Raw genomic sequence first — 55,353 nt, 5'->3', positions numbered from 1 at the left:
GGAATACGGCCATCCGGCGTACGGAAAAAGAAAATTGACGTTCCGTCAGGGAAGGGGACGGCTTCGGGCCGAACTCGGCCCGACCGGCAGTTCGGGCGGGCCGCCGCGCACCGGCGGGGAAGGCCGGAGGCGGGCGGGCGGGGCCGACCCGTAGTCGGCCCGCAGGGCGCGGATCTTCTCCGGCACGGGCTCGAACCACGGACAGCCCGCCCGCTGCTCCGCGCCGAGGACAAGGGGCAGCGGACAACAGTGGCCGTCCGCGCCCGGGTGGACCTTGGCGGCGCAGCCGCCGCGCGAGCGGCCCGGCCGCCCGCCGGGCCCCGGTGGCGCTACCCTCACCATGCCGCACCCCACCACCCTGGACGCGCACCCTGCCCGGGCGACAGCGCGGGAGGACCGCCTTGGAACAGCAACCGGTCGAGGTCCGCGCGACCGAGGGCTCCTTCGGAGTCCTCGACGCCGGTGCCGTCCAGGGCGAGCCCGCCGACTACTCCACCGGCCTGGTCATCACCATGCCGACCGGAGCACGCGTCCACACCGGCATCAACACGGGCCCGGTCCGCATCACCGCCACCGCCCTCCCACGCCGCCCCGCCCCGCCGACCGACACCCACGACTGGGACGAGGTCGTCGAAGCCAGCGCCCACGCCCCCCGTGGACTGCTCCGGGTCGAGTCCCTGGACGAAGGCCCCGTCGCAGGACTGCCGCCGCTCTCCCCCGACGGCCCCGGCTGGTACCGGCTCCTCGTCCTGGCCCGCGGGCGGGACACCGCCCACGACGCCGCCGTCGACCGCCCCACCGAGGACTACGCGATCACCGCCTGGCCCGAACCGCCCTCACCGCCCAGGCTGTTGAAGACGGCCGACGAGTGCGGCCGCACCCTTCGCCTGGCAGCCTCCCGGCGTCCTGCGCCACCACCGGCGCTCGCCCTGCCCGACGCCGGTGAGGAAGACCGGCAGGCGGCCCTCCGGGCGGCACGCCTCCAAGCCATGGGCACGCCGCAGCAACCCACCGGCGACCGGTAGCCGCACCGTGCTCCGCCACGAGTCGGCCCTCCCGGGCCACCGACCGGCCCGGTCCCCTTCACCATGCTGGTCACCAGCGGAAACGCCACAAGACGATCCCGTTGACAAGGCCGATGACGATCGGCAGGAGCACGGCCAGGAACAACGGGCCCCGCACCCGGCCGAAGCCGGGGAGCCCGCACCGCTCCCCGCTCCCCCGCCGATCCTGCCGCGGCTTCGCCCGCGCGCGCTCGATCATGTCCCGGCGGGCCTGCTCACGCCGCTCGCGCCGCTGGTGCCGCTGGGCCTTCTGCATCGAGGCCGGCCGTCCATCGGGAAACGGCCTACCTGCTGCCGATCGCCTCGCCGAAGTCCGTCAGGCAGACGGTGCCGCCGAGCCGGAGGGCCGCTCCTGCGACGATCCCCAGGGGCCCGGGCATCCGCCGCCCCGGCCACCGACCGCCGCCGGGCGGCAAGCCCCCGGGAGCGCAGAACTGCCCTGCCGGAGCTGGCCACCGGATTTGAGGAGTACGTGGAAGCCGACCGCAAGGAGCCTGCCTCCTTCCGGACTCGGATGCGCGAGCAGGGTCTCGTCCTACCCGCACCCGCCGACCGCACCCATCGGATCAGCTCACACGAAAAGACGAAAGGTCGCAGTTCAGCGCATCCGGCCGCGCGGCTTGAGCGGAACCGGCGGCAGCTCCGGCGCGGCCAGCCGGACACCGTCGTAGCCGTGCACCTCGCCGAAGAGCGACCCTTCCATCCACTCCGTCCGGGCCCGGGCGATCTCCTCGGCGGAGCGGCCGACGAAGTTCCACCACATCACCAGGCGCTCCTCGAAGGGTTCGCCGCCCAGCAGCAGGACGGACGCGTCGGTCCGGGCCCGCAGGGGCAGTTCGCGGCGCCCGCAGCCCAGGTACAGCAGCGATCCGGGTTCGACGGTGACGCCGTCGACCTCGACGCTGCCGGTCATCGCGAGGACGGCGTACTCGAAGCCCTCCTCGACCGGCAGCCGGTGCGCGGCCCCCTCACGGAGCGTCAGGTCGGCGCCGGTCAGCGCGGTGTACGCGGTGCCGGGCGAGGCGGCCCCGTCCAGGGTGCCGAGGATCAGCCGGGCCGCCAGCCCGTCCGCCCCGACCACGGGCAGTTCGGTGTGGTGCTCGAACGCGGGCCCGGTGTGCCGGTGCGCGTCGGGCAGCGCGACCCAGAGCTGCGCGCCGTGCAGCAGCCGGGCGTGCTCGCGCGGCGACTCCTCGGAGTGCGAGATCGCCCGCCCCGAGGTCATCAGCCCCAGCTCGTACGGGCGGACGGTCTGCAGGCTGCCGAGGCTGTCCCGGTGCAGCACGCTGCCCTCGTGCAGCCAGCTGACGGTCTGCAGGCCCATGTGCGGGTGCGGCGGCACCTGCATGCCGGGCTCGTCCGCGATGTCGTCGGGCCCGTAGTGGTCGACGAAGCACCAGGCGCCGACCATCCGCCGTCCCAGGTTGGGCAGCAGGCGGCGCACCACCGTCGACCCGCCGAGCGGCATCCGACGCGCCGTCAGCAGGTCCCGCACCGGCCCGTCCGCGGCCTGCCGCCCGCACACCGCGGGGGCGCCCTTCCGATCGAGGTTGCTCATACCGGGCAGTATCGACCGGCCGCCGGGCCGATCCCGGTTCCGACGGGCCGTCAGTTCCCCGGGGGAGGTCAGCGGGCGCCGAGGAGGGACAGCGCCTCGGGCAGGACGCGGCGCCAGAAGCCGTCCGTGTGCTCGCCGCGCGGGAAGTGCGTGCGGGCGCCGGGGGCGGCGGCGAGGTCGCGGGCCGCAGGGCAGAACGGGTCCTCGGTGCCGCACCAGACGCCGGTCCGGGCGAGTCCGGGGAGCGCGTCGAGGTGCCGCAGGGGCTCGTGCTCGCGCCAGTCCGCCTCGTCGCGGAACGCGTCCACCCGGCGGGCGTCCGTCCAGTCGCGGAAGACGGCGGGGCTGAGCAGCGCGGCCGCGGTCAGGCCGCCCCGGCGGGCCCGGGCGTACTGGAGGGCGCCGGAGCCGCCCATCGAGATGCCCAACGCCAGCGTGGGTTCCGGCAGTCGGCGGTCGGCGAGCCAGCGGGGCAGCTCGTCGACGAGCATCGCCATCGGATCGTCGCCGGGCGTCCGGGCGTGCCAGTAGCTGTCGGTGCCGCCGTCGACGGCGACCACCCGCAGCGGCGGAACCCCGGCGGCGACCGCCGCGGCCAGGAACTGCGGCATCCCGAGGCCGGTGAAGGACTCCGCGTCGCCGCCCCGCCCGTGCAGCGCCAGGCAGACCGGCAGGTCCGCCCCGACGGGGGCGGCACCCCCGGGCGGGTCGTACACCAGCAGGCGGACGTCGCGCCCGCGCGCCGCCGACCGCACCGTGGCCGCCCGCACCGGCCCGGCGGGCAGCGCCGGCACCGTCCCGTCGGCCCCGGTCAGGCCGAGCGCCCGCCGCAGCCGCGGCCCGCCGGGCAGCACGTCCTCGACCACCGCCCCACCGGCCGCGGCCGCGCCCAGCGCGGTGACGGCCAGCGCCCCGAGCAGCCTGCGCCGGCCGACACCCCGCCGACCACCGACCGAACCCTGCCCCGGCCCACCCGACGCCCCGTCAACACCCGCCCCGCCCCGCACGCTCGCCCCGTCAACGCTCGCCCCGTCAACACCCGCCCCGTCAACACCTGCCCCGCCCCGCACGCTCGCCCCGCTCCGCCGTCGTCACGCCCGCACGGACGCCCGGGCGCTTCACGGGACGCCGGAACGACCCGGCCCGGTTTCACACCGGCGGACCGGAACCGCACAGGCGGACCGAACGGACCCGACGGACCGTCAGTGCTTGCAGGCCCACCACGCGTCGGCGCTGACCGCCTCCGCCTGGGCCCGCAGGGCGCGGACGGCCTCGGCGGGGTCGTCCGCGCCGTACACGGCCGAACCGGCCACGAAGACGTCGGCGCCGGCCTCCGCGCAGGCTTCGATGGTGGCGGGGGCGACACCGCCGTCGACCTGGAGCCACAGGTCGAGGCCGTGCTTGTCGATCAGCTGCCGGGTGCGGCGGATCTTGGGGAGCATGATGTCGAGGAACGCCTGGCCGCCGAAGCCGGGCTCCACCGTCATGATCAGCACCATGTCGAGTTCGGGCAGCAGGTCCTCGTAGGGCTCGATCGGCGTGGCGGGGCGCAGCGCCATCGAGGCGCGGGCGCCCTTGGCGCGGATCTCCCGGGCGAGGCGGACGGGCGCGGCGGCGGCCTCGACGTGGAAGGTGACGGAGCCCGCGCCGGCCTCGACGTACTGCGGGGCCCAGCGGTCGGGCTGCTCGATCATCAGGTGGCAGTCGAGGGGCGTGGCGGTGGCCCGGGCCAGCGACTCGACGATCGGCACGCCCAGCGTGAGGTTGGGGACGAAGTGGTTGTCCATCACGTCGACGTGCAGCCAGTCCGCGCCGCGCACCGCCTCGGCCTCCTCGGCGAGGCGGGCGAAGTCCGCGGACAGGATGCTGGGGTTGATCTGCGCCATGGCGAGGGTACCTTCACGACTCGGTGCCGACGGCCGCGGCGGCCGCCCGCTCCCATCATCCCCTGCCAGCCGCACGAACCGGCCGCCACCCACCGCTCCTCGTCCCGCCGAACTGTTCACGCGCCCGAAACACTTTCCCTTCCCGGCGCCGGTCGGCTCTGGCAGGCTCCGGAGGAGGCGGTACCACACGCTGCTCGACCCTCACCGAAAGGCGTCAGATGACCCAGGTCGTCCACCCGGCACGTGCTCTCTGGTGGCTGTTCGAACCCGTCCACGCCCTCACCTACTTCTCGCCGGAGGCCCGGGCCGCGTACGAGGCGGCGGGCCTGCGCGGCTACTGGCGCGGCTACTTCGGCGGGCGCTCGGCCCCGCTGGGCGCCGTGGACGCGGCGCCGGTGGTGGCCGCCTTCTTCAACTTCGCGCCGCAGATGGTGGAGCGGGCCCTGCCGGACGTCTGGAACCTGGCCACCCCCGAACAGGCGCTGCGGGCCCGGGTGGCGGGCGCGACCGGCGCCCTGGAGCGGGTCCTCGCCGAGGTGAAGCCGGACCTGGTCGACCGTTCGGTGGACCTGCTGGAGCGCGCCGTCGACGGCCTCGACTGTTGTGGGCGCGTGCTGGCCGCCGCGAACGCCGACCTCCCCCGCCCGGACACCCGCCTGGCCCGCCTCTGGCAGGCCACCACCGTGCTGCGCGAGCACCGCGGCGACGGCCACGTCGCCGCCCTGGTCGCGGAGGGCCTCGACGGCTGCGAGGCCCTCGTGGTGCGCTGCGCCCTCGACACCCGCCGGGAGACCCTGCAGCCGCACCGCGGCTGGACGGACGCCGAGTGGGACGCCGCCACCGAGCGCCTGATCGAGCGTCGGTGGCTGTCCCCGGACGGCTCGCTGACCGCCGAGGGCCGGCACCGCCACCTCGCCCTCGAATCGGCCACCGACCTGGCCGCCTCCCGGGTCTGGGCCCACTTCCACCGCTCCGAACTGGACGAACTCGCCACCACCCTGCGCCCGATCGCCGCCGCCTGCCGCGCCGACCTGCCCCCGTCCACCCCGATCGGCCTGCCCAACGCCGCCTGACGGCCCGTCACCCCTCCTCCCCGCCCTGCCCCGCGCTCCCTCCTGCGCGGGCGGCCCGGAACGGGGGCGGGCCGAGGACGACGCCGCGCCCGGCGTAGAACCGGTCGAGGTCGGACCAGGGGACGCGGGCGAAGCTCTGCGAACCGTCGGGGAAGCCGGACGGGTTGTGGATGTACAGGGCGTCGTCGTCGGCCCCGACGGCGAGCACCAGGTGGCCGCCGGGGCGGGGGATCTCGGGCGCGAGGGTCCGGATGCCGGGGTGGACGGAGATCATCGGGAGCCGGCCCTCCGCGAGCTCCCCGGCCAGCCGTCCGGCGGGCAGCGGGCTGAGCGCCTCCGCCGCCAGGCCCCAGCGGGCCCGGACGTACGCGGCGAACGGGGCGTGGATCAGCCCGTCCAACCGCCCGTCGGGGTGCCGGACGTACGCGCCCGCGAGCTCGCACTCCTCGGCGAGCCGGACGGGCGCGGGGGCCACGCCCCACCAGTGGTCGAGCGCCATCCGCAGGCAGGCCATGCCGCACAGCCGCCAGGACCAGTACTCGTACTCCTCCTCGTCGGCGGCGCCCGACCGCTCCCACTTCGGGTCGTCGGCGGCCCGGAGCGTGCCGTCCAGGATGTCGGGCACGAGTTCGGGCGACTCCCACTGGGAGTAGTACGGCACCTGATGGCTGATCGGCTTCACCCGGTCATCCTGACGTACTTTCATCCCGATCCCCCGCACCCCGTCCACGACACCTCGACGTCCCCGCCCCCGCCCCGCGCCACCGCCCCCGCCCCGCGCCACCGCCCCCGCCCCGCGCCACCGCCCCGCGCACCCGCGGCGGGCGGGCGTGCTCCGGGCCGGTGGCGCCGATCCCGGCGGGCGCACGCGCCCCGGTGCTTCGCCGCGCGCCAGGTCCGCCGCCACGTGGGGACGGCGGCGTCCCGTCGATCGCCCACCACCGCGTTCCGCAGTATCGTCCGTCCTCGAACCCGCCCACCGCCCCAGTCGCCACCCACCGACTCCCTGCCCCGAACGGAGCCCTCGTGGCCGATGTCCGTCCCGTCCTCGTCCTGCGGCCCGAACCGGTCGGGTCGCCGGACGCCCGGTGGCTCCTGACGGAGTACCGGGCCGAGATCCACCGCCGCTGGAGCGGGCCCGCGCCCGCCGATCCGCTGCCGGCCGAGGCCCCGGCCGACCTCGAACTCGGGCCGCCGGAGGGGGTGTTCCTGCTGGCCCGGCTGGACGGCCGACCGGTCGGCTGCGCGGGCGTGCGCGTCCTGGAGCCGGGGACCGCCGAGCTGAAGCGGCTGTACGTCCGGGAGGAGGCGCGCGGCCACGGCCTGGGGCGCCGGCTGCTCGCGGCCGCCGAGGACGCCGCCCGCGGACTCGGCCACACCCGGCTGCGGCTGGACACCATGGCGGAGATGCCCGAGGCCCGCGCCCTCTACACGGCCGCCGGCTACCTGGACGTCCCGGCGTACAACACCAACCCGTACGCCGCCGACTGGCTGGAGAAGGCGCTGTGACCGGGACGACGGTGAACCTGTGGCGGGCGGGGCTGAGCCGCGTCCCGGACGAGGTGTGGGCCCGCACCGACGCCGAGGTGCTGATCCTGGCCGACAACGCGCTGACCGAACTCCCGGACACCGTGGGCGAATTCGACCGTCTCCGGACCCTCGACCTGGGGCACAACGCGCTCACGGCGATGCCCGGGTGGGTCGGCGGCCTCACCGGGCTGTCCGGCTTCCTCTACCTGCACGACAACCGGCTGACCGCGCTGCCCGCCGCCCTCGGCCGACTGGGCCGGCTGCGCTACCTGAACGTCGGCGACAACCCGATCACCGAACTTCCTCCGAGCATCGGCGACCTGGCGCAGCTGCTCGAACTGCGGGCCCGGAACTGCCGGTTGACCGCCGTCCCGGACCGTCTCGGCGCGCTCGTCCGGCTGCGCGAACTGCACCTGGGCGGCAACTCCCTGACCGGGCTGCCGGATTCGCTCGGCGGCCTGCGCGACCTGCGCCGCCTGGAGCTGCGCGGCAACGCCCTGACGGCGCTCCCCGACGCCCTCGCGGGGCTCACCGCGCTGCGCGAACTCGACCTGCGTGCCAACCCGTTGGCGTCGGTGCCGGACTGGCTGGCCGAACTCCCGGCGCTGGAACGGCTGGACCTGCGCTGGGCCGGGGCGGTACCGGGCGCCGCGCTGCTCGATCGGCTCGAACGGCGCGGCTGCACGGTCTGGTGCTGACCCCCGGAACCGTGCCCGGCCCCGAGACCCGGTGGACCCGGATCGGGGCCGGGATCGGGGCCGGGCACGCGGTCTCACCAGGCGTAGTCCTCCGGCGCGGTGCGGTGGCCGGGGAAGATCCCGTCCAGTCGCTCCAGCGTCTTGGCGTCCAGCTCGACGTCCAACGAGCGCACCGCCGCGTCGAGTTGCTCCCCGGTCCGGGGGCCGACGATCGGGGCGGTGACGGCGGGGCGGGTGCGCAGCCAGGCGAGTGCGACGTCGCCGGGTTCGAGGCCGAGTTCCTCGCAGAGGTCCTCGTACGCCTGGATCTGGTCGCGGCGCTCGTTCAGGGTGTCCAGGGAGCGGCCGGAGGCGCGGCGCACGCCCTCGCGCTCCTTGCGGAGCACGCCGCCGAGCAGGCCGCCGTGCAGCGGCGACCAGGGGATCAGGCCGAGGCCGTAGTGCTGGGCGGCCGGGACGACCTCCCGTTCGATGCCGCGCTCGATCAGGTTGTAGAGCGACTGCTCGCTGGTCAGGCCGAGGAAGTTGCGGGCCCGGGCGGTCTCCTGGGCCTGTGCGAGGTGCCAGCCGGCGAAGTTGGAAGAGCCGACGTAGATGATCTTGCCCTGCCGGGTGAGCACCTCCATCGCCTGCCAGATCTCCTCCCAGGGGGTGCCCCGGTCGATGTGGTGCATCTGGTACAGGTCGATGTGGTCGGTCTGCAGGCGGCGCAGGCTGGCGTCCACGGCGCGCCGGATGTTGAGCGCGGAGAGCTTGCCCTCGTTGGGCCAGTCGCCCATGTCGCCGTAGAGCTTGGTGGCGATCACGGTCTTCTCGCGCCGGCCGCCGCCCTTGGCGAACCAGTTGCCGATGATGGTCTCGGTGAGGCCCTTGCTCTCGCCCCAGCCGTAGACGTTGGCGGTGTCGAAGAAGTTGATGCCGTGCCCGTGGGCGGCGTCCATGATCCGGTGCGCGTCGGCCTCTTCGGTGTGCACGCCGAAGTTCATGGTGCCCAGGCAGAGGCGGGAGACGGACAGGCCGGTGCGGCCGAGGTGGGTGTACTCCATGCCCCCACCCTCCGTCGCCCCGGCCCGGATGTCCAGCACCCGCCGGGCCGGGAATCGCGCCCGTCCCGCGAACCCCGTCCCGGCGGGCAGTACTTGACGGCCCGTCAGCGTGTTCTTCAGCGTCCGGCGCGGGCGAAGGCCCGGACCGCGAGCGGCACGGCGAGGGCCAGCAGCAGCGCGGACCAGCCGAGCGAGGCGGCCACGGGGTGCTGCGCGGGCCAGGCGCCGCCGGGCGCGGACGGGTTGCCGAACAGGTGGCGGCAGGACTCGACCACGGCGCTCACCGGGTTCCACTCGGCGAGCGCCGCCAGCCAGCCCGGCATCCCGCCGGTCGGCACGAAAGCGCTGGTGAGCATGCCGAACGGGATGGTGAGGACGCCGAGTTGACCGGCCGTCTCCTCCTTCCCGACGACCAGGCCGAGCGCCAGGCCGACCCAGGAGCAGGCGAACCGGAACAGCAGCAGCAGGCCGAACGCGCCGAGCGCGGGGCCGAGGCCGTCGCGCACCCGCCAGCCCGCGGCCAGGCCGACCAGCGCGGTCGGGACCAGCACCACGGCGGCGACCAGCAGGTCGGCGAGCGCCTGCCCGGCCAGCAGGCCGAAGCGCGACACCGACATCGAGCGCAGCCGGTCGGTGACGCCCCGTCCGGCGTCCCGCGCGGCGCCGACCATCGCGGGCATCAGCGCGTTCAGCGCGACCAGGGCGAACAGGCCGGGCATCAGGAACTCCCGGTAGCCGCCCCCGCCGGGCACGTTCATCGCGCTGCCGAACACGTAGCCGAACACCCCGACCATGGCGACGGGCACCAGCAGAGAGGCGGCCAGCAGCCCGGGCGAGTGCCGGTACACCAGCAGGACCCGCCGGGCCGAGGCGGCCGCGTCCACCGGGATCGTCCACGCGCTCATGCCGCACGCTCCCCCGCGACGACGCCCGCGGCACCCGCGACGCCCCCGGCGCTCTCGACTCCCTCGGCACCCGCGCCGGTCAGCGCCAGGAACACGTCGTCCAGCGACGGGGTGCGCAGCGCGACGTCCAGCGCGGTGACGCCCGCCGCGTCCAACTCCCGTACCAGGCGGGGCAGGGCGAGTGGCCGGGCCGGGTCGGAGACGGCGCTCAGGCGGAACTGCTCGGCGTCCACGGCGGGGTGGCCGCCGGTGAGCACGGCCAGGACGGCGCGGGCCCGCTCCAGTTCGGCGTCGGCGGCCCCGGCGGGCAGCGCGACCTCGACCAGGGTGCCGATGGCGGCCTTGAGCCGCTGCGGGGTGTCGTCGGCGACGGCCGTTCCCCGGTCCAGCACGGTGATCCGGTCGGCCAGCCGGTCGGCCTCGTCCAGGTACTGGGTGGTGAGCAGCACGGTGGTGCCCTGTGCGGCCAACTCCCGTACGGCGGACCAGATCTCCCGGCGGCTGCGCGGGTCCAGGCCGGTGGTCGGCTCGTCCAGGAACAGCACCCGGGGGCGGGTGATCAGGCTGGCCGCCAGGTCGAGCCGGCGCCGCATCCCGCCGGACCAGCCGCGCACCAGGCGGTCGGCGGCGTCCTCCAGCCGGAATTCGGCCAGCAGTTCGGCGGCCCGAACCCGGGCCCGGGCCGCACCCAAGTGGTGCAGCCTGCCGAGCAGTTCGAGGTTCTCCCGGCCGGTGACGCCCTCCTCCACCGCCGCGTACTGACCGGCCAGCCCGATCTGCCGCCGCACCGCGGCCGCCTCCTTCACCACGTCCCGTCCCCCGACCCGGGCCTCTCCCCGGTCCGGCCGCACCAGCGTGGCGAGCACCCGCACCAGCGTGGTCTTCCCGGCCCCGTTGGGGCCGAGCAGCCCGCACACCGCCCCTTCGGGAACATCGAGATCGAGTCCGTCCAGCGCGCGGGTGGCGCCGAAACTCTTGCCCAGGCCGCGTACGGCAATGACCGGGTCGCTCATGGCAGGCCCTCTCTGAGTACATCGTACGTAGTACTGCCACCATACTGGGTACGCCGTACGTAGAAAAGCCCGCCGACCCGGCCACCGGCCCCGGAGAACGCGAAAGGCTCCCGGGTGCACGCGCCCCAGGGAGCCCCGAACCACCGAACCACCGAACCGTCAGACGTCGGCCCCGCTCTCCCCCGCCCTCGTCCCGCCGTAGTAGCCCCAGCCCGCCCGGGTCCGCATCGGACCGGTGCCGCACGCCTCGATGTGCCCGAGCAGCGCCGAGCGCAGCGGCTCGGACAGCCCCTTGCCCTGCGAAGCGGTCCACGGCAGGGTGCAGAACAGCTCGGCGGCACCGTCCAGGTGCTCCGGCCCGGGCGGGCGGCCGGTGAGCGCGGCGAGCACCGACTCCGGCCCCTCGGCGAGGAGTTGCTCCCCGATCGCCACGTCGTACCATCGCTTCCCGTCGGTCTCCTCCCGCGCGGCGAGGCCGTACCAGGCCAGCAGCGCCCGGATGCGCTCGCCGCGGTCCGGCCAGTGCCGACGGGCCAGCCCCGCGAGGACGCTCCGGGCGTGCCGCTGCCGCTCCGACCACTCCGACAGGTCGCCCGCCGAATCCCGGGCGACCTCGGCCGCCGCCGCGGCCAACTCCGGCGGGGCCGCCGCCAACCAGCGCCGCCTGCGCAGTTCCCCGCGCGCCTCCTCGGCCGCCAACTCCTCCCGGACCTCGCGCGGACCGGTCAGTCCGCGCTCGGCGAGCCACCCGTCGAGCGCGGCACCGTCCAGCAGCTCGGCGTCGCAGTCGCCCGCCCCGCCGAGCGCCGACCCGTGGTGCAGGGTCCACTGCGCGAACCGCCCACCGTCGGCCCCGTACAGGAGGACCGTCGGCCACCCGGGACACCGGCAAATGTCCCCCGTTCCGCCGTCCACCACCGCCAACAACCCGGCCAGCTCGGCGATCCCGTCACCCGTCAGCTCCAGCCGGGCCGCCCCCGGATCGTCCACCCCGGACGGAGGCGCCTCCACGACCACCACCCGCGCCGCCCGCCCCAACTCCTGCCGCAACCGCGCCGTGCTCGGCCGCCCCGTACCCCGCCTGCCCATCCCCGCCCCCACGTTCCCCGACTCCGCGATCCGCGATCCGCGATCCGCGATCCGCGCACAGTACCGTCCGCCCCGCGCCGCTCCCACCAGCACCTAGACTGGGCCGCGAGAGGTGAGCGAACGATGCCGTCCGACGAGGAACCCGAGCTGATCTGGCTGCGCCCCGAGCACTCCGGACGGGGGCCGCGACCGGCCCACAGCCGGACGTCGATCGCGCGGGCAGCGGTGGCGATCGCGGACGCCGAGGGCCTGGACGCCGTGACGATGCGCCGGATCGCGGCCGAACTCGGCGCGGGCACCATGTCGTTGTACAACTACGTGCCCAAGAAGGAGCACCTGTTCGACCTGATGACCGACCTGCTGGCCGGCGAGTACGAACTCCCGGAACGGCCGGGCGGCGACTGGCGGGCCGATCTCACCGCGCTGGCCCACCAGTTGCGGGCGATCCTGTCCCGGCACCCGTGGGCGGTCGCCGTCATCACCCGCCGCCCCGGCCTGGGGCCGAACGGGCTGCGGGTCACCGAGTTCTTCCTCGCGGCCCTGGCCGACTCCTCCCTCGACGGCTCCGCCAAGATGGAAGCCTTCTCCCAACTCAACGGCTACGTCTGCCAGTTCACCGAATGGCAACAGCGCTCCACGGACGCCGGCACCCGTTGGCTGGCCGACATGGTCCGCCACCTCCGGGCCGCCACCGCCACCGGCCGCTACCCGCACCTCGCCGAGGCCCTGGCCCGCGACACCGCCCCGCCCGACCCGGACGCCGCCTTCGAACGCGGCCTGCAGCGCCTCGTCACGGCCCTCCTGGCCGCCGACCCGGCGGACTGAACGGACCGGCGGACCGGCGCACCGTCAGAACGATGCGGGGCAGGGTGCGGAGAGCCACCTCTGCTCGGCGCACGGCCCGGGGTCCACCGGCGCCCCGGGGTCCACCGCCCGCGCGCACCAACCGCACCGCAGCCCGGCCGTCGCCCCGGCCGCCCGCAACTCGGCCACCACCCTCCGGGCCTCACCGAACGGCCGGCTCCCCGGCAGCTCGGCCGGCAGCTCCACGAGCCACCGACCCGCCTCCCACACGCTGAGACCGGCCGCGGCGCGCACCACCTTGTCCACCTCGATCCGGCGCTCACCGACCGAGGCCACCAGCACCGCGAACTCCGGGTCCTCCGACACCGGCCCCCACTCCCCCGTACCGTCAGGCGGTTCGCCGCAGCAGCGCCAGGTACATCGCGTCCGTCCCGTGCAGGTGCGGCCACAGCTGGACGTCCGGGCCCTCGCCGAGGTCGGGGACGCCGGGCAGCAGCGGGCGGGCGTCGATCCACTCGACGTCCTCCCGGCCGCGCAGCACGTCGTCGACCACGGCCCGGGTCTCCGCCAGGTGCGGCGAGCAGGTCGCGTAGCCGACCACACCGCCGACCCGGGCCGCGTCCAGCGCGGCGCGCAGCAGGTCCCGCTGGAGCGGGCCGAAGCCGGCAATGTCCTCGGGACGGCGGCGCCAGCGCGCCTCGGGGCGGCGGCGCAGCGCGCCCAGGCCCGAGCACGGCACGTCGACCAGCACCCGGTCGAACGCGCCCAGCTCCCACGCGCCCCGCGTGCCGTCCGCGGTGATCACCGCGTACGGGCCGGGGTTGCCGTTCAGCGACCGGGCCACCAGTCGGGCCCGGTGCGGCTGCTTCTCGGAGGCGACCAGCGCCGCGCCGCGCTCCGCGGCAACCGCGGCCAGGAGCGCGGCCTTGCCGCCGGGGCCGGCGCAGCCGTCCAGCCAGAGCCGGTCGGGGCCGTCCAGCGGCGCGTTGGCGAGGGCGAGCGCGACCAGCTGGCTGCCCTCGTCCTGCACGCCGGCCCGGTTCTCCCGCACCGCGTCCAGCCCGGCGGGGTCGCCGCCGTCGGTGAGCCGCAGCGCGAACGGCGACCAGCGGCCGTCCTCGACCTCGGGCAGCGCCTCCCGCAGCTCGGCGACCGTGGAGCGCCCGGGACGGGCGACCAGCGTCACCTCGGGGCGGGCGTTGTCGGCCTCCAGCAGCTGCTCCATCGCCTGCCGCCCGCTCGCGTCCGGCTGCCAGCGGCCGAGCGCGTCCCACAGCGAGGACACCACCCAGCGCGGGTGCGAGTGGACGACCGCCAGGTGGTCCTCGGCGTCGTCCTCGTACGGCGGGGCGACCTGGGCGACCCAGCCCGCCAGGTCCTGCGCGCTGATCTTGCGCAGCACGGCGTTGACGAACTTGGCCCGGCCGTCGCCGAGCACCACCCGGGCCAGCTCGACCGTCGCGGACACCGCGGCGTGGCTGGGGATGCGGGTGCCGAGCAGCTGGTGCGCGCCCAGCGACAGCACGTCCAGCACCGGCGGGTCGACCTCGCGCAGCGGACGGTCCACGCAGGCGGCGATCACCGCGTCGTAGGTGCCCTGGCCGCGCAGCGTGCCGTACACCAGCTCGGTGGCGAGCGCCGCGTCGCGCCGCTCCATGCCCTTGCGCTCGGCCTCGCGAAGCAGCGACGGCAGGATCAGGTTGGCGTACGCGTCGCGCTCGTCGACGGCCCGCAGCGCGCGGAACGCCACGATCCGGGCCGGGTCCTTCTTCGGCCGGCGGTGCGGACGGGGGGCGCGCTTCGCGCCGGCGGAGGTGCTCGCGGAGGTGCTCGCGGAACTGCTCGCGGGGGTGCTCAAAACGGTGCCTCGAAACCAAAGGTGCTGCGGATCAGGTCCGGCCCGCCGAGGGGCCTCGCCCCAAGTCTAGGCCGAACCCGCCCCGCGCCTCCCCCGCCGAACCGCTCAGCCCTCGGTGCCTCCGCCGCCCTCGGCGCCCTCGGCGTCCTCGGCGTCCTCGAAGCGCTCGCCGGACTCGATCCGCGCGCCGCGCGCCCAGTCCGCGGCGCCCATCGCCTTCTTGCCCTGCGGCCGGACCTCGCCCAGCTCCACCGCGTGGCTGCCGGTGCCGACCCGGACGCTGTTCTTGGCGACCGCCAGCTCGCCCGGCGCCAGGCCGGTCTCGTCCGGCAGCAGGCGGACGGGGCCGGTCACCTTGAGGCGCTCGCCGCGGAACCACGTCCACGCGCCCGGCGCGGGCGCGCAGCCGCGGACCACCCGGTCGACCCGCAGCGCGGGGTGGGTCCACTCGATCCGGGCGTCCTCGACGGTGATCTTCGGGGCCAGCGAGACGCCGTCCAGCGGCTGCGGCTCCGGCCGGGCCTGCCCGGCCTCGATCGCGTCCATGGTGCGCACCAGCAGCTCGGCGCCCGCGTGCGACAGCCGGGTCAGCAGCTCGCCGCTGGTGTCGGTGGGCTTGACCAGCTCGGTGAGGACGCCGAACACCGGACCGGAGTCCAGGCCCTGCTCGATCAGGAAGGTCGACGCACCGGTGACCTCGTCGCCCGCCATCACGGCGTGCTGGACGGGCGCGGCGCCGCGCCAGGCGGGCAGCAGCGAGAAGTGCAGGTTCACCCAGCCGTGCACCGGGATCTCCAGCGCGCCGGGCCGGATCAGCGCCCCGTACGCCACCACCGGGCAGCAGTCGGGGGCGAGTTCGGCCAGCCGGGCCATGAACTCCGGCTCGCTCGGCCGGGCCGGCTTCAGCACCTCGATGCCGGCCTCCTCGGCGCGCTGCGCGACGGGGCTGGCCACCAGCTTGCGCCCGCGCCCGGCCGGCGCGTCGGGGCGGGTCACCACGGCGACCACCTCGTGCCGGGAGGCCAGCAGGGCGTCCAGGGCGGGAACGGCGACCTCGGGGGTGCCGGCGAAGACGAGGCGCACGGGGCAGGGCCTTTCGTGAGGTCCGACGGAACCGACGGCACCGGAGGACAGAACAACCGGATGAATGGGCGGGCAGAAGATCTGATCACCGGAAAATGACGATCGGAGAATCATCCCCTCCGACCGTCGCGCCTTCCGACAATCGGCCGATCGGCCGATCGGCCGGGCGGGCGATCGGACAAGCGGACGGATCGTCAGCGGATCGACCCGAAGGTGGAATGCGGCGAGATCCGCACCGTCGGCGCCGGGCCGCCGCCCCAGTCGCTCTCCCGGATCGCCTTCATCGCCGCTTTCCGGGTCTCCCGGTCCAGCCGGTCGATGAAGATGATCCCGTCCAGGTGGTCGGTCTCGTGCTGGATGCACCGGGCGAGCAGCTGGGTGCCCTCCACCGTCACCGGGTCGCCGTGCATGTTGAAGCCCTTCGCCACCACGCCGTAGGACCGCTTGGTGTCGAACCGCAGGCCGGGCAGCGACAGGCAGCCCTCCGGGCCGTCCTGCTCCTCCTCGCTGAGCGACAGGTCCGGGTTGATCAGGTGCCCCACCTCGCCGTCCACGTTGTACGTGAAGACCCGCAGCGAGATGCCCAGTTGGGGGGCCGCCAGGCCCGCGCCCGGGGCGTTCAGCATGGTGTCGGTCAGGTCCTTCACCAGCCTCCGCAGCTCCTTGTCGAAGGTGGTCACCGGCTTCGCGGTCGCCCGCAGGACCGGGTCACCGAAGATCCGGATCGGCTGAACTGGCAAGACTGCGACTCCCTGTGTGCCGGAACGGAACGGAAACGACGCTCCCGGGGAAGTCTATGCAATCCCCGCCGCCCGGTCGGAGTGACCACCGGAACAGCCACCGGAGTGACCGTCGGAACGACCGCCGGGGAGACCACTGGCATATCCCGAGTCCCACTCCACGCGTGACCCAACGACCCCCCGTGCGTTGGTCAATGGGAATTGACCGGGACGCGCGAGCGCCCCGAGCACGCGACCCGACCGAGAGGTGGCAACGAGGCCATGGCCGAGCAGATCAACCACGACGCCCGGGCCCGGGCGTCCCTGCACCTGCTGGTGCGGGACATCGAGCGGGTCCGCCGCCAGGTCGACGCCCTGCGCACGCTCACCGCCCAACTGGGCAACGTCTACCGCCCCCGCCGCCCCAGCACCTCCGCCGGCTTCGTGGTCTACGGACGGGCCCCCGCCCCGACCGTCCGCCTCGCCCAGGAGCTGCGCGAGAGCGTCGAGACCCTGGTCGCCGCCGCCGTCGAGTTCGACCGCGCCCTCGGCTTCTCCTGGGACTCCGTCGGCTCGGCGCTGGGCGTCACCAAGCAGGCCGTGCACCGGCGCTACGGCATGCGCCGCCCGGCCGGCGAACTCCTCCCCGCCCCGCGCGAGACCGAGGCCGAGACCCCGGCCGCCCCCACCCCCGTGCCTGTGCCCGGCGGCACCGGACACGCCCCGGCCGTCCCGGCCGCCCGCCCGCCGATCCCGCAGGCCCGCCAGGCGAGCCCGCTCGTCCCGCAGCGCACGCGCTGACCCACCGCCGACCCGCCACCCACTGACCCACCACCCACTGACCCGATCGCCGACCCACCCGCCGGGCCCCGCGCCCGCCCCGCCCGGCCGGATTCTCTCCGGGGCCCTTCCCCGGACAGGTCCGGCCGCTCGCGCGCGGCGCCGCCCGGGCGAAGAGCAGAATCGATCCCGCCGTCCGCGCGGGCCTCGCCGAGGAACCCCACCCGCACCCGCGCGAACCGGACCCGCGCGAACCGAACCCGCACCACCCGGACCCGTGCGAACGAGACGGATCGACCCATGGCCGTCGCCGGCACCCCGATGGACCCCACCCGTGCCGCTCCCATCGGCATCTCCGTCTCCGATCCGGACGGCACCGACCTGGAGATCGTCCAGCCCACGGGCGGCTTCGCCGACTGACGCCGCCCCACCAGCGAGAAGGCCCCGGCGCGGAACAGCACGCCCCGCGCCCCGCCCGAACGCCCCGCGCCCCCGGCCCGCTCCGCGCTCCCCCGACCGCCTCCGATGCCCCGATCACCTCGGATGCCCCGCGCCCCCGCCCACCTCACCCGATGTCCGTCGGATCGACCCTGATCCGCACCGTCTCCGCCCCGCGCAGCGCCAACCGAGCGATCTGCGCACTCTTCAGCGCCGCGGCCAGCGCCGCCCCCTGCCCGGGCGCGACCCGCACCAGCGCCCGCTCCCACCCTTCCCCCTGCCCGCCCCCGCCGGCAGCACCGCCCGCGCCCCCGCCACCCCCACCACCGCCACCGCCACCGCCCCCGGCAGCGGAGTGCACCGGCACCGGCCCCAGCACGTCCGCCCCGTCCGGGAGCCGCAGCAGGCCCAGCAGGTCGGCGACCGCCCGCGGCGGGCCCGTCACCGAGGCCATCCGGGAGACCGGCGGGAAGCGCAACTCCTCCCGCTCGTCCAGCTCCGCGCCCGCGTGCCCGGCCGGGTCCCAGCGCACCAGCGCCTGCACCGCCCGCGCGGAAGCCTCCGCGACCACCACCACCGTGCCGCCCTCGTCCGCGGGCCGGACCAGCGCGGCGGCGGTCAGCCAGCGCCGGACGGCCTCCTCCCCGGCCCGCAGGTCGGGCCGGTTGAGCAGCGCCCAGCCGTCCAGCAGCAGCGCCGCCGCGTAGCCGGGGCCCTCGGCGACGGGCTCGGCGCCCGGCGTCGCCAGCACCAGCGCGGGCGCGGCGGGGACCGTCGCGAGCACCGCGTCCCGCCCGGAGGTCCGCACCGGGACCCGCGGGAACGCCTTGCCGAGCTCCTCCGCGGTGCGCCGCACACCCACCACCGCGGCCCGCAGCCGGAACGACCCGCACTCGGCGCAGTGCCAGTCGTGCTCCTCGGTGCCGCACCAGGAGCACCGCAGCGCGGCGTCCGCGGCCGGCGACTCCAGCGGCCCGCGGCAGGCCCGGCAGTGCGCGGTCTCCCGGCAGCGCCCGCAGACCAGCCGGGGCGCGTAGCCCCGCCGCGGGACCTGGACCAGCACCGGCCCGCGCGCCAGCGCGTCCCGGGCGGTCTCCCAGGCCACCGTGGGCAGCCGGGCGGCCTGCGCGGCGCCGTCCCGGGCCTGGTCGTACTCGGTGACGGTGCGCACCCGGGGAGCGGTCCGCCGGACCGTCTCCCGGGGCGCGGCCAGCGGGCGGGCCCAGCCGGAACGCAGCAGCTGCGCGGCCTCGACGGTGGTGGAGACACCGCCGAGCAGCAGCCCGGCGCCCTCCTCGGCGGCCCGCAGCAGCGCCACCTCCCGGACGTGCGGGTAGGGGGCGTTCGGGTCGCTGTGGCTGCTGTCGCCGTCCGACCAGACCACCACCAGGCCGAGGTCCCGGACGGGCGCGAACACGGCGGCCCGGGTGCCGATCGCGGCGTGCACCGAGCCCCGGGCGACGGACAGCCAGCGGCGGTAGCGCTCCTGCGGCCCGGCCTCGGCGGCCAGCACCGCGTGCCGCCCGGGGCCGCCCAGCACCTCCCGCAGCGCCGCGTCGACCCGGGCCACCGCCCGCCCGTCCGGCAGCACCACCAGCGCGCCGCGCCCGGCGGCCAGCGTCGCGGCGACGGCCCGGGCGATCTCGGCCGGCCACCCGGGGCCGGGCAGCGCCGTCCACACGGCGCGCGGCGCGTGGCCGCCCGCCAGTGAGGCCAGGAACTCCGGCCCGTGCGCGTACCGTTCCCAGCTGCCGGGGGCGGGCGGTGCTGCGGGCGGCGGCAGCGGGCGCGGCGAGGGCTCGGCCTCGGCGCCCGCGTGCCGCGGCGGGACCGCCAGCTGCAGGACGTCGGCGAGGGTGCCCGCGTACCGGTCGGCGACGGCCCGGCACAGCCGCAGCAGCCGGGGCGTCAGCACCACCTCGGGCGACAGCACCCGGGCCAGCGGCGCCAGCGGGCCCGCGTAGTCGGAGTCGTCCCGCCGCTCCACGACAAAGCCGTCGTGCAGGGTGCCGCCCTCGCGCCGCCCGTGCGCGCCGACCCGGCCGCCGAACCGGACCCGGACCCGGACGCCGGGGCGGGCGTCGGCGGACATCGCCTCGGGGACGGCGTAGTCGAAGTACTGGTCCAGGCTCAGCACGCCCTTGTCGACCAACACCCGTGCCACGGGCTGCCGTTCGGCCAGCACCACCCCGCGGGCGGCCTTCGGCCGGGCCCGGCGCACCGTCTCCCGGATGAACGCCAACTGCTCCCCGGGACCGTCCGCGCTGCTCACGCCCCCAACCTAACCGACCGGACCGACAGAACGCCGAAACCGCCCACCGCCAAGCCCATCACGAAGCCCACCGCGAAGCCCATCACGAAGGCCCCCGCGAACGACGAAGCCGCCCGCCGGGGGAAACCCCTCGACGGGCGGCGATCCGTGCCTCGAAAAGCCCCGGCGAAACGCTCAGCCCGCGACAGCGGCCTTCAGCGCCTCGACCCGGTCGGTGCGCTCCCAGGTGAAGTCCGGCAGCTCACGGCCGAAGTGGCCGTACGCGGCGGTCTGCTGGTAGATCGGGCGCAGCAGGTCCAGGTCGCGGATGATCGCGGCCGGGCGCAGGTCGAAGACCTGGGTGACGGCTTCCTGGATCTTCTGGACCGGCGCGGTCTCGGTGCCGAAGGTCTCGACGAACAGGCCGACCGGCTCGGCCTTGCCGATCGCGTACGCGACCTGGACCTCGGCGCGCGTGGCCAGGCCCGCGGCGACGATGTTCTTGGCGACCCAGCGCATCGCGTACGCGGCGGAGCGGTCGACCTTGGACGGGTCCTTGCCGGAGAAGGCACCGCCACCGTGGCGGGCCATGCCCCCGTAGGTGTCGATGATGATCTTGCGGCCGGTGAGGCCGGCGTCGCCCATCGGGCCGCCGATCTCGAAGCGCCCGGTCGGGTTGACCAGCAGGCGGTAGCCCTCGGTGACCAGCTTGATGCCCTGGTCGGCGAGCGCCTTCAGCTCGGGCTCGACCACGAACTCCCGGATGTCGGGGGTCAGCAGCGAGTCCAGGTCGATGTCGCTGGCGTGCTGCGAGGAGACCACCACGGTGTCGAGGCGGACGGCGCGGTCGCCGTCGTACTCGATGGTGACCTGGGTCTTGCCGTCGGGCCGCAGGTAGGGGATGGTCCCGTTCTTGCGGACCTCGGTGAGGCGGCGGGAGAGCCGGTGCGCGAGGGTGATCGGCAGCGGCATCAGCTCGGGGGTGTCGTCGCAGGCGTAGCCGAACATCAGGCCCTGGTCGCCGGCGCCCTGACGGTCCAGCTCGTCCTCGACATCGCCCTCGACCCGGTGCTCGTGGGCGGTGTCGACGCCCTGCGCGATGTCCGGCGACTGCGAGCCGATGGACACCGACACGCCGCAGGAGGCGCCGTCGAAGCCCTTCTTGGACGAGTCGTAACCGATCTCCAGGATCTTCTCCCGGACCAGCTGGGCGATCGGGGCGTACGCCTTGGTGGTGACCTCGCCGGCGATGTGGACCAGGCCGGTGGTGATCAGGGTCTCCACGGCGACGCGGGAGGTCGGGTCGTCCTTGAGGAGGGCGTCCAGAATGGTGTCGCTGATCTGGTCAGCGATCTTGTCGGGGTGGCCCTCGGTGACGGACTCCGAGGTGAACAGGCGGCGAGACACAGCGCTCCCTGGGGTTGCAGCGGCTGCTGACTGAATGCGCTCGGAAGTCCCGAGGCATCCGGAAAGACTTGAATTCCTGCAGTGGAGTGTAACGGTCGGCTACCGATCACGGGGACTCCCCGTACCGGTCGGACGTGTCCGGGAACGGGATTCCCGGTGTCCGGCCGGATCGGGCCGCCGCCCGGCGGCCGATCGCGGCAGGCCCAACTGCCCGGGCGGCCCGACCCGTTGCCGAGGTCAGCGGCCGGTACCGGCCCCGTCGCGGGGCAGCCGGGCGACGACCTGGTCCCAGATCGCGTCGGCCAGCGCCTCCTTGGGACCGTCCGCGATGTGGACCTCGGAGCCGTCGGCGCCGAGCAGGACGGCGCTGTTGGTGTCCTGGCCGAAGGCTTTCCCGTCGCCGACCTCGTTGACCACCAGCAGGTCGCAGCCCTTGCGGACGAGCTTGGCCCGGCCGTGGGCGAGCACGTCGTCGGTCTCGGCGGCGAAGCCGACCACCAGCTGCCCGTCCCGGGCCCGGTCGGCGGAGATCTCGGCCAGCACGTCGGGGTTGCGGACCAGCGCGACCGGCGCGGGCTCGACCCCGTCCACCTTCTTGATCTTGCCGGTGGCGTACTCGGCGGGCCGGAAGTCCGCGACGGCGGCGGCCATCACCACGGCGTCGGCGTCGGCGGCGGCCTTCAGCACGGCGTCGCGCAGCTCCAGCGCGGTGCCGACCCGGACCACGTCGACGCCGGCCGGGTCGGGCAGCGCGGTGTTGGCGGCGACCAGGGTGACCCGGGCGCCGCGGGCGGCGGCGGTCGCGGCCAGCGCGTAGCCCTGCTTGCCGGAGGAGCGGTTGCCGAGGAAGCGCACCGGGTCGAGCGGTTCGCGGGTGCCGCCCGCCGACACCAGGACGTGACGGCCCGTCAGGTCGTTCTCCAGGCCGCCGCGGGCCAGCACCCGGCGGCAGGCGGCGAAGATCTCGCCGGGGTCGGGCAGCCGGCCCTTGCCGGTGTCGACGCCGGTGAGGCGGCCCACCGCGGGCTCGATCACGATCGCGCCGCGCCGCCGCAGCGTGGCGACGTTCTCCCGGGTGGCGGGGTGCTCCCACATCTCGGTGTGCATGGCGGGCGCGAAGACCACGGGGCAGCGCGCGGTCAGCAGGGTGTTGGTGAGCAGGTCGTCGGCGAGGCCGTGCGCGGCCTTGGCGAGCAGGTCGGCGGTGGCGGGGGCGACCACCACCAGGTCGGCCTGCTGCCCGATCCGCACGTGCGGGACCTCGTGCACCCGGTCCCAGGTCTCCACCGCCGCGGGCCGCCCGGACAGCGCCGCCCAGGTCGCCTCGCCGACGAAGTGCAGCGCGGCGGCGGTCGGCACCACCGTCACCTGGTGCCCGGACTCGGTGAACCGGCGCAGCAGCTCACAGGCCTTGTAGGCGGCGATCCCGCCGCTGACGCCGAGGACCACTCGGGGCGCGCTCATGACGGTCGACTCTCCTCACGACGGGGTTCGCGGCCCCACCTTACGACCCGTCGGCGCGCGCCTGCGACGTGGCGCGGGGCACACGCGCGAGGGCCCGCCCGGCACCGGAAGGTGCTGGACGGGCCCTCGAAGGAGCGCGGGGGCTCAGACGCCCTCGACCGCCTCGGCGGTGAGCAGGCCGGCGTTGATCTCGCGGAGCGCGATCGACAGCGGCTTCTCGTGCACGTGGGTGTCGACCAGCGGGCCGACGTACTCCAGCAGGCCCTCGCCCAGCTGGGAGTAGTACGCGTTGATCTGGCGGGCACGCTTGGCCGCGTAGATCACCAGGCTGTACTTGGAGTCGGTGGCCTCGAGCAGCTCGTCGATCGGCGGGTTGATGATGCCCTCGGGCGCGGTCATCGAAGAGGACACGCTGAACCTTCCGAAGTGGTTTGTCAGGACTCTCGTCCCAGGACTCGCGTCCCAGGACTCAGGTCCCGGACCGGCTGGGTGCAGCCGATCCGGTCAGGCTACACCGAGCAAGGCTAGCAGTTCGGCCGCCACCTGCTCGACGGAGGTGTTGACCAGCGTGGTGTCGAACTCCGCCTCCGCCGCCAGCTCGACCTTCGCCGCCGCCAGCCGCTCGTCGATGACGTCCTGCGACTCGGTGCCGCGGCCGGTGAGCCGGCGGACCAGCTCCTCCCAGCTCGGCGGGGCCAGGAACACCAGCTGGGCCTCGGGCATCGACTCCTTGACCTGCCGGGCGCCCTGGAGGTCGATCTCCAGCAGCACCGGCTCGCCCTTGTCCAGCTTGTCGAGCACCGCCTGCCGGGGTGTCCCGTACCGGTTCCCGGCGAACACCGCCCACTCCAGCAGCTCGCCGTTGGCGACCAGCTTGTCGAACTGCTCGTGGTCGACGAAGTGGTACTGCACGCCGTCGCGCTCGCCCGGGCGCGGGTGGCGGGTCGTCGCCGACACCGACAGCCAGACCTCGGGGAACTGCTTCCTCATATGAGCGACGACCGTGCTCTTGCCGACCCCGGAGGGGCCGGAGAGCACGGTCAGCCGCGGACGCTCACTCATGTACCGATTATCCCGGATCGCGGAGGTTCCGCCGACACCGGCCTCCGTTCAGGAGGCGGCGCCGCCGAACTCCCGCTCCAGGGAAGCGATCTGGTTCGTGCCGAGGCCGCGCACGCGGCGGCTCTCGGAGATCCCCAGGCGCTCCATGATCTGCTTCGCGCGCACCTTGCCGACACCCGGCAGGGACTCCAGCAGGGCGGAGACCTTCATCTTGCCGATGACCTCGTCGTCGGACTTGCCGGCCTTGATGACGTCGTGCAGCGAGGCGCCCGAGTGCTTCAGCCGGTTCTTGACGTCGGCGCGCTTGCGACGAGCCTCGGCGGCCTTGGCGAGCGCGGCGGTGCGCTGTTCGGGAGTAAGGGGCGGAAGAGCCACGCCGTTCACCTCAGGTGTGGATGGAAGGGATGAGCCATGACTTGGTCGTGCCCGGACGCCACAGGCTCTGACCTGCGGAGGTGACCGTGACCACCCCCAACTGGCGTCCTACCGCCGGACACTACCCAACTTGGGCGTCCACGTCAGGAAAAGAACACGAAAAGTCCTGGTCAGCAGGGGCCGACCCAGGACTTTTCGGGGCAAATCAGCCGAGTTGACGGCCCATTGATCAGGCGTTTGTGACGGCCCTCACATCGTCGACGAATGCCTGCGCGGCCTGCCGGAGCGCCGCCACCGACGGGCCGTGCTTCAGCACGTCACGGCTCACGCTGGGCACCACGTTGCGCACCTGGTCGCCGAAGACCCGCGGCAGGTCGGCCGCGGTGGCGCCCTGCGCGCCCACCCCGGGGGCCAGCAGCGGGCCGTTGATCGCCAGGTCGACGCCCGCGTCGGCGAGCGTCGCGCCGACCACCGCGCCGAACGAACCCAGCGGCGCCGCACCGGCGTTCTCGGCCGCGAGGCGGCGCAGCACGGCCTGCGCCACGCTCTCGCCGTCGGCGCCGACGGCGCGCTGCACCTCGTGGCCCTCCGGGTTGGAGGTCAGCGCCAGCGCGAACAGGCCGCAGCCGTTCGCGCGGGCCAGGTCGACGGCGGGCCGCAGCGAGCCGAAGCCCAGGTAGGGGCTGACGGTCAGGGCGTCCGAGAACAGCGGGCTGTCCGGGGCCAGGAAGGTCTCGGCGTAGGCGGCCATGGTGGAGCCGATGTCGCCGCGCTTGGCGTCCATCAGCACCAGCGCGCCGGCCGCCCGGGCCTCGGCCACCGAGCGCTCCAGCACGGCGATGCCGCGGCTGCCGAAGCGCTCGAAGAACGCCGCCTGCGGCTTCAGGACGGCGATCCGGTCGGCGAGCGCCTCGACGACCGTGCGGGAGAAGGTCTCCAGGCCGTTCAGGTCGTCGTTCAGGCCCCAGGCGGTGAGCAGCGAGCCGTGCGGGTCGATGCCGACGCAGAGCTGGCCGCGGGTGTCGAGGGCGGTGCGCAGGCGGGTGCCGAAGGGCGTGGTGTCAGTCATCGGTGTTCTCTTCCTCAACAGTCGTCTCGGCGGCGGGTCTGCGTGGCTGCGGGTGGGCGGGGCTCAGCGGACGCCTTTGCCGACCGCCTCGCCGATCGACGCGTAGCCGGCGGCGCGCAGCCGCGCGGACAGGCCCCGGTGGAGCCGGCGCATCCAGAACGGGCCCTCGTAGATGAACGCGGAGTAGCCCTGCACCAGGTCGGCGCCGGCCAGGATGCGCTGCCAGGCGTCCTCGGCGGTCTCGATGCCGCCGACCGATACCAGGGTGAGCCGGCCGTCGGTGCGCTTGCGCAGCCGCTCCAGCACCTCCAGCGAGCGGGCCTTCAGCGGGGCGCCGGAGAGGCCGCCCATGCCGATCTCCTCGATCCGGGCGGCGGGGGTGCGCAGGCCCTCGCGCCCGATGGTGGTGTTGGTGGCGATGATGCCGTCCAGGCCGAGGTGCAGCGCCATGTCGGCGATCTCGTCGATGTCCTCGTCGGCCAGGTCGGGGGCGATCTTCACCAGCAGCGGGACGTGGTGGGTCGTCACCTCGTCGGCGGCCTTGCGGACGTCCCAGAGCAGCGGGCCGAGCACCTGGACGGCCTGCAGGTTGCGCAGCCCGGGCGTGTTCGGCGAGGAGACGTTGACCACCAGGTAGTCGGCGTAGGGGGCCAGTGCCTTCGCGCTCTTCAGGTAGTCGGCCGTCGCCTCGTCCTCCGGCACGACCTTGGTCTTGCCGATGTTGACGCCGATGACGGGGGTGCTGCTGGTGTGCGGGCGGGCCGCGAGCCGGGCGGCGACCCGGGCGGAGCCCTGGTTGTTGAAGCCCATCCGGTTGATCAGGGCGCGGTCCTCGACCAGGCGGAACAGCCGGGGGGCGGGGTTGCCGGGCTGCGGCTCGCCCGTGACGGTGCCGATCTCGACGTAGTCGAAGCCGAGCATCGACAGGCCGTCGATGCCGATGCCGTTCTTGTCGAAGCCCGCGCCGAGGCCGAACGGGCCGGGCAGGTCGAGGCCGAGCGCGGTGGTGCGCAGCCGCGGGTCGCGGGGCGCGAGCACGGCCCGCACCAGCTGACGCAGGCCGGGCACCGAGTGCGCCAGCCGGACCCAGAAGAACGCCAGGTGGTGGGCCTTCTCCGGGTCCATCTTCTTGAACACCAGGTTGAACAGGAGCTTGTACATGGCGGGTCGATCCTCCGTGGGCCGGGCCGGGACATGGACGTGGGGGGCACCCGGCAACCGGACCGGCGTGCCCCCCACGGTTTCGGCCTAGTTCCGGCCGGAGTCGATCAGCGCCGCGTGCTCCTGCAGCGACATCACGCCGACCTCGCCGCGCCGCAGCTCGGCGATGCCCTGCACGGCCGCGCCCATCGCCTGCACGGTGGTCAGGCAGGGCACGCCCCGGGAGACCGCGGCGGTGCGGATCTCGTAGCCGTCGAGGCGGCCGCCGGTGCCGTACGGGGTGTTGATGATCAGGTCGACCTCGCCCTCGTGGATGAGCTGGACGATGGTCCGCTCGCCGTTCGGGCCCTCGCCGTCGGAGTGCTTGCGCACCACGGTGGCGGGGATGCCGCCGCGCTGCAGCACCTCGGCGGTGCCGGTGGTGGCGAGCAGTTCGAAGCCGAGCTCGACCAGCGCGCGGGCCGGGAAGACCAGGTTGCGCTTGTCGCGGTTGGCGACCGAGACGAACACCTTGCCGCTGGTGGGCAGGGCGCCGTACGCGCCGGCCTGGGACTTGGCGTAGGCGGTGCCGAAGACCCGGTCGATGCCCATGACCTCGCCGGTGGAGCGCATCTCGGGGCCGAGCACGGTGTCGACGCCGCGGCCGTGCACGTCGCGGAAGCGCGACCACGGCATCACGGCCTCCTTGACCGAGATCGGCGCGTCGGCGGGCAGCGTGCCGCCGTCGCCCTCGCGCGGCAGCAGGCCCTCGGCGCGCAGTTCGGCGACGGTGGCGCCGAGCGAGATCCGGGCGGCGGCCTTGGCCAGCGGCACGGCGGTGGCCTTGGAGGTGAACGGCACGGTGCGGGAGGCGCGCGGGTTGGCCTCCAGCACGTACAGGATGTCGCCGGACAGCGCGAACTGGATGTTGATCAGGCCGCGCACGCCGACGCCCTTGGCGATGCCCTCGGTGGCCTGGCGCAGCCGCTTGATGTCGTACCCGCCGAGGGTGATCGGGGGCAGCGCGCAGGCGGAGTCGCCGGAGTGGATGCCGGCCTCCTCGATGTGCTCCATGACGCCGCCGAGGTACAGCTCCTCGCCGTCGTAGAGCGCGTCGACGTCGATCTCGACGGCGTCGTCGAGGAAGCGGTCGATCAGCACGGGGTGCTCGGAGATCAGGCCGGCGTGCCGCTCCAGGTAGGAGGCGAGCGAGGGCTCGTCGTAGACGATCTCCATGCCGCGGCCGCCGAGCACGTAGGACGGGCGGGCCAGCACCGGGTAGCCGATCTCGTCGGCGATCGCCTTGGCCTCCGCGAAGGAGAACGCGGTGCCGTGCTTGGGGGCGGGCAGGCCCGCCTCCTTCAGGACCCGGCCGAACGCGCCGCGCTCCTCGGCGAGGTGGATCGCCTCCGGCGGGGTGCCGACGATCGGCACGCCGTTGTCCTTGAGCGCCTGGGCCAGGCCGAGCGGGGTCTGGCCGCCGAGCTGCACGATGACGCCGGCCAGCGGCCCGGCCTGCTGCTCGGCGTGCACGATCTCCAGCACGTCCTCCAGGGTGAGCGGCTCGAAGTACAGCCGGTCGGAGGTGTCGTAGTCGGTGGAGACGGTCTCCGGGTTGCAGTTGACCATGACGGTCTCGAACCCGGCGTCGGCGAGCGCGAAGGACGCGTGCACGCAGGAGTAGTCGAACTCGATGCCCTGGCCGATCCGGTTCGGGCCGGAGCCCAGGATGATCACGGCGGGCTTGGCGCGGGGCGCGACCTCGTTCTCCTCGTCGTAGGACGAGTAGAAGTACGGGGTCTTGGCGGCGAACTCGGCGGCGCAGGTGTCGACGGTCTTGAACACCGGGCGGATGCCGAGCGCGTGCCGGACCTCGCGGACCACGTCCGGCTTGAGGCCGCGGATCTCGCCGATCTGCTGGTCGGAGAAGCCGTGCCGCTTGGCGTGCCGCAGCAGCTCCGGGTCGAGCTTGTCGCCCTCGGCGAGCTCGACGGCGATCTCGTGGATCAGGAAGAGCTGGTCGACGAACCACGGGTCGATCTTCGTGGACCCGAAGACCTCTTCCGGGGTGGCGCCGGCCCGGATCGCCTGCATGACGGTGTTGATCCGGCCGTCGGTGGGGACCTGGGCCTTGACCAGCAGCTCGTCCTTGTCGCCGGTCTCGCCGACGAAGGTGAACTGCGAGCCCTTCTTCTCCAGCGAGCGCAGCGCCTTGTTCAGCGCCTCGGGGAAGTTGCGGCCCATCGCCATGGCCTCGCCGACCGACTTCATGGTGGTGGTCAGCGTGGCGTCGGCGGACGGGAACTTCTCGAACGCGAACCGCGGGACCTTGACCACGACGTAGTCGAGGGTCGGCTCGAAGGAGGCCGGGGTCTGCTCGGTGATGTCGTTGGGGATCTCGTCCAGCGTGTAGCCGACGGCGAGCTTCGCGGCGATCTTGGCGATCGGGAAGCCGGTGGCCTTGGAGGCCAGCGCGGAGGAGCGCGAGACGCGCGGGTTCATCTCGATGACGATGACCCGGCCGTCCTCGGGGTTGACCGCGAACTGGATGTTGCAGCCGCCGGTGTCGACGCCGACCTCGCGGATCACGGCGATGCCGATGTCGCGGAGGATCTGGTACTCGCGGTCGGTGAGGGTCATCGCCGGGGCGACGGTGATCGAGTCACCGGTGTGCACGCCCATCGGGTCGAAGTTCTCGATCGAGCAGACCACCACGACGTTGTCGTGCTTGTCGCGCATCAGCTCCAGCTCGTACTCCTTCCAGCCGAGGATGGACTCCTCCAGGAGCACCTCGGTGGTCGGCGAGAGGGCCAGGCCCTGGCCGGCGATCCGGCGCAGGTCCTCCTCGTCGTGGGCGAAGCCGGAGCCGGCGCCGCCCATGGTGAAGGACGGGCGCACGACGACGGGGTAGCCGCCCAGCGTCTCCACACCGGCGAGGACGTCGTCCATCGAGTGGCAGATCACCGAGCGGGCGGACTCGCCGTGGCCGATCTTGGCGTGGACGGCCTCGACCACGCCCTTGAACAGCTCGCGGTCCTCGCCCTTGTTGATCGCCTCGACGTCGGCGCCGATCAGCTCGACGTCGTACTTGTCCAGCGTGCCCGCCTTGTGCAGCGAGATCGCGGTGTTCAGCGCGGTCTGGCCGCCCAGGGTCGGCAGCAGCGCGTCGGGGCGCTCCTTGGCGATGATCTTCTCGACGAACTCGGGGGTGATCGGCTCGACGTAGGTGGCGTCGGCGATCTCCGGGTCGGTCATGATCGTGGCCGGGTTGGAGTTGACCAGGATCACCCGCAGGCCCTCGGCCTTGAGCACCCGGCAGGCCTGCGTACCCGAGTAGTCGAACTCCGCCGCCTGGCCGATGACGATCGGGCCGGAGCCGATGACCAGGACGGACTTGATGTCGGTGCGCTTAGGCACGCTGGCCCTCCATAAGGCTCAGGAAGCGGTCGAAGAGGTACGCGGCGTCGTGCGGGCCGGCGGCCGCTTCGGGGTGGTACTGCACGCTGAAGGCGGGGACGTCGAGCGCCTGCAGGCCCTCGACCACGTCGTCGTTGAGGCAGACGTGGGAGACCTCGACCCGCCCGAAGGGGGTGTCGCTCACCTTGTCCAGCGGCGCGTTCACGGCGAAGCCGTGGTTGTGGGCGGTCACCTCGACCTTGCCGGTGGTGCGGTCCTGCACCGGCTGGTTGATGCCGCGGTGGCCGTACTTGAGCTTGTAGGTGCCGAACCCGAGGGCCCGGCCGAGGATCTGGTTGCCGAAGCAGATGCCGAAGAACGGGGTCTTCTTCGCCAGCAGGCCGCGCAGCACCTCGACCTGGTGGTCGGCGGTGGCCGGGTCGCCGGGGCCGTTGGAGAAGAACACGCCGTCGGGCTGCACGGCGTAGATGTCCTCGACGGTGGAGTTGGCGGGCAGCACGTGCACCTCGATGCCGCGCTCGGCCATCCGGTGCGGGGTCATGCCCTTGATGCCGAGGTCGAGGGCGGCGACGGTGAACTTCTTCTCGCCGATCGCCGGGACGACGTAGGTCTCCTTGGTGGCGACCTCGGCGCACAGGTCGGCGCCCTTCATCTCCGGGGCCTGCTGCACCTTGGCGAGCAGCGCCGCCGGGTCGGCGACGGCCGGGCCGGAGAAGATGCCGACCCGCATCGCGCCGCGCTCGCGCAGGTGGCGGGTGAGCGCGCGGGTGTCGATGCCGCTGATGCCGACGACGCCCTGGCGCTCCAGCTCCTCGTCCAGCGAGCGCTTCGAGCGCCAGTTGGAGGCGACCCGGGAGGGGTCGCGGACCACGTAGCCGGACACCCAGATCTGCTGCGACTCGTCGTCCTCGTCGTTCCAGCCGGTGTTGCCGATCTGCGGGGCCGTCATCACGACCACCTGGCGGTGGTAGGACGGGTCGGTCAGGGTCTCCTGGTAGCCGGACATGCCGGTGTTGAAGACCGCCTCGCCGAAGGTCTCGCCGACCGCGCCGTAGGCCTCGCCGCGGAAGGTCCGGCCGTCCTCCAGGACGAGCACGGCGGGCACTCGCTCCCGCCTGGTGCGCTGCGTGGTGGGGGCAGGTGCGGTCATGTCGCGGCCTCTTCCGTCTTCGTCGTCTTCGTACGTGTCACCAGAGCACCGACGGCCTCGATCCAGGCCTCGTGCTCGTCCGCGGCGTCCAACCGGAAACCGCTTTCCAATCCCCGGCCGCCGAGCCGCCAGCCGACGACCAGCAGCCCGCTCGGCACCACCTTGCCGGCGATGCCGGAGTCCAGCCGGGCGCCGGCCAGGTCGGCGGCCGGCACCCACAGGTCGGCGGCGCCGGGGCGGCGGGCCAGCAGGCCCCGCTCGGTGAGGGTCAGCTCGGTCAGGCTGCGGGTGCCCAGGCCGTGCGCGACGACCCGGTCCAGCCAGTTCCCGGCGGTGGTGGTGCCGTGGTAGCGGCCGGCGGCGGCCAGCAGGGCCGCCCCGGGGTCGGCGGGGGCGGCGGCGGGGGCCGGCAGGTCCGACTGGGTGGTGCGGCGCCAGTTCCAGCCCTGCCGCATCAGCCAGTACACCAGCGCGATCAGGATCAGCAGCCCGACGGACGCGCCGATGTACCCGGGCCAGTCGGTGACCTGGCCCTTCTCGGTGGCGAGCGGCATCAGCGCGCGACCAGCTCGCCGGCCAGCACGGTCGCCTCGCCGCGCAGGAAGGTGGCGTGCACCCGGCCGGGCAGGTCCATGCCGCGGTACGGGCTGTTGCGGGAACGCGTGGCGAAGGTGTCGGGGTTCACCACTCCACGGTACGCGGGATCGAACAGCACCAGGTTCGCCGGCTCACCCACCGAGATCGGCCGGCCGTGGCCCTTGAGACGGCCGATCCGGGCCGGGCGGTGCGACATCCGGTCCGCGACGCCCTCCCAGTTCAGCAGGCCGGTGTCGACCATGGTCTGCTGGACGACCGACAGCGCGGTCTCCAGGCCGACCATGCCCATCGCGGCGACCGCCCACTCGCAGTCCTTGTCCTCCGCGGGGTGCGGGGCGTGGTCGGTGGCGACGGCGTCGATGGTGCCGTCGGCCAGCGCCCGGCGCAGCGCCTCGACGTCCTCGGCGGTGCGCAGCGGCGGGTTGACCTTGTACACCGGGTCGTAGCTGCGGACGAGTTCGTCGGTGAGCAGCAGGTGGTGCGGGGTGACCTCGGCGGTGACGTCCCAGCCCTTGCTCTTGGCCCAGCGGACGATCTCGACCGAGCCGGCGGTGGACAGGTGGCAGATGTGCACCCGGGAGCCGACGTGCGCGGCCAGCAGCACGTCCCGGGCGATGACCGACTCCTCGGCGACGGCGGGCCAGCCGCCGAGGCCGAGCTCGCCGGAGACCAGGCCCTCGTTCATCTGGGCGCCCTCGGTGAGCCGGGGCTCCTGGGCGTGCTGGGCGACGACGCCGTCGAACGCCTTCACGTACTCCAGGGCGCGGCGCATGATCACCGCGTCGTCCACGCACTTGCCGTCGTCGGAGAAGACCCGGACGCCGGCCGCGGAGTCGTGCATGGCGCCGAGCTCGGCGAGCTGCTTGCCCTCCAGGCCGACGGTGACGGCGCCGACCGGCTGCACGTCGCAGTAGCCGTACTCCTGGCCGAGCCGCCAGACCTGCTCGACCACGCCGGCGGTGTCGGCGACCGGGAAGGTGTTGGCCATCGCGTGCACGGCGGTGAACCCGCCCATCGCGGCGGACCGGGTGCCGGTCAGCACGGTCTCGGCGTCCTCGCGGCCGGGCTCGCGCAGGTGGGTGTGCAGGTCGACCAGGCCGGGCAGGGCGACCAGGCCGGAGGCGTCGATGTCGATGTCGGCCTCGGCGTCCAGGCCGGTGCCGATCGCGGCGAAGACGCCGTCGACGATGTGGATGTCCTGGGGGGCGCCGCCGAGGATCTGGGCGTTGCGGATCAGGTAGGTGGTCACTGGGCGGCCTCCGGGAGTTCGGTGGTGCGGGGGGCGTCGGCGAGGGTGGCGCCGCCGAGCAGCAGGTAGAGGACGGCCATCCGGACCGAGACGCCGTTGGCGACCTGCTCGACCACGGTGCAGCGCGGCGAGTCGGCGACCTCGGCGGTGATCTCCATGCCGCGGACCATCGGGCCGGGGTGCATCACGATCGCGTGCTCGGGCAGCCGGGCCAGCCGGGCGCCGTCCAGGCCGTAGCGGCGGGCGTACTCGCGCTCGGTGGGGAAGAAGGCGGCGTTCATCCGCTCGCGCTGGACCCGGAGCATCATCACGGCGTCGACCTTGGGCAGCACGGCGTCGAGGTCGTAGGAGACCTCGCACGGCCAGGTGTCGATGCCGATCGGGAGCAGGGTCGGCGGGGCGACGAAGGTGACCTCCGCGCCGAGCGTGGTGAGCAGGTGCACGTTGGAGCGGGCGACCCGGCTGTGCAGGATGTCGCCGACGATGGCGACCCGGCGGCCGGCCAGGTCGCGGCCGAGGCCGGGGTTGAGGTGGCGGCGCATGGTGAACGCGTCGAGCAGCGCCTGGGTGGGGTGCTCGTGGGTGCCGTCGCCGGCGTTGATCACCGAGCCGTGCAGCCAGTCCGAGCCGGCCAGCCGGGCGGGCGCGCCGGAGGCGTGGTGCCGGATGACGACGGCGTCGGCGCCCATCGCCTGCAGGGTGAGCGCGGTGTCCTTCAGGCTCTCGCCCTTGGAGACCGAGGAGCCCTTGGCGGAGAAGTTGATGACGTCCGCGGACAGCCGCTTCTCGGCGACCTCGAAGGAGGTCTTGGTGCGGGTGGAGTCCTCGAAGAACAGGTTGACGACGGTGCGGCCGCGCAGCGTGGGCAGCTTCTTGACGGCCCGTCCGGAGAGCTGGGCGAGCTCCTCGGCGGTGTCCAGGATCAGCAGCGCGTCGTCGCGGCTGAGGTCGGCGGCGGAGACGAGGTGGCGCTTCACGCGGGTTTACTCCGGGAGCTGGGGGTCGGCGTCGGCGGCGAGCGCCTGGGAGGAGCGGGCGGCGTAGTCGCGGTCGCCGAGCAGGACGGCGTCCCGGCCGTCGGTCTCGGAGAGCTGGACCTGCACGGCCTCGCGCAGCGAGGTGGGCAGGTTCTTGCCCACGTAGTCGGCGCGGATCGGGAGTTCGCGGTGCCCGCGGTCGACCATCACGGCGAGCTGCACGGCGCGCGGGCGGCCGATGTCGCTCAGCGCGTCGAGCGCGGCCCGGATGGTGCGGCCGGAGAACAGCACGTCGTCGACCAGGATCACCAGCCGGCCGTCGATGCCCTCGGCGGGGATCTCGGTGTGCTCCAGGGCCCGGGCGGGCTTCAGCCGCAGGTCGTCCCGGTACATGGTGATGTCCAGCGTCCCGAACGGGATCTCCCGGCCGGTGATCTGTTCGAGCTTGGCCCGCAGCCGCCGGGCGAGGTGCACGCCGCGGGTGTGGATGCCGAGCAGGACGACGTCCTCCGCGCCCCTGGCGCGTTCCACGATCTCGTGGGCGATCCGGGTGACGACCCGGGCGACGTCGGTGGCGTCCAGCACCTGGTGCGGGGCGCGCGGAGCAGAACTGGGTGTGGTCATGCCGAAGCGGACCTCCTTCCCCGCCTCACGGGACGGGTCTTAAAGGATGTCGGGAAAGGCGTCCGGCCGCAGCCGGAGCCTCGCCCATGGTAGCAGCGCGCCGATCCCCCCTGGTCGTGGCCCGGTCGCCGCCCCGTCGCCACCCGGCCGCAGCCCGTTCGCACGAGTGCCCCATTCGGCTTGACGCGCCGACCTCACTCTACGTAACCTCACAGTGAGTTACGAAGGTGCTTCACAAGGGCCCTTGCGTCACTCCCATTCCAGCGCACGCGAAGCAATCTCGTCCGGGGAGATCCATGTCCAGCGACTACGCGAAGCAGCTCGGGGCCAAGCTCCGGGCGATCCGCACTCAGCAGGGTCTCTCCCTGCACGGCGTCGAGGAGAAGTCCCAGGGTCGCTGGAAGGCCGTCGTGGTCGGCTCCTACGAGCGCGGCGACCGCGCGGTGACGGTGCAGCGCCTCGCCGAGCTGGCCGAGTTCTACGGCGTCCCGGTGCAGGAGCTGCTGCCCGGCGGCACCCCGGGCGGCGCCGCCGAGCCCCCGCCGCGCCTGGTGCTGGACCTGGAGCGCCTGACCCAGGTCCCGTCCGAGAAGGCCGGCCCGCTGCAGCGCTACGCCGCGACCATCCAGTCGCAGCGCGGCGACTACAACGGCAAGGTGCTCTCGATCCGCCAGGACGACCTGCGCACCCTGGCCGTGATCTACGACCAGTCCCCCTCGATCCTCACCGAGCAGCTGATCAGCTGGGGCGTGCTGAACCCGGACGCGCGCCGCGCCGTCCGCGAGGAGGACGCGGGCTGACCCCCGACTGAAGAAACGTCACGGCGGGGCGGGCCACCGGGTTTCCGGCGGCCCGCCCCGCCGTCGCGTCCGGACCGCGCTCAGACCACGGTGCCCAGGCTGAAGCCCGGGCGGGCGGCCACCCCGTCCACCGCCAGCGCGGCCGGCGTCCAGTCGTACCCCGTGCTGCGCCAGGCCCAGGCCACCTGCCGGTACTCGCCGCACAGCGCGCCCGAGCCCTGGGTGCCGTGCAGCACGGCGGCGCCCGGCAGTTCGCAGTACAGGCCCGCGCAGAGCACCGCGGTCACCAGGTCCAGGTCCTCGTCGTGGATGCGCACCGCGCCGTCCTCCCAGTGCAGCACCCGGGCCTGCGCCTCCAGCGGGCCGCCCGGCGCGTCCACCGCGATCCGGAACTCGTACGCGCCGCAGCCCGCGCCCACCAGCACCCGCCGGAACACCTCCGACGCCTGCTGGTACGTCCAGCGCACCCGCGGGTCGGCGGCCCGGTCCGCGTCCCGCGGGCCGGCCGCGCCGCACAGCGCGCCGTCCATCAGCAGGTCGGCGTAGCGCAGCGCGAGGCCGCCCTCGCGGGCCCGGTCCAGCCGCGGCAGGAAGTCCGCCAGGTCCTCGCCCCGGTACGTCACCAGCTGGGTGCGCAGCGGCGGGTTGACCAGGTAGCCGTCCCGGGCCGCCGGCTCGCGCGGGTCGAGGCCGTGCAGCAGGCAGTGGTCGGCGAAGTCCTCCGGGTGGAACCGCCGGGCCCGGACCGCCCCGTACCCCTCGACGGCCTCCGCCAGCAGCTCGCCCGCCTCCCGCAGGTAGGTGGCGTAGTCCGGCGCGTCGGAGACCCGCCACTCCCGCGCCCACTCGAAGTCCGCCTCGCTGGTCAGGATGCCCGTCACGAACGCCTCCTCGCCGCGGTACGGGATCTCGGTGCGGCAACGGCGCGGCCGGCGGCTGTTCCTGGACATCGGTGGCTCCCCGGGGGTCTCTCGGTCCTGCGAGTGCTGCCCCACTCCTCCCCGCCCACACCGGCCCCACACGCACGGTCTGTCACAACTCTGCAACCGACCGTGATCCGGGCGCGCCGGATCAGCGCGGGGTCTTGGCCAGTTGGCGGGACTGGGCGACCAGGCGGCCGTCGGCGTCCCAGATCTCGCAGTCCTCCTCGAAGTAGCCGCCGGCCAGGTTGCGGGTGGCGTGCGAGAGCCGGAGCCAGCCGTCGGCGGGGAGGGCGCGGAGGTGGACGGTGAGGTCGATGGTCGGGGCCCAGCCGGGGCGGCCGAGGTCGAAGGTGACGGGGGGCAGGGCGTCGGCGGCCAGCAGCAGGGAGAGCGGGTCGGCGGGGCGGCCGTCGGCGAGCCGGAACCAGCCCTGGATGCGGCCCTCCTTGGAGGGCTGCCCGAGCGCCCAGCCGACCGTGGCCGGGTCCAGCCGGAGGTCCAACCGCCGGAGCAGGGCGGCCTGTTCGATGAATTCCTTCGGCGCGTGCTCGACGCCGACGCACTGCTCGGGCGCGGGCAGCGCGGGCGGCAGCGCGGTGGTGGCGACCTCGCCGTCGAGGGCGGCCAGGTCGGTGAAGGAGGCGGTGATCCGGAGCCGCTCCTCGCCGCCCTGGGAGAGCACCGCGCTGCCGGTGGCCAGGGTGCGGCCGCGCCGGGCGATCTCGGTGCGGACGGTGGCGGGCCCGGGCCGGGAGGCGGAGACGAAGGTGCCGCCGACGGTCAGCGGGTGCGGGTGGCCGGGCCCGGCCTCCCGGGCGAGGGCGTGCGCGGCGAAGGCGAGCAGCAGGCCGCCGTTGACGCCGCCGCCGATCTGCCAGCCCGCGCCGAGTTCGCCGTCGTAGCGGCCGGGCTCCTCGGGGTGCGGGGTCAGGGCGATGCCCCGGTCGAACTCGCTGGTGGTCTCCGGCATGGCGTGGCCGCCCTTCTGCGCAGCAGGCACGAACAGACATTACTTGCTGGTAGCTTACGCGCGAAGGCCGCCGGACCAACAGGTCCGGCGGCCTTCGGGGCGGTGCGGGCGGGGCTCAGCGCCGAATGCTCGGCTTGAGCTCCATGAAGCGGGCGAGCAGGCCGTTGACGAAGGCCGGCGACTCGTCGGTGGAGAACTCCTTGGCGATCTCCACCGCCTCGTCCAGGACCACCGCGTCGGGCGTGCCGTCCTCCCAGATCAGCTCGTACGCGCCGAGCCGGAGCACGTTGCGGTCCGCGATCGGCATCCGGTCGATCGTCCAGCCCACCGCGTAGGTGGCGATCAGGTCGTCGATGGTGCGCGCGTGCTGGCTGTAGCCCTCCACCAGCTGCATCGTGTACTCCGCGACCTGCGGAATGCCCTCGTCCGGCCGGGGGTCGCGCGCCCGCGCGATCCAGTCGGCGAGCACCCGCTCGGGGGACACACCGCGGTGGTCCGCCTCGAACAGGATCTGGAAGGCCCGGGTGCGGGCCTTGCTACGAGCAGCGGCCACGGTTACTTGACCCGGCCGAGGTAGCTGCCGTCGCGGGTGTCGACCTTGACCTTCTCGCCGGTGGTGACGAACAGCGGCACCTGGATCTCGGCACCGGTCTCCAGGGTGGCGGGCTTGGTGCCACCGGTGGAGCGGTCGCCCTGGACGCCCGGCTCGGTCTCGGCGATGACCAGCTCGACCGCGGCGGGGAGCTCGACGTACAGCGGGACGCCCTCGTTCTGCGCGACCAGGGCCTCGAAGCCCTCCAGCAGGTAGTTGGCGGCGTCGCCGACGGTCTTGGAGTCGACCGGGACCTGGTCGTAGGTGTCCATGTCCATGAAGATGAACGCGTCGCCGTCGCGGTACGAGTACTGCATGGTCCGCTTGTCGACGTTGGCGGTCTCGACCTTGATGCCCGCGTTGAAGGTCTTCTCGACGACCTTGCCGGAGAGGACCTCCTTCAGCTTGGTGCGCACGAAGGCCGGGCCCTTGCCGGGCTTGACGTGCTGGAACTCGACGACGGTCCAGAGCTTGCCGCCGTCCAGCTTGAGGACCATGCCGTTCTTGAGATCGTTCGTGGTAGCCACGGGCGCACTAACTCCTGATATGTCCGCTGTCAAAGAGCACCAAGCAGGCGCGCCGCCGGGACCGCCACGGTCACAGCGCGAGGAGCTCCTTGGTGGTGATGGTGAGCAGCTCGGGCCCGCCCTCCTCGGGAGGCCGCACCACGAGCGTGTCCTCGATCCGGACCCCGCCCCGCCCCGGGATGTGCACCCCCGGGCCGACGGTGACCGGCACGCGATTGTCCAGTTTACCCATGTCGGCGGGCCCGAGGCGCGGAGCCTCCCGGATCTCCAGGCCGATGCCGTGTCCCAGGGCGTGGACGGACGGTCCGTCATGGCCCCCGGCCTGGAGGATCGAACGGGCCGCGTCGTCCGGGACGTGCTGCTCGACGCCGGGCCCGAGGGCCTCCCGGGCGGCCCGCTGGGCGTGGAAGACCAGGCGGTGCAGCTCGACCTGCCAGGGGGCGGGGGCGGCGCCGATGACGAAGGTACGGGCGGTGGAGACGCCGTAGCCGCGGTAGCGGGCGCCGAGCACCACGGTGAGGAAGTCGCCCTCCTCGACCCGCCGGTCGGTGGGCCGGTGGCACTCCAGGCCGGAGTGGCTGCCGGTGCCGACCGAGACCGGGAAGGCGGCCCGGTCGGCGCCGTGGTCGACCATCCGGCGCTCCAGCTCCATCGCCAGGTGCCGCTCGGTGCGGCCGACCAGGATCGATTCGAGCAGTTCGCCGAGCGCCTGGTCGGCGATCTCGGCGGCGGTCCGCAGGTCGGCGATCTCGTGCTCGTCCTTGACCACCCGCAGCCGCTCGACCGCCCGGCCCAGGTCGCGCAGCCGGGCCGGGTCGGCCAGCCGGGCCGCCTCGCGGTACCGGGCGACGGTCAGGTCGTGCTCCTCGACGGCCAGGTCGCGCACCCCCAGCCGGGCGGCGGCCTCGGCGGCGGCGAGCGCGGCGTCCGCCTCGGCGGGCACCGGGAGCGCGGCCAGCTCCGGGTCGGGCCGGGACTCCCCCGGCTCGGCGGGCTCGGGCTGCTCGGGGCGGGCCAGCAGCGCGCGCTCGCGGGTGAGCAGCAGCGCGGCACCGCGGGGCGCGCCGCCGGTCAGGTAGCGGACGTTGGCGGCGCGCGTGATCAGCGCCGCGTCGGCCCCGGAGGCGCTGCAGTGCTCACGGAGGCGTTCGCGTCGGGCGGAGTGCGCGTCGGACATGTCCCGAGCGTACGAACGGGGGCCCGGGGGCGCCCGTCGGGACCGGCCGACGGGTGGGGAATGCCCGGCGGGGCGGCCGTGTTGTGGCCTGGTGAAAACGGCAATCGTTGCCGGGAGAGGGAGGCCGAGATGGCACGCAGCGAACTGCGACCGGTGATCACGCTCCGGTCGACGGCGGGCACGGGGTTCGCGTACGCGACGCGGAAGAACCGCCGCAACGACCCGGACCGGATCGTGCTGCGCAAGTTCGACCCGGTGGCGGGGCGGCACGTGGAGTTCCGCGAGGCCCGCTGACGACGTGACGGACCGCGGAGGGGCCCCGGGCGGTGTGCCCGGGGCCCCTCCGCGGTCCGTCACGCGCCGGGCGGGGGGACCGAGACCACCATGGTGACCAGGCACGGGGCGGCGCCGTCGTTGCGGTAGCCGTGGGCGGCACCGGCCTCGTAGGAGGCGGTGGAGCCGGCCGGGACGCGGTGCTCGCGGCCGTCCAGGAGGAGGGTGAGGACGCCCTCGTCGACCCGGGCGATCTCGACGGTGCCGGGCGGGTGCGGGTCGGAGGTATGCGCCTCGCCGGGCTCCAGCCGCCAGGACCACAGCTCCAGCGGGCCGGGCGCCTCGGCGCCGTTCAGCAGGGTGCCGCTGCCGCCCGCGGGGCCGGTCCACAGCCGGACGGCCTCCTCGGCGGGGACGATCCGGACGGCGGAGGAGGCGTCGTAGTCGAGCAGCCGGGCGATCGAGACGCCGAGGGCGTCGGCGAGCCGGACCACGGTGCCGACGCTGGGGTTGGTGCGGGCCTGTTCGATCTGCACCACCATGCCGCGGCTGACGCCGGAGCGGGCGGCGAGGGCGTCCAGGGTGTGGCCGCGCTCGGTGCGCAGGCGCTTGAGGTTGCGGGCGAGGGCCTGGGTGACGAGGTCGGCGTCCGGCACGGGCGGGTCCACTGTTCTGCTCGGGCCGGCGCGGTGCCCGGGGCGGGGCCGCGCCGGCGTCGAAGGGTCCACCGACTGTACTGCGGGCCGGGCCGACGGGGCGTCAGGAGAGCTGCGCGAAGGCCCGGGAGCGCCGGGCGATCCGCCAGTAGCCGATCGCGGCGGCCCAGACCACGACGAACAGGCCGACGATCACGAAGCCGACGTTGTCCAGGCTGAGGCCGGCGATCCAGCCGGTGACGGGGTCGTCCAGGTCGAACTTGTCGTGCAGCACCGTGATCAGCTCGATGGTGCCGATCACGAACGCCACCGCGATCGACAGGCCGGTGATGGTCAGGTTGTAGTACACCTTGCGGACCGGGTTGGCGAACGCCCACTGGTAGGCGAAGTTCATGAACGTGCCGTCCAGGGTGTCGAACAGGCTCATCCCGGCGGCGAACAGCAGCGGCAGGCAGACGATCGCGTACCAGGGCAGGCCGGAGGCCGCGCCGGAGCCCGCCATCACCATCAGGGTCACCTCGGTCGCGGTGTCGAAGCCCAGGCCCAGCACCATGCCGACCGGGAACATCTGGCCGGGCCGGGTGATCGAGCGGGTGGCCCGGTTCAGCACCCGGGCCAGGAAGCCCCGGGCGGCCAGGTGCTTCTCCAGCTCGGCCTCGTCGTACTGCCCGGCCCGCATCGCCCGGAAGACCCGCCAGATGCCCAGCAGCGCCACCAGGTTGAGCGCCGCGATCAGGTACAGGAAGGCCCCGGAGGCGGTGGTGCCGATGGTGCCGAGCACCTGGTGGGTGGTCGAGTCGTCGTCCATCAGGGTGCCCGCGAGCGCCGCGCCGCCGGCCACCAGCGCGGCCATCAGCACCACCATCGAGGAGTGCCCGAGGGCGAACCAGAAGCCCACCGAGACCGGGCGGCGGCCGTCCGCCATCAGCTTGCGGGTGGTGTTGTCGATCACCGCGATGTGGTCGGCGTCGAAGGCGTGCCGCATGCCCAGCGTGTACGCGGTGACGCCCAGGCCGACGCCGAACACCTGGGTGCCGACCTGGTACTTGTGCGGCGCCACCAGGAACAGCAGCGTCCCGAACGCCACCACGTGCAGGGCCAGGATCACCAGCATCAGGCCGGCCGTGCGCAGGGTGTCCTCGCGCCGCCAGCGGAACGACGGCAGGGGGGAGCCCGCAGCGGCTGCGGGCAGGGTCGATTCGGACGCGGTCATCCGCGGATCACGCTCCAGCACCTCGTGGATCACTTCGTGAGATGCCGTGGCCGGTCTCCTGGCTGACGGGGTGTTGCGCGCCGGCTCCCGGCCTTCCCGGCCGCGAACGGCCAGTGGCGCGAGGTGGGGGCCGACGACTCCCCGATCACAGTGGCGAGGGCCGCTCCGGACTCCTGCGACGACGCTCCCGCGTCGAGCACAGTGCACCGGTCTTCCCGAACACCACGGCCCGCCCACGGTAGGGCCGGTGGCCCCACAGCTGCAAGGCTGCACAGGCGTGCAGGTGTCCGCGGTGTCCAAGATCACTCCCGGGCGGTGCCAGAATGACCGCCATGCACCTCGTACCCGCGGACCGCGCCGGACAGCGCACCATCGACGGGCACCGGGTCTGCGAGGCGATCGCCGCGATCGGCGACGCCGAGCACGTCCGGGCCTGGGCCGAGCGCTTCGCGCTGCTCGCCGACCCCGGGCGGCTGGCCCTGCTGCTCGCGCTGCACCGCACCGGGCCGCTGGCCGTCACCGACCTCGCGGTCGCCACCGGCATGCGCGACCCGGCGGTCTCGCAGGCGCTGCGCCTGCTGCGGGCCGCCGGACTGGTCGCCGGGGAGCGGGACGGGCGGGTGGTGCGCTACCGGCTGGTCGACCCGGCGGTGGCGGAGGTGCTGGCGCACGGGGTGCTCGGCGAGCGGGACTGACCCGCCGTCAGGGGCGGTTCAGGCCATCCAGAAGAAGACCGCGGTCATCCGCTTCTCCGCCAGCGTCGCGCCGTGGTACTCGGTCGCGGTGTGGATCAGGTTGGCGGTGTAGAGCAGCAGCCGGTTGTAGCGGTGCGGGACGGCCAGGTCCTCGGTGAAGGAGTCCGGCGGCACGAAGCGGGTGCCCAGGGCGTCGACCAGGTTGTTGTGCGGGGCGACCACGCTGTTGCCGCCGAGCCGGCCGCCGGGGAAGCTCTGCCGGTAGAAGCTGGTGCCGCAGCGCTTGGGCACGCCCGGGTTGAGGTACAGCACGGCGGCGTAGCGGCAGAGCGAGCGCGAGTCGGTGTGCGGGCGCGGCTCGCTCTCCCCCGCGCCCACCACCTGCACGCAGTTGTGGTTGAAGGTGCCGCCCTCGGCCTCGTCCAGCGCCCAGATCCGCTCGGCGCCGACGGTGTCCCGGACCAGCTTCTCGACGTGCGCCAGCTCGTCCGGCTCCAGGCCGGGCATCGCGCGCAGGCCGGGCCAGGACTCCGGCTTGTGCGGGTAGCCCTCGTCCCAGTCGGTGCGGGCCAGGTGCCGGGCGCGGACCGCGTCCGGGTCGGGCAGGACGTCGTCCAGCACCCAGTAGTCGCGCCCCCTGGTCGGCTTGCGGTACGGCAGGACGGGCAGCGCCGGGGCGGGGCGGGAGCCGCGGAACGGAGGAACGGACATGGCCCCGACAATAGGAGCGCCGTTCCGGGCCCTCGCCCATGGCCTGGTCAACCTTGCGTCAAGGCTTGGCGGCGTGACGGAGCGTCAGGTCCGCTGGCAGCGGGGGCACCAGAACAGGTTGCGGGCGGCCAGCTCCTCCGTCCGGACCGGGGTGCCGCAGACCAGGCAGGGCTGGTCCTGGCGGCGGTAGACGTAGACCTCGCCGCCGTGGTCGTCCACCCGGGGCGGGCGGCCCATCGCCTCCGGGGTGTGCTCGGGCCGGACGGTGTCGATCCGGCCGGCCTCGACGCCCTCGCGCATCAGGGCGACCAGGTCGGCCCAGATCGCGTCCCACTCGGCGCGGGTGAGGTCGCGGCCCGCGCGGTGCGGATCGATGCCGAGCCGGAACAGCACCTCGGCGCGGTAGACGTTGCCGACGCCCGCCAGCACCTTCTGGTCCATCAGCAGCGCGGCCACCGTGCTGCCGCTGCGGGAGATCCGCTGCCAGGCCGGGTCGCCCGCCTCGCCGGGGCGCAGCGGGTCCGGCCCGAGGCGGCGGTGGACGGCGGCCTTCTCGGCCGGGGTGAGCAGTTCGCAGGCCGTCGGGCCGCGCAGGTCGGCGTAGCCGCTGCCGTTGGCCATCCGCAGCCGGACCTGGCCGACCGGTTCCGGGGCCTCGCCGGTGCCGAAGTCGTACCTGCCGTAGAGGCCCAGGTGGATGTGCAGCCACTGCTCCCCGAAGCCGAGGAACAGGTGCTTGCCGTGCGCCTCGGCCTCGTCCAGCGCCTTCCCGTCGATCAGGGCGGCGCCGTCCGCGAAGCGCCCCTGCGGGCTCGACACCCGGACCGGGCCGCCCCCGAACAGTTCGTGGTTCAGCCTGGCCAGGCGGTGGATCACATGCCCCTCGGGCACCGGCGTCAACTCCTCGGTCGTGGTGGTCGCGAGGAGTCCATCCTCCCAGGCCGGACGGACAGTCCGGGCGGGCCTCCCGGGCCGTTCAGAGCTCGGCGGCGGCGGCCCGCAGGGCGGCGAGTCCGCGGTGGGCGAGGGCGGTGAAGTCCTGGCCGGGACGGGCGACCCAGGAGGCCAGGGCGGTGCGCAGGGCGAGCAGGGTCAGTTCGGCGGTCAGTTCGGCGGCCGGGTCGGGGACGCCGCGCCCGCGCAGCGCGCCGGCGAGGGCGTCGGCCAGGGCCGCGCGCTTGAGGAGTTCGCGCTCGGCGAGTTCGGGGGTGACCGCCACCACCTGCCGGCGGTCCCGGACGGTGTCGTACCGCTCGGGGACGAAGGCGTGCGCACCCGCCGCGGCGAGGGCCTCCTCGGCGGCCCGCAGCGGCCCGGCCCCCGGCGGGGCGGCGGCGATCGCGTCGGTGAGCAGCCGGGCCAGGGCGTCCCCGCCGGAGAGCACCTCGCGCTTGTCGGCGAAGTGCCGGAAGAAGGTGCTCTTGGCCAGGCCCGCGCGCTCGGCGATCTCGGCGACGGTGGTGCGGTCGTAGCCCTGCCGGGCGAAGAGCTCCAGCGCGGCGCGCTCCAGCCGCTCGCGGGCGTTCGGGTCCCATCTGGCCATGGGCGGAGTCTACGTGCGCCCAGTGACAGGACATGGTCGCATCACTGGGTTCGGCGAGCTATGGTGATGGGACAAAGTCTCATCACTTGGAGGTCCGCCGCCATGCACGTCTTCCTCACCGGGGCCACCGGCCACCTCGGCTCCGCCCTCGTCCCCGACCTGCTCGCCGCCGGCCACCGCGTCACCGGCCTCGCCCGCTCCGACGCCTCCGCCGCCGCGCTCGCCGCCCTCGGCGCCGACGTCCGCCGTGGCGACCTCGACGACCTCGACGCCCTGCGGGCCGCCGCCGCGAGCGCCGACGGCGTCGTGCACCTCGCCTTCAAGCACGAGGCGATGCTGAGCGGCGACTACGCCGGGGCGATCGCCGACGACCTCCGGGTCGTCCGGGCCCTGGCCGAAGCACTCGCGGGCACCGGCAAACCCCTGGTCGGCACCGGCGGGACGGGCGGCGGCAGCGTCCCGGGCCGGATCTCGCTGGAGAGCCGGGTCGCGCCCGGTGCGCCGCGCACCGAAGCCGAGCAGGTCCTGGTCGACGCCGCCGCCGACGGCGTGCGCGCCAGCGTCGTCCGCCTCCCCCCGGTCGTGCACGGTCCGCTCGACCGGCACGGCTTCGTGCCCCGCCTGATCCGCACCGCCCGCGCCACCGGCTTCTCCGGCCACCTCGGTGACGGCGCCAACCGCTGGCCCGCCGTCCACACCCTCGACGCCGCCCGGCTCTACCGCCTCGCCCTCGAACACGCCCCGGCGGGCACCCGCCTGCACGCCGTCGGCGACGAGGGCGTGCCCTTCCGCGGGATCGCCGAACGGATCGGTCTCCGCCTCGGCCTCCCCACCGCCCCCGTCGACGAGGCCCGGGCCGACGAGCACTTCGGCTTCCTCGCCCGGATCGTCCCCCTCGACCTGCCCGCCTCCGCCGAGGCCACCCGTGCCCTCCTCGGCTGGCGCCCGACCCGGCCGGGCCTGCTCGACGACCTCGACCGGGACCACTACTTCACCGGGGAGTGACCACCCGCACGGCGCGTTGACGTCCCGTCACCCCGCGGAACGGAAGCACGGCGGGCCCCGGGCGACCGGACCGGACGCCCCCGCGCGGCGGGTCTCAGCGGGCGTGCAGGCGGCTGAGGACGGCCTGGTCGAGGGCGGCGGCGGTCTCCGGGACGGTGAGGTTGGAGTTGTCGATGATGGGGAGGCCGGAGGTGCGCCAGCCGGCCATCCGGCCGTGGATGCGGGCGACCTCGTCGTCGGAGAGGCGGCGGTTGCCGGAGCGCTCGGCGTTGCGGGCCAGGACGCGGTCCAGGCCCGGGAGCAGGACCACCGGGATCATGCCGGGTCCGATGTGGCGCTTCCAGCCGCCGAGGCCGATCGCGGGGCGGTCGGGGAAGACCGCGTCGTCGATGATGCAGGAGATGCCGTTGGCGAGGTAGTTGCGGCAGGCGAAGCCGCAGGTCCGGCGGGCCAGCCGGTACTGGGCCTCGGAGGCGGTGTTCCAGCCGGACTGCGGGTTCGCGAAGCCGGACTGGACCCATTCGCGGACGTCGTCGAGGCTGATGTGCGCGGTCGGGGTGGGCCGCCGCTCGGCCCAGTAGCGGGCCACCGTGGTCTTGCCGCCGCCGGCCGGGCCGATCAGCAGGACGGCGATCGGACCGATCGGCACCGGCGCCGGCGGGACCGCCGTCGGCGCGGGCGGCACGGGCATCGGCGGTGGCGGGGCCGGGAGTTGGACGGTGCCGCCGACGGGCAGCAGGAAGTGCCCGGTGCCGCCGGGCGGCACCGGCGGGACGGCCTTGAGCGGGACGGTCGGCCGGTCCGGCCGGGACGGGTGCGGGCCGAGGGTCGGGATGGCCTGGGTGCTGCCGGGCAGCGTCGGGCCGGGGTACGGCGGCCGCGGCCCGGACGGGTACGGGGACGCGCCCGGCGGGGGCGGCACCTGGCCCCCCGGCTGGTGGCTCTGCGCGTACTGGCTCACCGTCACCTCCCTGCGCCGAATGTACACGTGGGCCCGGTGGCGGGCACAAGTCCGCCCACCGGGCCCCGGGGGTGCTCAACGGCCGGTGAGCTGCTCCGCGAGCGCGCGCAGCGCCAGTTCGTAGGAGCCGAGGCCGAAGCCCGCGACGGTGCCGGAGGCGACCGCGGCGATCACCGAGGTGTGCCGGAACACCTCCCGCGCGTACGGGTTGGAGATGTGCACCTCGATCAGCGGCGCGGTGCGCTGCGCGGCGGCGTCCCGCATCGCGTACGAGTAGTGCGTGAACGCGCCGGGGTTGATCACCACGGGGGTCCGGGCGTCCGCCGCCTCGTGCAGCCAGCCGACCATCTCCGCCTCGGAGTTGGTCTCCCGGACGTCCACGGCGAGGCCGAGTTCGGCGCCGAGCTTCGTGCACCGCTCGACCAGCCCGGCGTACGAGGTGGAGCCGTACACGTCGGGCTCGCGGGAGCCGAGCCGGCCCAGGTTCGGGCCGTTCAGCACCAGGACGGGGACGGTCATCCGGAGACCTCCCCGTAGGCGGCGACCAGGACGGCCGGGTCGGGGCCCTCCAGGATCGAGGTCTTGGCCAGGCCGTCGAGGACGACGAAGCGCAGCAGGTCGCCGCGGGACTTCTTGTCGATCTTCATGGCGTCCAGCAGCTTCGGCCAGGCGTCGGCGCGGTAGGTCAGCGGCAGGCCGACGGAGGCCAGCACGGTGCGGTGCCGGTCCGCCGTGGCGTCGTCCAACCGGCCCGCCAGGCGGGCGAGTTCGGCGGCGAAGACCATGCCGATGGAGATCGCCGCGCCGTGCCGCCACTTGTAGCGCTCGGCGCGCTCGATGGCGTGGCCCAGGGTGTGGCCGTAGTTGAGGATCTCGCGGCGGCCGGCCTCCTTGAGGTCGCCGGAGACCACGTCGGCCTTGACCTGGATGGCGCGCCGGATCAGTTCGAGGGTGTGCGGGCCGGCCGGGGTAGTGGCGGCCTCCGGGTCCTGCTCGATCAGGTCGAGGATGACCGGGTCGGCGATGAAGCCGGCCTTGATCACCTCGGCCAGGCCGGACACGTAGTCGTGCTTGCCGAGGGTCTCCAGGGTGCCGAGGTCGGCCAGCACGCCCGCGGGCGGGTGGAACGCGCCGACCATGTTCTTGCCCTCGGCGATGTTGATGCCGGTCTTGCCGCCGACCGCGGCGTCGACCATGCCGAGCAGCGTGGTGGGCACCGAGATCCAGCGCACCCCGCGCAGCCAGGTCGCGGCGACGAAGCCCGCCAGGTCGGTGGTGGCGCCGCCGCCGAGGCCGACGATCACGTCGCTGCGGGTGAAGCCGGTCTGGCCGAGCACCGACCAGCAGTACGCGGCGACCTCGGCGCTCTTGGCGTCCTCGGCGTTCGGGACCTGGAGGGCGATCGCCTCGTAGCCCTGCTTGGCGAGGTCCTCGCGGATCGCCTCGCCGGTGGCCTCCAGCGCCTCCGGGTGGATCACGGCGACCCGCTTGGCCCGCGGGCCGATCAGCGGGGCGAGTTCGCCGAGCAGCTGGTGGCCGATCAGCACGCGGTACGACTCGTGCCCCTCGCTGCCGCCGACGTTGATCCGAACGATGGGGTCAGACATGACGGTCCTTCAACTCCAGTGCTTCGAGTACGGCGTCGGCGACCTGCTCGGGGGTGCGGCCCTCGGTGTCGACCACGGCGGTGGCGACCTCCAGGTACAGCGGGCGGCGGGCCTCCATCAGTTCGCGCCAGCGGGCCCGCGGGTTGACCGCGAGCAGCGGGCGGGGCGCGTCCAGGCCGACCCGCTTGACCGCGTCGGCGAGCGCGACCTCCAGGAACACCACGGGCAGCGGGGCGAGCAGCGCCCGGGTCTCCCCGGCCAGCACGGCGCCGCCGCCGAGCGCCAGCACGCCCGCGTACCCGGAGACGGCGGCCCGGACGGCCTCCCGCTCCAGGGCGCGGAAGTGCGGTTCGCCCTCGTCGATGAAGATCTCCGGGATGGGCTTGCCGGCGACCTGCTCGATGTCGGCGTCGGTGTCGCGGAACGGCAGCCCGAGGCGCTCGGCGAGGACCCGCCCGACGGTGGACTTGCCACTGCCGGGCGGGCCGACCAGCACCACGACGGGGGCGGTCATCGGACGATCAGGTTCTCGAGGTACGACTGCACGTTGCGGCGGGTCTCGGAGACGTTGTCGCCGCCGAACTTCTCCGCCACCGCGTCCGCCAGCACCAGCGCGACCATCGCCTCGGCGACGATCCCGGCCGCGGGGACGGCACACACGTCGGAGCGCTGGTGGTGCGCCTTGGCCTCCTCGCCGGTGCGGGTGTCGATGGTCCGCAGCGCGCGCGGGACGGTCGCGATCGGCTTCATCGCGGCCCGGACCCGCAGCAGCTCGCCGGTGGACAGGCCGCCCTCGGTGCCGCCGGAGCGGCCGGAGGTGCGCCGGACGCCCTCGGGGGTGGGGACGATCTCGTCGTGCGCCTGCGAGCCGGGGACGCGGGCCAGGTCGAAGCCGTCGCCGACCTCGACGCCCTTGATCGCCTGGATGCCCATCAGCGCGGCCGCGAGGCGGGCGTCCAGGCGGCGGTCCCAGTGCACGTGCGAGCCGAGGCCGACCGGCACGCCGTACGCCAGCACCTCGACGACGCCGCCGAGGGTGTCGCCGTCCTTGTGGGCCTGGTCGATCTCGGCGACCATCGCCTTCGACGCGTCGGCGTCCAGGCAGCGCACCGGGTCCTCGTCGAGCCGGGCCTCGTCGGCGGGCAGCGGCAGCACCCCGGCCGGGGCCTTGGCGGCGGCCAGCTCGACGACGTGGCTGACGATCTCGATGCCGCAGGTCTCCTTGAGGTAGGAGCGGGCGACCACGCCGAGCGCGACCCGGGCCGCGGTCTCCCGGGCGCTGGCGCGCTCCAGGACCGGGCGGGCCTCGTCGAGCGAGTACTTCTGCATGCCCGCCAGGTCGGCGTGGCCCGGGCGCGGCCGGGTCAGCGCCTCGTTGCGGGCCAGGCCGGCCAGCACCTCGGGGTCGACCGGGTCGGCCGACATGACCTGCTCCCACTTCGGCCACTCGGTGTTGCCGACCATGATCGCCACCGGCGAGCCCATGGTCTCCCCGTGGCGGACGCCGCCGAGGAAGGTCACCTCGTCCTGCTCGAACTTCATCCGCGCGCCGCGACCGTAACCGAGCCGCCGGCGGGCCAGCGCGTCGGCCACCATGGCGGTGGTGACCGGCACCCCGGCCGGCAGGCCCTCCAGCGTCGCGACCAGAGCGGGGCCGTGCGACTCCCCCGCCGTCAGCCAGCGCAAGCTACCCACCGAAAAGCTCCGTTCGTCAGCGGCCCGGGCCGCGAACGGCGGCCGGTCCGGCGTCTCGTGCTGCCCGGTCGCGGAGCGCGACGGGGCAGCACCGATCCTTTCACGTCCCGGGGGCCTCCGACGTCACGGTCCGCGTGGCGGACATCCGGCGTCCGCGGCCGCCGCTCACTCCGCCAGCGCCGCCTCGCCGGCGGCCCGCATCGCGGCCAGCGGGCCGTGCTCGACGCCGGTGAACCGCTCGAACTGCAGCACCGCCTGGTGCACCAGCAGGTCGAGGCCGCCCAGCACGGTGCCGCCGCGCTCCAGGCAGGCGGCGGCCAGCGCGGTCGGCCACGGGTGGTAGAGCACGTCGAACAGCACGCCGGGCGTGCCGGTGAGGCCCGCCGCGAAGGCGTCGGTGGCGCCGACGGGGGTGGTGGAGACGGTCAGCGGCCCGGCCAGCGCCGCCGCGCCGTCCGCCCAGTCGGCGGTCCGCACCGGCACGCCCAGCCGCTCGCCGAGCGCCCGCATCTCGGCGGCCCGCCCGGCGCTGCGCACGTACACGGTGACCTCGCCGTCGCAGAGCTGCCCGAGCGCGGCCAGCGCGGAGGAGGCGGTCGCCCCGGCCCCGAGCACGGCGGCGGACGCCACCCGTCCGACGCCGCGTTCGCGCAGCGCGTTGACCAGGCCGGGGACGTCGGTGTTGTCGCCGTGCCGCCGCCCGTCGCGGTCGAGCACCACGGTGTTGACGGCGTCCACGGCGCGGGCGGTGTCGCTGACGGTGTCCAGCAGCGGCCGGATCGCCCGCTTCAGCGGCATGGTCAGCGACAGGCCGGACCACTCGGCGGGGTCGAGCGCGGTGACGAACGCCGCCAGTGTCGACTCGTCGACCTCGTACCGGTCGTACCGCCGGTCGGTGAGGCCGAGCGCGGCGTACCCGGCGTTGTGCAGGGCCGGGGAGAGCGAGTGGGCGATCGGCGAGCCGAGCACGGCGGCCCGGTGCGGGGTGGTCACGACGCGGCCTTTCGGGGGGTGGGCGGGCGGTGCAGGAAGACGTCGACCGGGTCCTCGGCGGTCAACGCGAAGCCGTGCCGCTCGTACAGCCGCCGGGCGGGGCTGCCGCTCAGCACGTTCAGCCGGACGGCCAGGCCGGCGGCGTCGGCGCGGGCCAGGGCGGCGCGCAGCACGGCGGTGCCGAGGCCGCGGCCGTGCAGGGCCGGGTCGAGGTAGAAGTGCTCCAGCAGCAGGGTGCCGGGCCGGTCGTCCGGACGGACCGTCAGGCAGCCCGCCGGGGGCGGGAACCCGGGCACCTCCAGCACCGAGGTGTGCTCCGGCTCGTACGCGTCGCGCATCCGCTGCCGGACCCGGTGCGGGTCGTAGCGGCCGAGGCGCTCCAGGTCGGGGCGCATCACGGCGGCCCGCAGCTCGACCAGCGGTTCCAGGTCGGCGGCGGTGGCGGGGCGCAGCGTCCACACCGCCGCGGCCGTCATGCGGCGCCCCGGCGGGTGCGGGCGGTCCAGCGGCCCTCGCCGTACCCGATCCGGATCGGGTGGCGGAAGCAGTCGGAGACCAGGTCGGTGGTGAGCACCTCGGCGGCGGGGCCGGCCGCGGTGACCAGGCCGTCGCGCAGCAGCAGGGCGTGGCTGGTGGTCTCCGGCAGCTCCTCCAGGTGGTGGGTGACCAGGACGGAGGCGACCTCGGGGTAGCGGCGGCGCAGCTCGTCCAGGCTCTCCAGGAGCTGTTCGCGGGCGGTCAGGTCGAGGCCGGTGGCGGGTTCGTCGAGCAGCAGCAGGCGGGGTTCGGGCATCAGCGCGCGGGCGATCAGGACCCGGCCGCGCTCGCCCTGGGAGAGCGTGGTCCAGGGGCTCTCGGCGCGGTGCGCGACGCCCAGGGCGCGGATCAGCTCCTCGGCGTGGTCGAGCTGTTCGGCGGTGGGCTTGTGCCACAGGTCGGGCTCGATGGTCTGGGTGGTGCCGGTCAGCACGACCTGGCGGACCGTCAGCGGGGAGCGCAGCGGGTGCCGCGGGTTGACGTGCCCGAGGTGGGCCCGCAGTTCGCGCACGTCGACCCGGCCGAGCTGCCGGCCGAGCACCCGCACGGTGCCGGCGGTGGGGTGCTCGACGGCGCCGAGCAGCGACAGCAGGGTGCTCTTGCCCGCGCCGTTGGCGCCGAGCACGGCCCAGTGCTCGCCGGCCCGGACGGTCAGCGACACGTCCTTGAGCAGGTACCGGCCGCCGCGCACCACGTCGACGTGGGCGGCTTCCAGCAGGTGCGGTTCGCGGGTCTGCGTGGTCTCCATCCCGATCACGCTACCCGCTGCCCCCGGCCGTCCCGCAAAGCCGTATCGGCTGGCGGACGGCCGGGTTCCGGCCCCGGTGGCGGCTCTGCCGCCGGCCCGTCAGGAGCTGCAGGTGACGGACTTGGCGTCGAACTTGAGGCCGCGCGAGAGGCACCAGTTCTTGGTGTTCTCGGCGTGCTCGGCGCCGGTGGTGGCGAACTTGGTCTCCTGCGCGGAGACGGCCAGCCAGAACACCCAGTCGCCGGGCGTCGGGTTGAGGACGGCCTTGATGGCCTCCTCGCCGGGGTTGCCGATCGGGGTCGGCGGCAGGCCCGGGTTGATGTACGAGTTGTACTTCAGCGAGCCGTCGTTGATCTCCTGCGAGGTCAGCTTGGTCCGGCCGAGCTGGTACTGCAGGGTGGTGTCGAGGGCCAGCTTGTGCTGGGTGGCGTTGGTGGTGAGGCGGTTGGAGATGGCGCGGGCCATCTTGCCGTAGTCCTCCGAGTTGTTGCCCTCGGCCTGCAGGATCGACGCCTCGGTGATCACCTCGTAGGCGTTCTTCAGGCCGACCTTCTGCGCGGCGTCGTCGAGCTTGAGGTCGTTGTAGCGCTGGGTGGCGTTGGCGACCATCTGCTTCAGCAGGTCCTCGGGCTTCATGCCGTCGGTGATCGAGTACCGGGCCGGGAAGAGGAAGCCCTCGGGGTTGTTGTTGGCGTACGCGGGCAGGCCGAGCGCCGCCGTCTGGCTCTTGGCGACGTTGGCGGTGCTGCCGGGCGCGAGCTTCAGCTTGCTGTCGATCTTGCCGTAGATCTCGGACGCCCGCAGGCCCTCGGGGATGATCAGCGCGTTGCCGCCGTTGGACTCCAGCAGCTCCTTGAACGCCTCGGCGGCGGACATCTGGTGCTTCATGGTGTAGACACCGGGCTGGATGCCGCGCCCCTTGGGGTCCTTCTCGTACTCCTGGCTGAACGCCTTGACGCTCTTCACCACGCCCGCGTCCTGCAGGGTCTTGCCGATCGCGTCGCCGCCGGCGCCGTCCTTGATCGTGATGTTGACCGAGCCGACGCCCGCGCCCTTGAAGTCCGGCGGCGGGCCGAAGCGCTCCTGGTAGAGGCCGTAGCCCCACCAGCCGACGCCGCCCATGCCGCCGAGCAGCACCAGGGCGACCACCAGGCAGGCGCCGCCGTTGCGGCGGCCCGACTTCTTGCCCTTCTCCTTGCGCTTGCGCTCGGCCTCGCGGGAGTTGTCCTGCTCGGCGGAGAAGAAGGAGGCGCTCTCGTCGTCCTGCTCCGGATAGTCGTCCTCGGCCCACTCCTGGTGCTCGTCCAGGTGCTCCGCGGGCTCGGCGGCCCGGGGTGCGGCGGACGGGTTGTCCAGCGCGGCGGCCTCGGCCTCCCAGTCGATGCCGTCGGGGCCGGGCCCGCCGACCGGCCCGGGCCGGGGCGCGGGGGGCTGCTGGCGCACCGGCTGCGGGCGGACCGGCTGCTGCTGGGCCTGCTGCTGGGGCTGGGGCTGGGCGAACTGCTGCTGGCCGCCGAAGCTCCGGTCCTGCTGCTGCGGGTAGCCCTGCTGGCCGTACCCCTGCTGCTGGGCCTGCTGCGGCTGGACGAACTGCTGCTGCCCGCCGAAGCTCCGGCCCTGCTGCCCCTGCTGCTGCGGATACCCCTGCGGGTACTGCTGCTGGGGCTGGGGCTGGGCGAACTGCTGCTGGCCGCCGAAGCTCCGGTCCTGCTGCTGCGGGTAGCCCTGCTGGCCGTACCCCTGCTGCTGGGCCTGCTGCGGCTGGACGAACTGCTGCTGCCCGCCGAAGCTCTGGCCCTGCTGCCCCTGCTGCTGCGGATACCCCTGCGGGTACTGCTGCTGGGCCTGCTGCTGGGGGTAGCCCTGCTGCTGCGCCTGCTGGTCGTGCGGGGGCTGCTCTCCCGGGTACCACGGCTGGTCGCCCTGGGCACCGTAGTGCCCGCTCTGATCAGTCATCGATCCCCTTACCGCGTCCAGGGCGTCCGTCGAACCCGCGTACCGGCGCAGCACGGGGTGGGAGACGCTACCGTACCGCAGCGTAGCCAACGGCCGTCATCGGCCGGTGCGGGGGGCGGGGGCCGGGGGCGCCGGGGAGGCGTGTCGGGCCCGGTAGGCGTTGAACTCGTCGACGTTCTTGCGGTGCTGCTCGGGGCTGTCGGTGAACCTGGTGTCGCCCGGGGCGACGGTGACGAAGTACAGCCAGTCACCGTCGGCGGGGTGGACGGCGGCGCGCAGCGCGTCGGGGCCGGGGTTGCCGATGGGGGTGGGCGGCAGGCCGGGGTGGGCGTAGGTGTTGAACGGCGAGTCGAGCCTGGTGTCGTCCTGGGTGGTGGTCAGGGTGGAGCGACCGAGGGCGTAGTTGATGGTGGAGTCGAGCTGCAGCGGCATGTTCCGGGCGAGCCGGTTGTAGACGACCCGGGCGACCTTGGCCATGTCCTCGGGGTTGTCGGCCTCGGCCTGGGCGAGGCTGGCGACGGTCAGCACCCCGTACGGGGAGAGGTTGTTCGCGGCGGCGGCCCGGTCGAGGCCGTCGCCGGCCAGGGTGCTGCCGGCCTGCTTGACCATGTCCTGGAGCAGGGTCAGCGCGGTGGAGTCGCCGGTGACGGGGTAGGTCGCGGGGTAGAGGTAGCCCTCGGGCCGGCCGGCCGCGTCGGCGGGCAGGCCGAGTTCGGCGGTGTGCTGCTCGGCGGCGGCCTTCGCGGTGCCGGCGGGCAGGCCGAGCCGGGCGTCGATCGCGGCGTACACCTGGCCGGAGCGCCAACCCTCGGGAACGGTCAGGGCGTTGGCGTTGGCGGGGTCGAGCAGCAGGTTGAGCGCCGAGACCGCCGACATCTTCTCCCTGAGGGTGTACGTGCCGGGCTGGATCCGGTCGCCGGCCGGGCTCTTGGCGGCGGCCTCGGTGAACGCCTGGGTGGAGGCGATGACGTGCCGGGCCGTCAGGACCTTGCCGATCTGGGTGATGCTGGCGCCCTGCGCGACCGAGATCTGGACCTGCCCGGCGCCGGCGCCGGGGAAGTCCGGCGCGGCCTTCTTCCCCTCCGGCCAGAGCAGCAGCGCCGCCACCGCGACCGTCGCCACCACCCCGAGCAGGCCCGCGACGCTCAGGCAGCAGGCGGCGCCGGTGCGGACCTGCCGCGGGTCGGGCGGCTCGACGCCGTACGGCTGGCCGGGCGGCGCGCCCGCGGGCTCGACGGCGGGGGCGCCGAGGTGACCGGGGGTCAGGCCGGGCGCGGTGTACGGGTCGGTCACGGGGGCCCTTCCGGCGGCGGGCAAGGAGAGAGGGGCCCGGGGGGGCGCCCGGCCCCCCCGGCCCCCCCCCCCGGCCCGCCCCCCCCCCCCCCCCGCGGCCGCGCCCCCCCCCCCCCCGGGGGCCCCCCCCCGCACCCCGGGGGGGGAACCGC

General features: G+C 74.4%; 57 protein-coding genes and 1 riboswitch. Of the genes, 10 read left to right on the top strand and 47 right to left on the bottom strand.

Going from position 1 to position 55,353, the window contains the following annotated elements; translation table 11 throughout:
* The first annotated feature begins 401 nt into the window (after positions 1–401).
* A complete protein-coding gene (locus tag ACIQBJ_RS33810; RefSeq protein WP_400718471.1) occupies positions 402–1,025 on the top strand; it encodes a hypothetical protein in 624 nt (207 codons plus the stop codon).
* Positions 1,026–1,095: 70 nt separating this feature from the next.
* Here the strand turns inward: ACIQBJ_RS33810 and ACIQBJ_RS33805 are convergent, their stop codons facing one another.
* The 4 genes from ACIQBJ_RS33805 to rpe form a co-directional block, all read right to left on the bottom strand.
* On the bottom strand, positions 1,096–1,320 hold the full coding sequence (locus ACIQBJ_RS33805; RefSeq protein ID WP_400718469.1) for a hypothetical protein: 225 nt from the start codon (positions 1,318–1,320) through the stop codon (positions 1,096–1,098).
* Between the two features lie 342 nt (positions 1,321–1,662).
* Complete coding sequence (locus ACIQBJ_RS33800) at positions 1,663–2,622, bottom strand: pirin family protein (RefSeq protein WP_400718467.1); 960 nt, start codon at positions 2,620–2,622, stop codon at positions 1,663–1,665.
* Between the two features lie 68 nt (positions 2,623–2,690).
* Complete coding sequence (locus tag ACIQBJ_RS33795) at positions 2,691–3,488, bottom strand: alpha/beta hydrolase (protein ID WP_400718465.1); 798 nt, start codon at positions 3,486–3,488, stop codon at positions 2,691–2,693.
* 336 nt (positions 3,489–3,824) lie between these two features.
* Positions 3,825–4,508 (bottom strand): ribulose-phosphate 3-epimerase, encoded by a 684-nt coding sequence (rpe, locus tag ACIQBJ_RS33790; protein ID WP_400718463.1) that lies wholly within the window; start codon positions 4,506–4,508, stop codon positions 3,825–3,827.
* 218 nt (positions 4,509–4,726) lie between these two features.
* Here rpe and ACIQBJ_RS33785 point away from each other — a divergent pair, with 218 nt between their 5' ends.
* Positions 4,727–5,581, top strand: a complete 855-nt coding sequence (locus ACIQBJ_RS33785; RefSeq protein ID WP_400718461.1) for a hypothetical protein — start codon at positions 4,727–4,729, stop codon at positions 5,579–5,581.
* A 7-nt stretch (positions 5,582–5,588) separates the two neighbouring features.
* Here the strand turns inward: ACIQBJ_RS33785 and ACIQBJ_RS33780 are convergent, their stop codons facing one another.
* Positions 5,589–6,287, bottom strand: a complete 699-nt coding sequence (locus tag ACIQBJ_RS33780) for a C39 family peptidase (RefSeq protein WP_400718459.1) — start codon at positions 6,285–6,287, stop codon at positions 5,589–5,591.
* Between the two features lie 320 nt (positions 6,288–6,607).
* Here ACIQBJ_RS33780 and ACIQBJ_RS33775 point away from each other — a divergent pair, with 320 nt between their 5' ends.
* Complete coding sequence (locus tag ACIQBJ_RS33775) at positions 6,608–7,090, top strand: GNAT family N-acetyltransferase (RefSeq protein WP_400718456.1); 483 nt, start codon at positions 6,608–6,610, stop codon at positions 7,088–7,090.
* Positions 7,087–7,809, top strand: a complete 723-nt coding sequence (locus ACIQBJ_RS33770) for a leucine-rich repeat domain-containing protein (RefSeq protein ID WP_400718453.1) — start codon at positions 7,087–7,089, stop codon at positions 7,807–7,809. Before ACIQBJ_RS33775 ends, ACIQBJ_RS33770 begins: the two co-directional genes overlap by 4 nt.
* Positions 7,810–7,883: 74 nt before the next feature.
* Here ACIQBJ_RS33770 and ACIQBJ_RS33765 read toward each other — a convergent pair whose 3' ends face one another.
* From ACIQBJ_RS33765 to ACIQBJ_RS33750, 4 genes are all read right to left on the bottom strand, one after another.
* Positions 7,884–8,855 carry an aldo/keto reductase gene (locus tag ACIQBJ_RS33765; RefSeq protein WP_400718450.1) on the bottom strand — a complete coding sequence of 324 codons (972 nt, stop codon included), beginning with the start codon at positions 8,853–8,855 and terminating at the stop codon, positions 7,884–7,886.
* Between the two features lie 116 nt (positions 8,856–8,971).
* Positions 8,972–9,760, bottom strand: a complete 789-nt coding sequence (locus ACIQBJ_RS33760) for an ABC transporter permease (RefSeq protein WP_400718447.1) — start codon at positions 9,758–9,760, stop codon at positions 8,972–8,974.
* On the bottom strand, positions 9,757–10,773 hold the full coding sequence (locus ACIQBJ_RS33755; protein ID WP_400718444.1) for an ATP-binding cassette domain-containing protein: 1,017 nt from the start codon (positions 10,771–10,773) through the stop codon (positions 9,757–9,759). The genes ACIQBJ_RS33760 and ACIQBJ_RS33755 overlap by 4 nt, the downstream gene beginning before the upstream one ends.
* Before the next feature lie 159 nt (positions 10,774–10,932).
* A complete protein-coding gene (locus ACIQBJ_RS33750) occupies positions 10,933–11,784 on the bottom strand; it encodes a hypothetical protein (RefSeq protein WP_400718442.1) in 852 nt (283 codons plus the stop codon).
* A 201-nt stretch (positions 11,785–11,985) separates the two neighbouring features.
* Here ACIQBJ_RS33750 and ACIQBJ_RS33745 point away from each other — a divergent pair, with 201 nt between their 5' ends.
* Positions 11,986–12,687, top strand: coding sequence for a TetR/AcrR family transcriptional regulator (locus ACIQBJ_RS33745; protein ID WP_400718440.1), 702 nt, complete (start codon positions 11,986–11,988; stop codon positions 12,685–12,687).
* A gap of 24 nt (positions 12,688–12,711) precedes the next feature.
* On the opposite strand, the gene ACIQBJ_RS33740 is transcribed toward ACIQBJ_RS33745, so the two are convergent.
* The 4 genes from ACIQBJ_RS33740 to def form a co-directional block, all read right to left on the bottom strand.
* Positions 12,712–13,032 carry a ribosomal protein L7/L12 gene (locus tag ACIQBJ_RS33740; RefSeq protein WP_400718437.1) on the bottom strand — a complete coding sequence of 107 codons (321 nt, stop codon included), beginning with the start codon at positions 13,030–13,032 and terminating at the stop codon, positions 12,712–12,714.
* 22 nt (positions 13,033–13,054) lie between these two features.
* Positions 13,055–14,524, bottom strand: coding sequence for an RsmB/NOP family class I SAM-dependent RNA methyltransferase (locus tag ACIQBJ_RS33735; protein ID WP_400718435.1), 1,470 nt, complete (start codon positions 14,522–14,524; stop codon positions 13,055–13,057).
* A gap of 105 nt (positions 14,525–14,629) precedes the next feature.
* Positions 14,630–15,607 carry a methionyl-tRNA formyltransferase gene (gene fmt / locus ACIQBJ_RS33730; RefSeq protein ID WP_400718432.1) on the bottom strand — a complete coding sequence of 326 codons (978 nt, stop codon included), beginning with the start codon at positions 15,605–15,607 and terminating at the stop codon, positions 14,630–14,632.
* A 194-nt stretch (positions 15,608–15,801) separates the two neighbouring features.
* Positions 15,802–16,347, bottom strand: coding sequence for a peptide deformylase (gene def, locus ACIQBJ_RS33725; RefSeq protein WP_400718429.1), 546 nt, complete (start codon positions 16,345–16,347; stop codon positions 15,802–15,804).
* Positions 16,348–16,608: 261 nt separating this feature from the next.
* Between def and ACIQBJ_RS33720 the strand changes: the two genes are divergently transcribed.
* Positions 16,609–17,127, top strand: coding sequence for a hypothetical protein (locus tag ACIQBJ_RS33720; protein WP_400718427.1), 519 nt, complete (start codon positions 16,609–16,611; stop codon positions 17,125–17,127).
* A 544-nt stretch (positions 17,128–17,671) separates the two neighbouring features.
* Here ACIQBJ_RS33720 and ACIQBJ_RS33715 read toward each other — a convergent pair.
* The 14 genes from ACIQBJ_RS33715 to pyrR form a co-directional block, all read right to left on the bottom strand.
* The gene (locus ACIQBJ_RS33715; protein ID WP_400718424.1) at positions 17,672–19,816 is read right to left on the bottom strand and encodes a primosomal protein N'; all 2,145 of its coding nucleotides are present in this window, start codon (positions 19,814–19,816) and stop codon (positions 17,672–17,674) included.
* 174 nt (positions 19,817–19,990) lie between these two features.
* Positions 19,991–21,202, bottom strand: coding sequence for a methionine adenosyltransferase (gene metK, locus ACIQBJ_RS33710; RefSeq protein WP_400718422.1), 1,212 nt, complete (start codon positions 21,200–21,202; stop codon positions 19,991–19,993).
* A gap of 237 nt (positions 21,203–21,439) precedes the next feature.
* Positions 21,440–22,666, bottom strand: a complete 1,227-nt coding sequence (coaBC, locus tag ACIQBJ_RS33705; protein WP_400718420.1) for a bifunctional phosphopantothenoylcysteine decarboxylase/phosphopantothenate--cysteine ligase CoaBC — start codon at positions 22,664–22,666, stop codon at positions 21,440–21,442.
* Between the two features lie 144 nt (positions 22,667–22,810).
* Entirely contained in the window at positions 22,811–23,077 is a 267-nt protein-coding gene (gene rpoZ / locus ACIQBJ_RS33700) for a DNA-directed RNA polymerase subunit omega (protein ID WP_033258145.1), read from the bottom strand.
* Positions 23,078–23,170: 93 nt separating this feature from the next.
* Positions 23,171–23,728: a guanylate kinase gene (gene gmk, locus ACIQBJ_RS33695; RefSeq protein ID WP_014134532.1), complete on the bottom strand. Its 558-nt coding sequence runs from the start codon at positions 23,726–23,728 to the stop codon at positions 23,171–23,173.
* 48 nt (positions 23,729–23,776) lie between these two features.
* The gene (mihF, locus tag ACIQBJ_RS33690) at positions 23,777–24,103 is read right to left on the bottom strand and encodes an integration host factor, actinobacterial type (protein ID WP_030459182.1); all 327 of its coding nucleotides are present in this window, start codon (positions 24,101–24,103) and stop codon (positions 23,777–23,779) included.
* A 229-nt stretch (positions 24,104–24,332) separates the two neighbouring features.
* Positions 24,333–25,172, bottom strand: a complete 840-nt coding sequence (gene pyrF / locus ACIQBJ_RS33685) for an orotidine-5'-phosphate decarboxylase (protein WP_400718416.1) — start codon at positions 25,170–25,172, stop codon at positions 24,333–24,335.
* A 63-nt stretch (positions 25,173–25,235) separates the two neighbouring features.
* On the bottom strand, positions 25,236–26,333 hold the full coding sequence (locus tag ACIQBJ_RS33680; RefSeq protein ID WP_400718415.1) for a quinone-dependent dihydroorotate dehydrogenase: 1,098 nt from the start codon (positions 26,331–26,333) through the stop codon (positions 25,236–25,238).
* An 87-nt stretch (positions 26,334–26,420) separates the two neighbouring features.
* Positions 26,421–29,729, bottom strand: a complete 3,309-nt coding sequence (gene carB, locus ACIQBJ_RS33675) for a carbamoyl-phosphate synthase large subunit (RefSeq protein ID WP_400718412.1) — start codon at positions 29,727–29,729, stop codon at positions 26,421–26,423.
* Positions 29,722–30,879, bottom strand: a complete 1,158-nt coding sequence (gene carA, locus ACIQBJ_RS33670) for a glutamine-hydrolyzing carbamoyl-phosphate synthase small subunit (RefSeq protein WP_400718409.1) — start codon at positions 30,877–30,879, stop codon at positions 29,722–29,724. Before carA ends, carB begins: the two co-directional genes overlap by 8 nt.
* Positions 30,876–31,433 (bottom strand): hypothetical protein, encoded by a 558-nt coding sequence (locus ACIQBJ_RS33665; protein WP_400718407.1) that lies wholly within the window; start codon positions 31,431–31,433, stop codon positions 30,876–30,878. The genes carA and ACIQBJ_RS33665 overlap by 4 nt, the downstream gene beginning before the upstream one ends.
* The gene (locus tag ACIQBJ_RS33660) at positions 31,433–32,725 is read right to left on the bottom strand and encodes a dihydroorotase (protein WP_400718404.1); all 1,293 of its coding nucleotides are present in this window, start codon (positions 32,723–32,725) and stop codon (positions 31,433–31,435) included. The genes ACIQBJ_RS33665 and ACIQBJ_RS33660 overlap by 1 nt, the downstream gene beginning before the upstream one ends.
* Positions 32,722–33,702, bottom strand: coding sequence for an aspartate carbamoyltransferase catalytic subunit (locus ACIQBJ_RS33655; protein WP_400718401.1), 981 nt, complete (start codon positions 33,700–33,702; stop codon positions 32,722–32,724). Before ACIQBJ_RS33655 ends, ACIQBJ_RS33660 begins: the two co-directional genes overlap by 4 nt.
* A 6-nt stretch (positions 33,703–33,708) precedes the next feature.
* Positions 33,709–34,326: a bifunctional pyr operon transcriptional regulator/uracil phosphoribosyltransferase PyrR gene (gene pyrR / locus ACIQBJ_RS33650; RefSeq protein WP_400718399.1), complete on the bottom strand. Its 618-nt coding sequence runs from the start codon at positions 34,324–34,326 to the stop codon at positions 33,709–33,711.
* Between the two features lie 296 nt (positions 34,327–34,622).
* Here pyrR and ACIQBJ_RS33645 point away from each other — a divergent pair, with 296 nt between their 5' ends.
* Complete coding sequence (locus ACIQBJ_RS33645) at positions 34,623–35,126, top strand: transcriptional regulator (protein WP_014134541.1); 504 nt, start codon at positions 34,623–34,625, stop codon at positions 35,124–35,126.
* Between the two features lie 80 nt (positions 35,127–35,206).
* On the opposite strand, the gene ACIQBJ_RS33640 is transcribed toward ACIQBJ_RS33645, so the two are convergent.
* The 5 genes from ACIQBJ_RS33640 to ACIQBJ_RS33620 all read right to left on the bottom strand — a co-directional run bounded on the left by ACIQBJ_RS33640 (position 35,207) and on the right by ACIQBJ_RS33620 (position 39,315).
* Complete coding sequence (locus tag ACIQBJ_RS33640) at positions 35,207–36,076, bottom strand: hypothetical protein (RefSeq protein ID WP_400718396.1); 870 nt, start codon at positions 36,074–36,076, stop codon at positions 35,207–35,209.
* 121 nt (positions 36,077–36,197) lie between these two features.
* On the bottom strand, positions 36,198–37,019 hold the full coding sequence (locus ACIQBJ_RS33635) for a thioesterase family protein (protein WP_400718540.1): 822 nt from the start codon (positions 37,017–37,019) through the stop codon (positions 36,198–36,200).
* Positions 37,020–37,134: 115 nt separating this feature from the next.
* On the bottom strand, positions 37,135–37,572 hold the full coding sequence (gene nusB / locus ACIQBJ_RS33630; protein ID WP_400718393.1) for a transcription antitermination factor NusB: 438 nt from the start codon (positions 37,570–37,572) through the stop codon (positions 37,135–37,137).
* 2 nt (positions 37,573–37,574) lie between these two features.
* Positions 37,575–38,138, bottom strand: coding sequence for an elongation factor P (efp, locus tag ACIQBJ_RS33625; protein WP_400718391.1), 564 nt, complete (start codon positions 38,136–38,138; stop codon positions 37,575–37,577).
* Positions 38,139–38,208: 70 nt separating this feature from the next.
* Positions 38,209–39,315, bottom strand: a complete 1,107-nt coding sequence (locus tag ACIQBJ_RS33620; RefSeq protein WP_400718389.1) for a M24 family metallopeptidase — start codon at positions 39,313–39,315, stop codon at positions 38,209–38,211.
* 129 nt (positions 39,316–39,444) lie between these two features.
* Here ACIQBJ_RS33620 and rpmG point away from each other — a divergent pair, with 129 nt between their 5' ends.
* The gene (rpmG, locus tag ACIQBJ_RS33615) at positions 39,445–39,609 is read left to right on the top strand and encodes a 50S ribosomal protein L33 (protein ID WP_400718387.1); all 165 of its coding nucleotides are present in this window, start codon (positions 39,445–39,447) and stop codon (positions 39,607–39,609) included.
* Positions 39,610–39,668: 59 nt separating this feature from the next.
* Here the strand turns inward: rpmG and ACIQBJ_RS33610 are convergent, their stop codons facing one another.
* On the bottom strand, positions 39,669–40,244 hold the full coding sequence (locus ACIQBJ_RS33610) for an XRE family transcriptional regulator (protein WP_400718385.1): 576 nt from the start codon (positions 40,242–40,244) through the stop codon (positions 39,669–39,671).
* Positions 40,245–40,347: 103 nt separating this feature from the next.
* On the bottom strand, positions 40,348–41,457 hold the full coding sequence (locus tag ACIQBJ_RS33605) for a HoxN/HupN/NixA family nickel/cobalt transporter (RefSeq protein WP_400718382.1): 1,110 nt from the start codon (positions 41,455–41,457) through the stop codon (positions 40,348–40,350).
* 30 nt (positions 41,458–41,487) lie between these two features.
* Positions 41,488–41,699, bottom strand: a riboswitch (cobalamin riboswitch).
* Positions 41,700–41,789: 90 nt separating this feature from the next.
* On the opposite strand from ACIQBJ_RS33605, the gene ACIQBJ_RS33600 reads away from it, so the two are divergent.
* Positions 41,790–42,152 (top strand): ArsR/SmtB family transcription factor, encoded by a 363-nt coding sequence (locus ACIQBJ_RS33600; RefSeq protein WP_400718380.1) that lies wholly within the window; start codon positions 41,790–41,792, stop codon positions 42,150–42,152.
* Positions 42,153–42,170: 18 nt separating this feature from the next.
* On the opposite strand, the gene ACIQBJ_RS33595 is transcribed toward ACIQBJ_RS33600, so the two are convergent.
* From ACIQBJ_RS33595 to ACIQBJ_RS33585, 3 genes are all read right to left on the bottom strand, one after another.
* A complete protein-coding gene (locus ACIQBJ_RS33595) occupies positions 42,171–42,863 on the bottom strand; it encodes a DUF6445 family protein (RefSeq protein ID WP_400718378.1) in 693 nt (230 codons plus the stop codon).
* Positions 42,864–42,947: 84 nt separating this feature from the next.
* Positions 42,948–43,754, bottom strand: coding sequence for an Fpg/Nei family DNA glycosylase (locus tag ACIQBJ_RS33590; protein ID WP_400718376.1), 807 nt, complete (start codon positions 43,752–43,754; stop codon positions 42,948–42,950).
* Between the two features lie 85 nt (positions 43,755–43,839).
* Positions 43,840–44,406 carry a helix-turn-helix domain-containing protein gene (locus ACIQBJ_RS33585; protein WP_400718374.1) on the bottom strand — a complete coding sequence of 189 codons (567 nt, stop codon included), beginning with the start codon at positions 44,404–44,406 and terminating at the stop codon, positions 43,840–43,842.
* A gap of 102 nt (positions 44,407–44,508) precedes the next feature.
* On the opposite strand from ACIQBJ_RS33585, the gene ACIQBJ_RS33580 reads away from it, so the two are divergent.
* Complete coding sequence (locus tag ACIQBJ_RS33580; RefSeq protein WP_400718372.1) at positions 44,509–45,411, top strand: NAD-dependent epimerase/dehydratase family protein; 903 nt, start codon at positions 44,509–44,511, stop codon at positions 45,409–45,411.
* Between the two features lie 94 nt (positions 45,412–45,505).
* Here ACIQBJ_RS33580 and ACIQBJ_RS33575 read toward each other — a convergent pair whose 3' ends face one another.
* From ACIQBJ_RS33575 to mltG (ACIQBJ_RS33530), 10 genes are all read right to left on the bottom strand, one after another.
* Positions 45,506–46,372, bottom strand: coding sequence for an AAA family ATPase (locus ACIQBJ_RS33575; protein WP_400718370.1), 867 nt, complete (start codon positions 46,370–46,372; stop codon positions 45,506–45,508).
* A 75-nt stretch (positions 46,373–46,447) separates the two neighbouring features.
* Entirely contained in the window at positions 46,448–46,891 is a 444-nt protein-coding gene (gene aroQ, locus ACIQBJ_RS33570) for a type II 3-dehydroquinate dehydratase (protein WP_400718368.1), read from the bottom strand.
* The gene (gene aroB / locus ACIQBJ_RS33565; protein ID WP_400718366.1) at positions 46,888–47,979 is read right to left on the bottom strand and encodes a 3-dehydroquinate synthase; all 1,092 of its coding nucleotides are present in this window, start codon (positions 47,977–47,979) and stop codon (positions 46,888–46,890) included. The genes aroQ and aroB overlap by 4 nt, the downstream gene beginning before the upstream one ends.
* Positions 47,972–48,493, bottom strand: a complete 522-nt coding sequence (locus tag ACIQBJ_RS33560) for a shikimate kinase (protein ID WP_400718364.1) — start codon at positions 48,491–48,493, stop codon at positions 47,972–47,974. Before ACIQBJ_RS33560 ends, aroB begins: the two co-directional genes overlap by 8 nt.
* Complete coding sequence (aroC, locus tag ACIQBJ_RS33555; RefSeq protein WP_400718361.1) at positions 48,490–49,674, bottom strand: chorismate synthase; 1,185 nt, start codon at positions 49,672–49,674, stop codon at positions 48,490–48,492. The genes ACIQBJ_RS33560 and aroC overlap by 4 nt, the downstream gene beginning before the upstream one ends.
* A 165-nt stretch (positions 49,675–49,839) precedes the next feature.
* Positions 49,840–50,667, bottom strand: a complete 828-nt coding sequence (locus tag ACIQBJ_RS33550; RefSeq protein WP_400718358.1) for a shikimate dehydrogenase — start codon at positions 50,665–50,667, stop codon at positions 49,840–49,842.
* A complete protein-coding gene (locus ACIQBJ_RS33545; protein ID WP_400718355.1) occupies positions 50,664–51,143 on the bottom strand; it encodes a GNAT family N-acetyltransferase in 480 nt (159 codons plus the stop codon). The genes ACIQBJ_RS33550 and ACIQBJ_RS33545 overlap by 4 nt, the downstream gene beginning before the upstream one ends.
* The gene (locus ACIQBJ_RS33540) at positions 51,140–51,952 is read right to left on the bottom strand and encodes an ABC transporter ATP-binding protein (RefSeq protein ID WP_400718352.1); all 813 of its coding nucleotides are present in this window, start codon (positions 51,950–51,952) and stop codon (positions 51,140–51,142) included. The genes ACIQBJ_RS33545 and ACIQBJ_RS33540 overlap by 4 nt, the downstream gene beginning before the upstream one ends.
* 99 nt (positions 51,953–52,051) lie before the next feature.
* Positions 52,052–53,908, bottom strand: coding sequence for an endolytic transglycosylase MltG (gene mltG / locus ACIQBJ_RS33535; RefSeq protein WP_400718350.1), 1,857 nt, complete (start codon positions 53,906–53,908; stop codon positions 52,052–52,054).
* A gap of 96 nt (positions 53,909–54,004) precedes the next feature.
* Positions 54,005–55,201 (bottom strand): endolytic transglycosylase MltG, encoded by a 1,197-nt coding sequence (mltG, locus tag ACIQBJ_RS33530; protein WP_400718347.1) that lies wholly within the window; start codon positions 55,199–55,201, stop codon positions 54,005–54,007.
* Between the last annotated feature and the right edge of the window lie 152 nt (positions 55,202–55,353).

It is taken from the genome of Kitasatospora sp. NPDC088391, from assembly GCF_044753345.1.
Classification (GTDB): Bacteria; Actinomycetota; Actinomycetes; order Streptomycetales; family Streptomycetaceae; genus Kitasatospora.
This window is presented reverse-complemented; position numbering and strand designations above follow the sequence as displayed.

Coding starts and splice junctions, on each gene's coding strand:
- aroQ (WP_400718368.1), bottom strand. CDS start 46,891: ATGACCGTCCCCGTCCTGGTGCTGAACGGCCCGAACCTGGGCCGGCTC.
- pyrF (WP_400718416.1), bottom strand. CDS start 25,172: ATGACTGACACCACGCCCTTCGGCACCCGCCTGCGCACCGCCCTCGAC.
- ACIQBJ_RS33620 (WP_400718389.1), bottom strand. CDS start 39,315: ATGTCCGACGCGCACTCCGCCCGACGCGAACGCCTCCGTGAGCACTGC.
- ACIQBJ_RS33665 (WP_400718407.1), bottom strand. CDS start 31,433: ATGCCGCTCGCCACCGAGAAGGGCCAGGTCACCGACTGGCCCGGGTAC.
- carA (WP_400718409.1), bottom strand. CDS start 30,879: ATGACCGCACCTGCCCCCACCACGCAGCGCACCAGGCGGGAGCGAGTG.
- ACIQBJ_RS33755 (WP_400718444.1), bottom strand. CDS start 10,773: ATGAGCGACCCGGTCATTGCCGTACGCGGCCTGGGCAAGAGTTTCGGC.
- ACIQBJ_RS33635 (WP_400718540.1), bottom strand. CDS start 37,019: ATGCCGGAGACCACCAGCGAGTTCGACCGGGGCATCGCCCTGACCCCG.
- ACIQBJ_RS33680 (WP_400718415.1), bottom strand. CDS start 26,333: ATGTACAAGCTCCTGTTCAACCTGGTGTTCAAGAAGATGGACCCGGAG.
- ACIQBJ_RS33640 (WP_400718396.1), bottom strand. CDS start 36,076: ATGTCCAGGAACAGCCGCCGGCCGCGCCGTTGCCGCACCGAGATCCCG.
- ACIQBJ_RS33765 (WP_400718450.1), bottom strand. CDS start 8,855: ATGGAGTACACCCACCTCGGCCGCACCGGCCTGTCCGTCTCCCGCCTC.
- aroB (WP_400718366.1), bottom strand. CDS start 47,979: ATGTCTGACCCCATCGTTCGGATCAACGTCGGCGGCAGCGAGGGGCAC.
- ACIQBJ_RS33785 (WP_400718461.1), top strand. CDS start 4,727: ATGACCCAGGTCGTCCACCCGGCACGTGCTCTCTGGTGGCTGTTCGAA.
- ACIQBJ_RS33645 (WP_014134541.1), top strand. CDS start 34,623: ATGTCCAGCGACTACGCGAAGCAGCTCGGGGCCAAGCTCCGGGCGATC.
- ACIQBJ_RS33805 (WP_400718469.1), bottom strand. CDS start 1,320: ATGCAGAAGGCCCAGCGGCACCAGCGGCGCGAGCGGCGTGAGCAGGCC.
- gmk (WP_014134532.1), bottom strand. CDS start 23,728: ATGAGTGAGCGTCCGCGGCTGACCGTGCTCTCCGGCCCCTCCGGGGTC.
- ACIQBJ_RS33605 (WP_400718382.1), bottom strand. CDS start 41,457: ATGACCGCGTCCGAATCGACCCTGCCCGCAGCCGCTGCGGGCTCCCCC.
- ACIQBJ_RS33585 (WP_400718374.1), bottom strand. CDS start 44,406: ATGGCCAGATGGGACCCGAACGCCCGCGAGCGGCTGGAGCGCGCCGCG.
- ACIQBJ_RS33580 (WP_400718372.1), top strand. CDS start 44,509: ATGCACGTCTTCCTCACCGGGGCCACCGGCCACCTCGGCTCCGCCCTC.
- ACIQBJ_RS33540 (WP_400718352.1), bottom strand. CDS start 51,952: ATGGAGACCACGCAGACCCGCGAACCGCACCTGCTGGAAGCCGCCCAC.
- ACIQBJ_RS33545 (WP_400718355.1), bottom strand. CDS start 51,143: ATGACGGCCGCGGCGGTGTGGACGCTGCGCCCCGCCACCGCCGCCGAC.
- pyrR (WP_400718399.1), bottom strand. CDS start 34,326: ATGACCACACCCAGTTCTGCTCCGCGCGCCCCGCACCAGGTGCTGGAC.
- coaBC (WP_400718420.1), bottom strand. CDS start 22,666: ATGAGCGCGCCCCGAGTGGTCCTCGGCGTCAGCGGCGGGATCGCCGCC.
- ACIQBJ_RS33780 (WP_400718459.1), bottom strand. CDS start 6,287: ATGAAAGTACGTCAGGATGACCGGGTGAAGCCGATCAGCCATCAGGTG.
- ACIQBJ_RS33720 (WP_400718427.1), top strand. CDS start 16,609: ATGGCCGAGCAGATCAACCACGACGCCCGGGCCCGGGCGTCCCTGCAC.
- ACIQBJ_RS33745 (WP_400718440.1), top strand. CDS start 11,986: ATGCCGTCCGACGAGGAACCCGAGCTGATCTGGCTGCGCCCCGAGCAC.
- ACIQBJ_RS33800 (WP_400718467.1), bottom strand. CDS start 2,622: ATGAGCAACCTCGATCGGAAGGGCGCCCCCGCGGTGTGCGGGCGGCAG.
- ACIQBJ_RS33560 (WP_400718364.1), bottom strand. CDS start 48,493: ATGACCGCCCCCGTCGTGGTGCTGGTCGGCCCGCCCGGCAGTGGCAAG.
- rpmG (WP_400718387.1), top strand. CDS start 39,445: ATGGCACGCAGCGAACTGCGACCGGTGATCACGCTCCGGTCGACGGCG.
- rpe (WP_400718463.1), bottom strand. CDS start 4,508: ATGGCGCAGATCAACCCCAGCATCCTGTCCGCGGACTTCGCCCGCCTC.
- ACIQBJ_RS33595 (WP_400718378.1), bottom strand. CDS start 42,863: ATGTCCGTTCCTCCGTTCCGCGGCTCCCGCCCCGCCCCGGCGCTGCCC.
- ACIQBJ_RS33760 (WP_400718447.1), bottom strand. CDS start 9,760: ATGAGCGCGTGGACGATCCCGGTGGACGCGGCCGCCTCGGCCCGGCGG.
- mltG (WP_400718350.1), bottom strand. CDS start 53,908: ATGACTGATCAGAGCGGGCACTACGGTGCCCAGGGCGACCAGCCGTGG.
- ACIQBJ_RS33600 (WP_400718380.1), top strand. CDS start 41,790: ATGCACCTCGTACCCGCGGACCGCGCCGGACAGCGCACCATCGACGGG.